The sequence below is a fragment of the Petrotoga sp. SL27 genome (assembly GCF_002924605.1).
In the GTDB taxonomy this organism is placed as follows: Bacteria; Thermotogota; Thermotogae; order Petrotogales; family Petrotogaceae; genus Petrotoga; species Petrotoga sibirica.
On the sequence record NZ_JAIP01000003.1, the window covers coordinates 1 to 40631 of the forward strand.

38 protein-coding genes, 1 tRNA gene and 1 pseudogene are annotated in these 40631 nt (G+C 34.1%); 14 read left to right on the forward strand and 26 right to left on the reverse strand.

What is annotated here, in order from left to right; genetic code table 11:
• Positions 1 to 368, forward strand: a pseudogene (locus AD60_RS01205) (acetate kinase); the annotation flags it as partial.
• Positions 369 to 385: 17 nt separating this feature from the next.
• On the opposite strand, the gene AD60_RS01210 reads toward AD60_RS01205, so the two are convergent.
• Complete coding sequence (locus AD60_RS01210) at positions 386 to 895, reverse strand: gamma carbonic anhydrase family protein (protein WP_103876360.1); 510 nt, start codon at positions 893 to 895, stop codon at positions 386 to 388.
• A 253-nt stretch (positions 896 to 1148) separates the two neighbouring features.
• Between AD60_RS01210 and AD60_RS01215 the strand changes: the two genes are divergently transcribed.
• Together AD60_RS01215 and AD60_RS01220 are read left to right on the forward strand one after the other, a co-directional pair.
• A complete protein-coding gene (locus AD60_RS01215; RefSeq protein ID WP_103876361.1) occupies positions 1149 to 1802 on the forward strand; it encodes a histidinol phosphate phosphatase domain-containing protein in 654 nt (217 codons plus the stop codon).
• 256 nt (positions 1803 to 2058) lie between these two features.
• A complete protein-coding gene (locus AD60_RS01220) occupies positions 2059 to 3270 on the forward strand; it encodes a sigma-70 family RNA polymerase sigma factor (RefSeq protein WP_370445626.1) in 1212 nt (403 codons plus the stop codon).
• Between the two features lie 35 nt (positions 3271 to 3305).
• Here AD60_RS01220 and AD60_RS01225 read toward each other — a convergent pair whose 3' ends face one another.
• The 12 genes from AD60_RS01225 to AD60_RS01275 form a co-directional block, all read right to left on the reverse strand.
• Positions 3306 to 3725 (reverse strand): CoA-binding protein, encoded by a 420-nt coding sequence (locus AD60_RS01225; RefSeq protein WP_233186778.1) that lies wholly within the window; start codon positions 3723 to 3725, stop codon positions 3306 to 3308.
• Complete coding sequence (gene sufU, locus AD60_RS01230) at positions 3709 to 4167, reverse strand: Fe-S cluster assembly sulfur transfer protein SufU (protein WP_233186779.1); 459 nt, start codon at positions 4165 to 4167, stop codon at positions 3709 to 3711. The genes AD60_RS01225 and sufU overlap by 17 nt, the downstream gene beginning before the upstream one ends.
• Positions 4128 to 5354, reverse strand: coding sequence for a cysteine desulfurase (locus AD60_RS01235; RefSeq protein ID WP_103876363.1), 1227 nt, complete (start codon positions 5352 to 5354; stop codon positions 4128 to 4130). Before AD60_RS01235 ends, sufU begins: the two co-directional genes overlap by 40 nt.
• Positions 5332 to 6549, reverse strand: a complete 1218-nt coding sequence (locus AD60_RS01240; protein ID WP_103927201.1) for a SufD family Fe-S cluster assembly protein — start codon at positions 6547 to 6549, stop codon at positions 5332 to 5334. The genes AD60_RS01235 and AD60_RS01240 overlap by 23 nt, the downstream gene beginning before the upstream one ends.
• A 40-nt stretch (positions 6550 to 6589) precedes the next feature.
• Positions 6590 to 8005, reverse strand: a complete 1416-nt coding sequence (gene sufB / locus AD60_RS01245) for a Fe-S cluster assembly protein SufB (RefSeq protein ID WP_103876365.1) — start codon at positions 8003 to 8005, stop codon at positions 6590 to 6592.
• A gap of 4 nt (positions 8006 to 8009) precedes the next feature.
• Positions 8010 to 8783 (reverse strand): Fe-S cluster assembly ATPase SufC, encoded by a 774-nt coding sequence (gene sufC, locus AD60_RS01250; RefSeq protein WP_103876366.1) that lies wholly within the window; start codon positions 8781 to 8783, stop codon positions 8010 to 8012.
• Between the two features lie 174 nt (positions 8784 to 8957).
• Entirely contained in the window at positions 8958 to 9860 is a 903-nt protein-coding gene (locus AD60_RS01255; protein WP_103927202.1) for a dihydroorotate dehydrogenase, read from the reverse strand.
• Positions 9853 to 10593, reverse strand: coding sequence for a dihydroorotate dehydrogenase electron transfer subunit (locus AD60_RS01260; RefSeq protein ID WP_199177802.1), 741 nt, complete (start codon positions 10591 to 10593; stop codon positions 9853 to 9855). The genes AD60_RS01255 and AD60_RS01260 overlap by 8 nt, the downstream gene beginning before the upstream one ends.
• The gene (gene pyrF / locus AD60_RS01265) at positions 10577 to 11446 is read right to left on the reverse strand and encodes an orotidine-5'-phosphate decarboxylase (protein ID WP_103876369.1); all 870 of its coding nucleotides are present in this window, start codon (positions 11444 to 11446) and stop codon (positions 10577 to 10579) included. The genes AD60_RS01260 and pyrF overlap by 17 nt, the downstream gene beginning before the upstream one ends.
• On the reverse strand, positions 11433 to 12638 hold the full coding sequence (locus AD60_RS01270; RefSeq protein WP_103876380.1) for a dihydroorotase: 1206 nt from the start codon (positions 12636 to 12638) through the stop codon (positions 11433 to 11435). The genes pyrF and AD60_RS01270 overlap by 14 nt, the downstream gene beginning before the upstream one ends.
• A gap of 191 nt (positions 12639 to 12829) precedes the next feature.
• Positions 12830 to 12976, reverse strand: a complete 147-nt coding sequence (locus AD60_RS10130; RefSeq protein WP_158248346.1) for a hypothetical protein — start codon at positions 12974 to 12976, stop codon at positions 12830 to 12832.
• The gene (locus AD60_RS01275) at positions 12973 to 13164 is read right to left on the reverse strand and encodes an ATP-binding cassette domain-containing protein (protein ID WP_341805509.1); all 192 of its coding nucleotides are present in this window, start codon (positions 13162 to 13164) and stop codon (positions 12973 to 12975) included. The genes AD60_RS10130 and AD60_RS01275 overlap by 4 nt, the downstream gene beginning before the upstream one ends.
• Before the next feature lie 99 nt (positions 13165 to 13263).
• On the opposite strand from AD60_RS01275, the gene AD60_RS01280 reads away from it, so the two are divergent.
• On the forward strand, positions 13264 to 13467 hold the full coding sequence (locus tag AD60_RS01280; RefSeq protein WP_233186781.1) for a hypothetical protein: 204 nt from the start codon (positions 13264 to 13266) through the stop codon (positions 13465 to 13467).
• A gap of 3 nt (positions 13468 to 13470) precedes the next feature.
• Complete coding sequence (locus tag AD60_RS10135; protein ID WP_158248347.1) at positions 13471 to 13647, forward strand: hypothetical protein; 177 nt, start codon at positions 13471 to 13473, stop codon at positions 13645 to 13647.
• A gap of 117 nt (positions 13648 to 13764) precedes the next feature.
• On the opposite strand, the gene AD60_RS01285 is transcribed toward AD60_RS10135, so the two are convergent.
• A complete protein-coding gene (locus tag AD60_RS01285) occupies positions 13765 to 15264 on the reverse strand; it encodes a carboxypeptidase M32 (protein WP_103876370.1) in 1500 nt (499 codons plus the stop codon).
• 341 nt (positions 15265 to 15605) lie between these two features.
• Here AD60_RS01285 and lnt point away from each other — a divergent pair, with 341 nt between their 5' ends.
• Entirely contained in the window at positions 15606 to 17081 is a 1476-nt protein-coding gene (lnt, locus tag AD60_RS01290; RefSeq protein WP_103876371.1) for an apolipoprotein N-acyltransferase, read from the forward strand.
• Positions 17082 to 17083: 2 nt separating this feature from the next.
• Here lnt and AD60_RS01295 read toward each other — a convergent pair whose 3' ends face one another.
• From AD60_RS01295 to AD60_RS01315, 5 genes are all read right to left on the reverse strand, one after another.
• Entirely contained in the window at positions 17084 to 18070 is a 987-nt protein-coding gene (locus AD60_RS01295; RefSeq protein ID WP_103876372.1) for a 2-hydroxyacid dehydrogenase, read from the reverse strand.
• A gap of 161 nt (positions 18071 to 18231) precedes the next feature.
• Positions 18232 to 19704 (reverse strand): xylulokinase, encoded by a 1473-nt coding sequence (xylB, locus tag AD60_RS01300; protein ID WP_158248348.1) that lies wholly within the window; start codon positions 19702 to 19704, stop codon positions 18232 to 18234.
• 15 nt (positions 19705 to 19719) lie between these two features.
• Complete coding sequence (locus AD60_RS01305) at positions 19720 to 20916, reverse strand: ROK family protein (protein WP_103876374.1); 1197 nt, start codon at positions 20914 to 20916, stop codon at positions 19720 to 19722.
• Positions 20917 to 20939: 23 nt separating this feature from the next.
• Positions 20940 to 22256 (reverse strand): xylose isomerase, encoded by a 1317-nt coding sequence (gene xylA / locus AD60_RS01310; protein ID WP_103876375.1) that lies wholly within the window; start codon positions 22254 to 22256, stop codon positions 20940 to 20942.
• Between the two features lie 1417 nt (positions 22257 to 23673).
• The gene (locus AD60_RS01315) at positions 23674 to 24198 is read right to left on the reverse strand and encodes a D-lyxose/D-mannose family sugar isomerase (RefSeq protein WP_134080076.1); all 525 of its coding nucleotides are present in this window, start codon (positions 24196 to 24198) and stop codon (positions 23674 to 23676) included.
• A gap of 382 nt (positions 24199 to 24580) precedes the next feature.
• On the opposite strand from AD60_RS01315, the gene AD60_RS01320 reads away from it, so the two are divergent.
• Entirely contained in the window at positions 24581 to 24898 is a 318-nt protein-coding gene (locus AD60_RS01320) for a hypothetical protein (protein WP_103876376.1), read from the forward strand.
• Between the two features lie 4 nt (positions 24899 to 24902).
• On the opposite strand, the gene AD60_RS01325 is transcribed toward AD60_RS01320, so the two are convergent.
• A complete protein-coding gene (locus AD60_RS01325; protein WP_158248349.1) occupies positions 24903 to 26228 on the reverse strand; it encodes an ADP-dependent glucokinase/phosphofructokinase in 1326 nt (441 codons plus the stop codon).
• A gap of 380 nt (positions 26229 to 26608) precedes the next feature.
• On the opposite strand from AD60_RS01325, the gene AD60_RS01330 reads away from it, so the two are divergent.
• The gene (locus tag AD60_RS01330; protein ID WP_103927204.1) at positions 26609 to 27106 is read left to right on the forward strand and encodes a hypothetical protein; all 498 of its coding nucleotides are present in this window, start codon (positions 26609 to 26611) and stop codon (positions 27104 to 27106) included.
• 295 nt (positions 27107 to 27401) lie between these two features.
• On the opposite strand, the gene AD60_RS01335 is transcribed toward AD60_RS01330, so the two are convergent.
• The 4 genes from AD60_RS01335 to AD60_RS01350 all read right to left on the reverse strand — a co-directional run bounded on the left by AD60_RS01335 (position 27402) and on the right by AD60_RS01350 (position 31396).
• A complete protein-coding gene (locus tag AD60_RS01335; RefSeq protein ID WP_103876126.1) occupies positions 27402 to 28262 on the reverse strand; it encodes a ketose-bisphosphate aldolase in 861 nt (286 codons plus the stop codon).
• A gap of 49 nt (positions 28263 to 28311) precedes the next feature.
• Positions 28312 to 29151 (reverse strand): carbohydrate ABC transporter permease, encoded by an 840-nt coding sequence (locus AD60_RS01340; protein ID WP_103876127.1) that lies wholly within the window; start codon positions 29149 to 29151, stop codon positions 28312 to 28314.
• Complete coding sequence (locus AD60_RS01345) at positions 29148 to 29942, reverse strand: carbohydrate ABC transporter permease (RefSeq protein WP_199177804.1); 795 nt, start codon at positions 29940 to 29942, stop codon at positions 29148 to 29150. The genes AD60_RS01340 and AD60_RS01345 overlap by 4 nt, the downstream gene beginning before the upstream one ends.
• A gap of 200 nt (positions 29943 to 30142) precedes the next feature.
• On the reverse strand, positions 30143 to 31396 hold the full coding sequence (locus AD60_RS01350; RefSeq protein WP_103876129.1) for a sugar ABC transporter substrate-binding protein: 1254 nt from the start codon (positions 31394 to 31396) through the stop codon (positions 30143 to 30145).
• A gap of 716 nt (positions 31397 to 32112) precedes the next feature.
• Here AD60_RS01350 and hutH point away from each other — a divergent pair.
• The 6 genes from hutH (at position 32113) to AD60_RS01380 (ending at position 39427) form a co-directional block, all read left to right on the forward strand.
• A complete protein-coding gene (gene hutH / locus AD60_RS01355; protein WP_103876130.1) occupies positions 32113 to 33639 on the forward strand; it encodes a histidine ammonia-lyase in 1527 nt (508 codons plus the stop codon).
• 17 nt (positions 33640 to 33656) lie between these two features.
• Positions 33657 to 35684 carry a urocanate hydratase gene (locus AD60_RS01360; RefSeq protein ID WP_103927205.1) on the forward strand — a complete coding sequence of 676 codons (2028 nt, stop codon included), beginning with the start codon at positions 33657 to 33659 and terminating at the stop codon, positions 35682 to 35684.
• A 12-nt stretch (positions 35685 to 35696) separates the two neighbouring features.
• The gene (gene ftcD, locus AD60_RS01365; protein ID WP_103876132.1) at positions 35697 to 36596 is read left to right on the forward strand and encodes a glutamate formimidoyltransferase; all 900 of its coding nucleotides are present in this window, start codon (positions 35697 to 35699) and stop codon (positions 36594 to 36596) included.
• Positions 36586 to 37872, forward strand: a complete 1287-nt coding sequence (gene hutI, locus AD60_RS01370; RefSeq protein WP_103876133.1) for an imidazolonepropionase — start codon at positions 36586 to 36588, stop codon at positions 37870 to 37872. The genes ftcD and hutI overlap by 11 nt, the downstream gene beginning before the upstream one ends.
• A gap of 58 nt (positions 37873 to 37930) precedes the next feature.
• Positions 37931 to 38019 (forward strand) — tRNA-Leu (locus AD60_RS01375).
• 220 nt (positions 38020 to 38239) lie between these two features.
• Positions 38240 to 39427, forward strand: a complete 1188-nt coding sequence (locus tag AD60_RS01380) for a ComEC/Rec2 family competence protein (protein WP_103876134.1) — start codon at positions 38240 to 38242, stop codon at positions 39425 to 39427.
• A 17-nt stretch (positions 39428 to 39444) separates the two neighbouring features.
• On the opposite strand, the gene gcvH is transcribed toward AD60_RS01380, so the two are convergent.
• Positions 39445 to 39795 carry a glycine cleavage system protein GcvH gene (gene gcvH / locus AD60_RS01385; protein ID WP_103876135.1) on the reverse strand — a complete coding sequence of 117 codons (351 nt, stop codon included), beginning with the start codon at positions 39793 to 39795 and terminating at the stop codon, positions 39445 to 39447.
• Between the two features lie 104 nt (positions 39796 to 39899).
• Positions 39900 to 40496 carry an ECF transporter S component gene (locus tag AD60_RS01390; protein WP_103876136.1) on the reverse strand — a complete coding sequence of 199 codons (597 nt, stop codon included), beginning with the start codon at positions 40494 to 40496 and terminating at the stop codon, positions 39900 to 39902.
• Between the last annotated feature and the right edge of the window lie 135 nt (positions 40497 to 40631).

Sequence of the window (40631 nt, forward strand, 5' to 3'; positions counted from 1 at the left end):
ACATGAGAGACATCAGAAAAGGAATAGAAAATGGGGATAAAAAGGCAAAGTTGGCATACGATGTGTATGTATATCGTTTAGCAAAATACATAGGAAGTTATATAACCATACTAAAAGGATTAGATGTATTGGTATTCACAGCGGGTGTGGGAGAAAATGACGAACATGTAAGAATGGATGTCTGTGATTATTTAGACTTCTTTGGAGTTAAAATTGATAAAGAAAAAAATACTTTGTTGAATAGAAAAGAAGGGATTATCTCAACTTCAGACTCCGATGTGGATGTACTGATAGTAAAAACTAATGAAGAATTAATGATAGCTCAGGATACAAAAAGAGTAGTGGAAGAATTAAGCAGTAAACAGTAATGCACTTTAGCTAGGCATTACCGTTTGTCTCTATAACTTTTTGCCAAATTATAGTATTCTTTAGCATGTTCCCTAATTTGCTCAAATTCTTCGTCAGTTAGGTTTCTTATGACCTTTCCTGGAACTCCTAAAACTAAACTTTTAGGAGGAATTATTTTGTTTTCTGTTACCAAAGCTCCAGCTCCTATAAGACATCCTTCACCTATCTTTGCACCATTTAATATAGTTGCTCCCATCCCTATGAGACAGTTATTAGAGATTTCACATCCATGTATAATAGCGTTGTGTCCAATGGTAACGTAACTTCCGATTATAGTTGGGTATTCGGTATCAATATGAACTACTGAGTTATCTTGTACGTTGGTGAATTCCCCAATGGTTATAGAACAAATATCCCCTCTCAATGTGACATTGTACCAAATACTCGATCCTTTAGCGATCTTTACATCACCAATAATCTGGCTACCAGGCGCTAGAAAAACATCTTCTTCAACAACAGGATATTTGCCTTTATACTCATAAAGCATAATTTCACCTCTTTTATTTAGCTAAAGTTTTTGTGATATAATTATACATAAAAAAGTAGAGGATAAAAAAAACCAGATCCATGATGGATCCGGCAAGAATGTCTGGGTTTATCTCAGGGGGATAGGGGGATCTTTCTTTTCCAATTACATTATACTACAGAGTTTGTTAAACTTCAAGATGAATGAGTTACTATTAGATTTAAAACAATTAAAGATTTGTATACTATTATTAAGATAAAAAGGGGGGCTCTTTTTGAATAAACTTTATGATTTTCACACACACACAATTTTGAGTGACGGAGAATTAATATGTAGCGAACAGATAAGGCATGCACAAATTCATGGTTATACGGCTATTGCAATATCTGATCATGTGGATGAATCCAACATCGATTTTGTTTTAAACAGTTTGAACAAATTCGTTGATAATGAAAGTAGCTACTTTGAAGGGATCAAGATTTTAAAAGGAGTTGAAATCACTCACGTTCCTCCTTTACTGATAGATAATCTTGCAAAACATGCAAAAGAAAACGGAGCTGATATTGTATTGGTTCACGGAGAAACTATAGTCGAACCAGTATTTAAAAAAACTAATTATTACGCCGTAACGTCAAAGTATGTGGATATCTTAGCTCACCCCGGCTTAATTAGTGAGGAAGAAGTAGCCCTTGCTGCAAAAAACGGAGTCTTTTTGGAATTAAGTGCCAGAAAAGGCCATAGCTTATCCAATGGGCATGTGAGAAAATTGGCTCAAAAATATGAAGCAAAATTACTAGTAAATAGTGACGCTCATGGGCCCGATGATTTCTTGGACTATGATTTTAGTTTAAAAGTTGCTTTATCGGCTGGTTTAAGTATAGAAGAGGCAAAAAAGATTGTCGAAAAAAATCCCTTGGAATTATTGTAGATTATATTTTTAATGTAAGATTTACCAAAACTTTTTATTTATATGTGTATTTTTAGAACCAAATCATATCATTGGTGTCTAAACAAATGGTTTCATTGGAGGACTTTAAAACATGAAAGGCGTTGTTCCGGGTGTAACAAGGTATAAAAAGACACTATATATAGTGTTTTAGAGTTTATGAAGACAGTATTTTCTTATGAAAGGAGGGAATTATGTGAACAACAAAAGAATAAGCGAGAAAGAAGAGAAAAAAATTATGAGAAGAATAGAAAATATCGATTTTGAAGGCACTGAAAAAGACGGGGAAACAATCAAAGTAAAAGTAAAAAAGCCCGAGAAAAAAGTAAAATCAGTCGATACTTTCATTTCATTATTAATAAGTAAAGCAAAAAAGAAAGGAAATAAGTTATCTTATTCCGATATCGATAATGCTATTCCTGCAAATATAGCGGATGAAATTGATAGTGATTATATAGAAAAGATATATGAGGCTTTGGAAGCAGAAGGAATAGAAATAATAGAAGGGGACGTTGAAGAAGAGAAAGATTCCTTAAATGAATCGGAATATGAAAATGACGAGGTTGAAGAACTATTTTCAGATACAGGGCTTCAAATGTATGACAACATCTCCTTAGGTGATCCTATAAAAATATATCTTAAAGAAATAAGCAAAGTTGACCTTTTAAGCCCTTCCAGAGAAAGGCAATTAGCTAGAAGAGCACAAAAAGGTGATCAAAAAGCCAGAGACGAATTGATAAAGGCAAATTTAAGGTTAGTTATCAGTATAGCGAAAAGATACATAGGTAGAGGTTTGACTTTTTTGGATCTGATCCAAGAGGGAAATATCGGATTGATAAAGGCTGTTGACAAATTTGACTGGAGAAAAGGCTTTAAGTTCTCAACTTATGCTACATGGTGGATTAGACAGGCAATCACTAGATCCATAGCTGATCAAGCAAGAACGATTAGAATTCCAGTTCATTTAGTAGAAACTATAAATAGAATGAACAAAGTCATTAGAGATTATTTGCAAGAAAACGGAGATTATCCTTCAGCAAAAGAACTTGCAGAAATTTTAGATAAGCCAGAAGATAAAATTAATGAAATCCTAATAAGTGCAAAAGATGTACTTTCTTTAAATTCACCTATATCCAGTGGTAATGGTGACGATGAAGAATCTGAAACAGGAGATTTCATCAGTACCGATGAAACAACTCCCGAAGAAGAAGCTCAAAAAATGATTATGAAAGAAAGGCTGGAGGAAGTACTTGACACCTTAAATTCTAAAGAAGCTTTGGTTTTGAAAATGAGGTATGGATTCTTAGATGGTAAACAAAAGACGTTAGAAGAAGTTGGACAATTCTTCAACGTTACAAGGGAAAGAATAAGGCAGATAGAAACTAAGGCGTTGAGAAAATTGAGACATCCTAACAGAGTGGCACAACTAAAAGATATTGTAGAAATTTAATGAAAAAGGCCGCCTCGTTAGGCGGTTTTTTAAATTTAATTCGTTTCTACCATTATACATTTGATAAAAGAAAACTCTACACCAGGTAATTTTTCTAAATATTTTTCAATTTCATCTGATTCTGCACCTGGTTGGAACCAAAATTTTCTGAATCCTTCTTCATATGCCTCTTTAACAGCTGTTATTCCAATTTGTGGGGGAACGACAAAAACAATCAAATCTATTTCATCTTTAGGTAGATCTTTTACAGAAGCGTATGTTTTTATTCCTTCGATTTCCTCATACTTTGGGTTAATTGGATAAATTGTAAAACCTTTATCTTTTAAATTTTCCAAAATTTTATACCCATATTTTTCTTTATTGCGGGTTGCTCCAATTATAGCAATATTTTTTATGTTTTTTAGATCTATCAAAACAATACCTCCTTGTTGTTTTAGTTCACATATTTTTTCCATTAAGTGCGTCATCCAACGTATGCCAAGCAAGAGTGAAACATTTAGTTCTCATTGGGAACTTGGAGATATCAGAAAAAATTTCTATCCCATCTACTAATTCTTTATCGAATTCTTTGCCTTGTGACATATTTATAATTTCTTGTAATATTTTATTCGCCTCGTCTACGGTTTTTCCTTCAAGGTATTCACACATCATTGAAGCACTTGCCTGGCTTATAATACAGCCATGTCCTGTGAAAGTGACTTCTTTTATTATGTTATCTTTTACTTTTAAATAAAGGGTAATCTCATCTCCACAAGACAAATTTTTCCCTTCCGCTTTTTTAGCGTCTTGTATCTCTTTTTTGTATCTCTCATTTTTTGCATAATCTAAAATTATATCAGAGTAAAGTTCTTCTAGTCCTATTTCAACCACTCCCAAACTTTTTTTAATCCATCGCATAATTTATCAACATCTTCTTCTTCATTATACACATAAAAGCTTATCCTACATGTGGCGGATGTACCAAACTCTTTCATCAAGGGCTGTGCACAATGATGACCACTTCTAATGGCTATTCCCGTTAAATCGTTCAACAAATGAGCTACATCGTGAGGGTGTACACCTTTTATATTGAATGATATTATTGACTGTTGCGTTTCGTCTTGAGGACCGAATATTTCTAAAAAATCCAACTCTTTTAATTTTTTCAAGGCATATGAGGTAAGTTGTTTTTCATGTTCTTGAATATTATCCATGCCGATCCTCTCAAGTATTTCTATGGCTTTAGCTAATCCTACCGCTCCGTCAACGTTTGGAGTTCCCGCCTCAAATTTGTAAGGTAAAACGTTGAAAGTAGTCCCATCCGTAGATACTTTGTCGATCATCTCTCCCCCAAACAAAAAAGGGGTCATCTCGTTTAAATACTTTCTTTTGCCATACAACACACCTATTCCCGTTGGTCCAAGCATTTTATGACCGGAAAAGGCTATAAAATCACAATCCATCTTTTTTACATCGATAGGAAGGTGAGGTACAGCTTGAGCCCCATCCACAACAATAATTACATCTTGTCTGATATTTCTAATTTGTTTTATTAAAGTATTAACTGGGATAAGTTGACCGGTAACGTTTGACAAAGCGGTAATACTTACTAACCTCGTTTTATTTGTAATATGCTTGAGAAAATCAGATAAATCAAAAATCCCACTTTTAGCGGGATAGTATTTTATCTTTAAATTAAAAATTTTGGCTATTTGCTGCCAGGGAACAAAATTTGCATGATGTTCTATTGTAGATATTAGAATTTCATCATCAGATCGTAATATATTTGAATCTGCAATTGAATATGCTATAAGATTGAGAGATTCAGTTGCACCTTTTGTAAAAATAACTTCCTCAGTTTCGGAGTTTATGAAATTTGCAACTTTACTCCTTGCATCTTCATAATACTTAGTAGCTTCAGCTGCTAAGGTGTGTGTTGATCTGTGGACGTTGGCATGATGGTTGAGGCTGTATTCATTTACAGCATCCATAACTTCCTTGGGCCTTAACGTGGTGGCAGCATTGTCAAGATAGATCAATTTATGCCCATTTATTTTTCTTTTTAAAGCTGGAAATATCTCCTCATATTCTTTGGAAGATAACATCTTTTACCTCCCGACTCATCCCTTCATCAAAAACTTTAATTCTATCTATTGCAGATTCAAACAAACCTGAAGAAATTAATTTTTTTGCTTCTTCCAATGAGAATCCACGAGTCATTAGATAATATAATTTTTCTTTTTCAATAGTACCCACCGTAGCAGCATGTGAAGCATTTACCTCATTTTCATCTACCAACAAACTAGGTAACGCTTCTGCTTTAGCTTTTTCAGAAAGAGTTAAAGTATACTCCGATTCGGAGGCATTAGCTTCTTTTGCTCCTTTTTTCAAATCAAGAAAACCCCTGAATGCAGCCTTTGATTCGTCTTTAATAACACCTTTGGCATCGATCGCCCCGGTTGTTTCAGGTGAATAGAACCTCATTAAATAAAGCATATCAATAACGTTATCTTTATTTCCCAAAAAATAAGGAAATAACTGAGCCTGCGCACCTTCGCCAGCAAGTCTGAACACAATATGTGGCGAGGTAATTCTCCCTCCTATATTTATATCTGTGACTTGAACCTTCCCGTTTTTTTGTACTTCAACAAAAGTGTTATCAATGTTTAAACTGTCGTTGTTACATAAATTTATATTTATCAATTCTAAAGAAGCATTTTCTCTTACTATTATTCTATTTGAAGTCGTTCTAAATAAATTTTCATTTTTGTTGGACTTTATATATCTAATTACAGTAGCTTTAGAGAATGGACTTATGTTGTAAACAGAGGTTTCATATATAGGGGACTTCCAATCATACGTTAAAATAATCGGTTCTCTTTCTTCTCCTTCGTTGGTTTTTAGATAAAAACCCGTATTAGAGAACGCTTCAGCCATCAAAAGGAATTTCCTATGAGCACCTTCAAAATCGTATTTTGCCAAGATTTCTATCCCTTCTTGGTCGATTCCATTCAAAGCTAGTATCTTTCCACTTGTACTAACAGGGACAAAGGAAACATATTTATCTGGCTCATAACCATTTAATTTTGCCCTTTTCCATTTAGGGAAGCCCCAATTTTTGTAAGCTTCGTATCTATAACTTTTGAATGTCTTTAACATTTCATTAGAGATGTGTTCCAAAGATGCTTGAAATTCGTAATCCCCGTAATCTCTTTTTGGTGTAATTTGGGGAATTTGCCATTCAACCGCTTTTAGATCTTTATGCCTCATATCTATAGGTTTCTCAAAAATTGTCTCCATTGTTGTTCACCCCTTGTTATAACTATTTCAATCAAAATGGTTATCCTATGCTTGATTCTACTTCTAAATTAATTAATCTGTTCAACTCAATAGCATACTCCAATGGAAGCTCCTTGGCAAAAGGTTCTACAAAACCTCTAACCACCATGGCTTTAGCCTCAGCTTCACTTAACCCTCTACTCATCAAATAGTAAATCTGCTCTTCTTTGATTCTACCTATACGCGCTTCATGTCCAACATCTGCCTCATCAGTGTAAACCTCGATAAGAGGCACGGTATCACTTTTAGATTCGTTATCAAGCATCAAGGCTTGACAAGATACCGAAGCTTTTGCACCTTTGGCGTTCTCTCCTAACTTCAACCATCCTCTGTAAAAGGCCCAACCACCGCCGATACTTATACTTCGTGCATCGACATTTGCGCTGGTATATGGTGCAAACATGAAAACTTTGGATCCTGAATCCATATGTTGATTTGGCCCAGCATAAGTGATCGCCTTAGTTTCGGTTTTCGCTCCTTTGCCTCTCAGTATTGAAGATGGATATATCATTGTTTTATGACTCCCCAAAGAGCCTGATACCCACTCCATTATACCGTCTTCATCCACTATTGCCCTTTTTGTATTCAAATTGTATGTGTTTTTGCTCCAGTTCTGAATCGTTGCATATTTTACCCTTGCACCTTTCTTTACGTATATTTCTACCATCCCAGCATGGAGGTTTGTTACTTCATAATAAGGAGCAGAACATCCTTCTATGAAAGCCAGTTCACTTCCTTCATCAGCAACTATTATCGTATGCTCCATCTGCCCCATTCCAGGATTATTCATTCTAAAATAAGCTTGAAGCGGCAATGGAACTTTTACACCTTTTGGGACGTATAAAAATGTACCTCCGCTCCACACAGCACCATGTAAAGCGGCATACTTATGGTTCGTAGGAGCCACTGCTTTCATGAAATATTCTTTAACTAAATCAGGATACTTTTTAACCGCACTTTCCATATTTAAAAATATAACTCCCAAATTTTCAAGCTCTTTTTTTATATTTTGATAAACGATTTCCGAATCGTATTGTGCACCAACACCAGCCAATGCCTTTTTCTCTGCCTCTGGAATTCCTAGTTTATCGAAAGTATCCTTTATTTCCGCAGGGACGTCATCCCACGATCCAGATGTTTTTCCCCTTGGCCTAATGTATGCAACAATTTTACTTACATCTAAGTCAGAAACATCAACCCCGAATCGAGGATCCCTCCACGTGTTAAATATATGTAAAGATTTTAATCGTAAATCTCTCATCCAGGTAGGTTCTTCTTTTTGTTCGGATATTTCTTGAACTACCTTTTCGTTTAAACCCGGAATAGTTTTGTAAACATACGTCTCGGGATTTTTAAAATCGAATTTGCTCTGGTCTACCAATAAATCTTCTATATTAACATTTTCATTTTTTGCCATGATTTCACTCCTCAGAAATAGTTATTCCCATTTCTTGCTCCAACGTTGAGTAACCGTTTTCCTCTATCTCTTTAGCTAATTCTTCTGATCCTGTTTTTACTATTTTCCCGTCTATGTAGATATGTACGTAATCAGGAACAACAAAGTTCAAGATTCTTTGATAGTGTGTAATGAGTAATACTCCCATATTACCAGTTTTTACTCTGTTGATGTTTTCTGCAACTATCCTCAGTGCATCAATATCTAAACCGGAATCTATCTCATCCAATATACTCAATTTTGGTTTTAGAAAACCCATTTGTAGTATTTCACTTTTTTTCTTTTCACCACCGGAAAACCCGGTATTGATATATCTTTCCAGAAATTCTCCGTTGAGATCTAAATTTCGGGATAACTGGGATATTACTTTATTCAATTCTAATAGTGTAATTTTATCCTCTTTATGGATGTTTCTGAAGGAATTAATCAAGAATTGTCTCATCTTTATTCCTTCAACCTCTTCAGGAGTTTGAAAAGACATAAACAAACCTAATTTAGCCCTTTCATCTGTAGAAAGATCTAAAATGGATTGCCCTTCGAATAAGATATCTCCTGAAGTAATTTGATATTTTGGATTTCCCATGATAACATGGGCTAATGTAGATTTTCCGGACCCATTTGGCCCCATTAATGCATGTATCTCACCCTTATTTATAATTAAGTTAACGCCTTTTAATATTTCAACATCTTCATCTCTAACTTTTACCCTTAAATCCTGTATTTCTAAAAGAGCTGACATCCCTTTTCCTCCTTCTAATTAGCAATGTTATTTTGTGCATGCTTTACTTTAAATTCTACCATATTAGTCAACTTTAAGTCAAGAAAAATTGTACAAAAAACAGTACCTTAAACAACACTTAAAGTTTAAACCAGAATCTCCATAATTAGTTAAGTTTCAACATATTTTAAAATACTAAATGATCCCTCTTATTTCCTCTAAAGTTGAAATCCCTTCTTTTTGTAAATATTCTTCTATACCTTCAATTATTTCAGCACAAGCATTGGGATTTATAAAATTAGCAGTGCCTACTTGCACAGCCCACGCACCTGCCATTATATACTCAATCACATCTCTATAATCCATAATTCCCCCAATACCTATAATAGGAACATCAACAGCTTTTGAAACTTCATACACCATTCTTAAAGCAATGGGTTTTATACAAGGCCCTGATAGACCCGCAGTTATATTATCAAAAATGGCTTTTTTCTTGCTTATATCTATCGCTAAGGCAGGAAAAGTGTTTACAAGTGATAGTGCGTCTGCTCCTGCTTCAACGCAACTTTCAGCCATTTCAACCATATTTTCAGCACTTGGAGATAATTTTACTATTAGGGGCTTTTGGCAAACTTTTCTAACTTGTGTTACAACGTTGCTAGCTATTTCTGCCTTTGTACCGAAAGAAATGCCTCCTTCTTTAACGTTGGGGCAGGAAATGTTTAGCTCTATCATATCTATTTCGGTTTGATTCAGCTTTTCAACAGAAATAACGTATTCTTCGATCGTATTTCCACTAACATTGGCAATTATCACCGTATCTTGGCTGTTTAGGAAAGGGAGCTCTTCTTCAATAAATGCATCTATGCCGGGATTTTGTAAGCCAATACTGTTCATTATTCCGCCTGTGGTTTCGTGAATCCGTACACCTTTATTTCCTTCTCTTTGCCTTAAAGTTAGCCCTTTGGTGGATAATCCACCCAATTTAGAGATGGGAAAGTATTCTGAAAACTCTCTACCAAAACCAAAAGTCCCAGAAGCAGCTATTACTGGGTTTTTAAACTCTACCCCAGCGATGTTTACTTTGGTATCAATCATCAAAAAATACCTCCTCTCCCTTGAAAACAGGCCCTTCTTTACATACCCTTTTCATCCCAGATTTTGTCTTTATACTGCATCCCAAGCATGCCCCCATACCACAAGCCATGACACTTTCCATAGAAACAAAAACAGAAGACTTATTCTCACAATTTTCAACTACTTTTTTCATCATGGGGGAAGGGCCACAAGTGAAAACAACGTCATATTTTTCTGGTCTGAATATATCCGTTATGAAACCTTTTTGACCTGTAGAACCATCTTCGGTCGTTATATAGATCTTAGCCACATACTTTCGTACGTAGTCCATATAATAAACTTCATTTGTGAATCCAGCATAAAAATCTATCCCTGTATTCAACTTTTTTGCCAAATAAATCATTGGAGCTATGCCGATACCACCTGAAATTAAGGCGACCTTTCCACTCACATTCAAATTAAAACCGTTTCCCAAGGGACCTAAAACCTTTAACTTATCTTTTGGTTTCAGTTTGGATAGGTAATTTGTTCCTCGACCAACAACTTTGTACAAGAAAGTCAAAACGCTTTCTTCCACATTGCATATACTAAAAGGTCTAGACAAAAGAGGATCCAGATCCCAACTACGCAGCATATAAAACTGTCCAGGATCACCCATACTGTCGTTGGATTCGATCTGAACTTTTAACTCGAATATATCTTTTGCGATTTCAGTATTAGAGAAAATATCAACTTCCCTATACCCCACTTTCACTTTGTATATCCTCCCTCATTTCAAGTACGGCTTTTCTGGCATAATCTGCAAATCTTTGGTTCCCATCTTCGTAGTTTTTATAAGCGGTAATTATTCCCCTTGAAGAGTTAATAACACCGCCATTACCGTTGTTTAAATAAAGGGAAACGTCTTTCCCAGTAGCACCTTGATGACCGTATCCAGGGATTAAAAAGAACATATTTTTGTATCTATTTCTAATTTCTTTGGCTTCATCAACATGTGTCCCACCTACAACCGCACCTATTGAACTGTAGCCACAACTTCCTCGGTACTTGGTCCCTATTTCATTGAGTTTGTCTCCGACAATGTAATAAAGATATTCATCTTTTGGAGATACTTTCAAATACTGGATGTCTTTGGCTCCTGGATTCGATGTTCTTAGAAGCACGAAGACTCCTTTTTCTCCACTTTCAATGTATTTAAGGAAAGGTGTTAAGGTATCAAAACCAAGATATGGATTCAACGTTATAAAATCAACCTCAAACTCCCCTTCAAAATGAGCTTTAGCGTACATCTCAGCCGTGGATGAAATATCTCCTCTTTTTATATCCCCGATTGTTATCTTTTTTATACTTCTCAAATATTCTATCGTTTTTTTATACCCTAAAAGGCCTTTTATGCCGTATGCTTCATAATATGCTATTTGTAATTTATAGACAGGTACTAAATCACATGTTTTGTCTATTATCTCTTTGTTGTATTTGAACAAAACTTCATCAATATCTTGATACTTTTCTTTCAAGTTAACTGGTATATAATCCAAATGTGAATCCAATCCGACACAAACATTCCCATTTTTTTCAACCTCGTTGAATAATCTATCTATTATCAAATTTGACACTCCCCTTTTTGTATTTAATCTCTCCCTTTCTAATTGTTGCTATAACTTCTCCATAAAATTCCATCCCATCAAAAGGAGTATTCTTGCCTTTGGATAAAAATTCGTCTTTGTTGATTTTAACCTTCTTTTCTAGATCTACAATAACTACATCTCCATCGTATCCTACTTGTATTTTTCCTTTTTTAACCCCTAGCATTTGTGCTGGTTTTGAAGACATAAGTTGAGATAAGCGATTAAGTGAAATTTCTTCACTTTTTACCAACTTCGTATAACAAACGGGGAAAGCAGTTTCTAACCCTGAGATACCTGGTGCTCCTTTTTCTTTGTCCTGCATAGAATGAGGGGCGTGATCAGTTGCTATAATATCTACGGTCCCATCCTTTATTCCATCGATTATTTCCAAAACATCTTCTTTTTCTCTTATTGGAGGATTAACTTTGTAATCGTAACTGTATAAGGCTAAGTGATGGGGGGTAACTTCGCAGGTAAGATTTTGTATTTTTCTTTTCGCCTTTCTTATACCTTCTATTGCCTCTTTCGTACTTACGTGGGCTAAATGAAGAGAGGCTCCTGTCAATTTCGCAAGGTATATATCTCTAAAAGTCATCAAATTTTCGGAAAGTCTCGTGTTTATCGTTACTATTCCATTGTCTTCTTCATGTGCTATGATAGTTAACCCTTTCTCCTTTGCCTTCACCATCGCTAAATACATAGTTAAATTTGACTGAACACCTTTTCCATCATCAGATATGAATTTCACATTGTCATCTACATAATCCAAATGTTCTAAAGATTTTCCATCAAAGCTCTTTGTAATAGAAACCGTTTGGTGAATATCGATCAAATTTAATTCTTTAGCTTTGTTCAACACATAATTAACAACGTTCATTCCACTGCATATAGGATTGGTATTCCCCATCAGATTCACACATGTGTATCCGCCTTTCAACGCAGCTAAACTTCCAGAATGTAAATCTTCTTTATAAGTATAACCTGGATCTCTGAAGTGCGCATGCATATCTACAAATGCTGGCATAACAACCAAACCCTTAGCATCTATAGTATATGCATCGTAATTCAAATCTCTCCCATAATTATCTATCTTTTCATCTTTAATGTACAAATCCCCAAATAAATCTTTTTCTTCATCCACAATTCGACAATTTTTAATCAGAACACTTATTTTAATTCCCCCCCAAAATAGATTCTTTTTTGTTCTCTCAATTTTACTATTAATATAAATAAATAGAAAAAAAGCAGTGTTAACTTTGTTTGACTTCAAGTTTAACACTACCTTTGGCTTTTATGAAAATAAACCAATTGAAAATCATTTTTTCTCCAAACTGTCTATATAAACTTTATTCTTAACTCCTTTCAATCTGGAATCGTTAATTTTACAGTTTCTTTTGTTATCTTTTTTCCCGCTACTACTGTGAAGAAAAATAAAAATACCCCAGTTCCTAACAATATCCATAACAGTATGTCATTTAACTCTTCTGTCACGGGAAAAGATGAAGTCAAATAACTGCTGGTCTCCTTATCAATGCTCTTGCTATCGCTATTCTCTGCCTTTGCCCATCTGATGGCTTACTTCTCATTTCTCCCACTACAGTATCGTATCCTTCATCTAAAAGCCCTACGAATTTATCTACCTTAGCTTTCTTTACCGCCTTCATGAATTCTTCTTCAGTGAATCCATCATCCAGCATTATGTTTTCTTTGAGTATTCCATCCTTCTTAATCTCATTATATACTTTCCCATATGATTTTCAAGTGTTTTTTTAAAAGGACAGTTCATAAGACCGATTTTGAATTATGTTATTCATTACTTAGAAAGTGATAGACCAGATAAAAATAAAAACATCATCAATTACATAAACGTTTTAAAATTAAAATGGGATGTTAAATACGATGAAGCCCTTGAGATAATAGATGAAGAGATAAAAGGGCTGAAAAAAGGTGGTTTGTATTATCTTTTAACGAAGAAAGATACGAAAAAGCAGCTCGCTTAAACATTGAAGCATTTAAGGTACTATGATTTAAAGGATATACCAAAAGAATTCACACCGAAAGAGATTGATCCATTCGTGAAAAAATACACGTTGAAAAGAAAGCCTTCTGCTGTTTCTTTTTATGTTTTTGAAGGGGAAGAAAGAGAAGAGTTCATCAAAATTAGCACTAATTTATCCTGACTTTGACAGTTGAGAGATGATTTTTTAGTAAACTAAACGGAAAGAAGCAGGTTCGAGAAAACAAATAGCTGTGATCAATTTTAAAACCCCCATCGTATATAGATGGGGGTTTTTTAATTACAAACCATAAATTGTAGAAAACTTCTCTTTTATATAGTCTACAAAATATTTGGGATTAAGAGTTTCACCTGTAACCTTTTTCAAAAGTTCTTCTGGTTCGTACATTTTACCGTACTTATGAACATTCTCAACCATCCAATTCAAAACTTCTGCTGAATCTCCTCTTTCTATTTGAGATGGATAATCTTTTAAATCCTTCTTCAACTTTGAGAACAATTGAGCACTGTATAGATTGCCCAACATGTATGAAGGAAAATAACCAAATTGTCCATTTGACCAATGTACATCTTGCAACACACCTACTGCGTCGTTTGGTGGCACGATACCTAAATATTCTTTCATTTTATCCCTCCATACCGTAGGAAGTTCATTTACTTTTATTCTATCGTTGATCAGTGCTTCTTCAATTTCAAATCTCAACATAATATGAAAGTTGTAAGTTACTTCATCTGCCTCAGTCCTGATGAAGTCTTTTTTAACTATATTTACACCCTTATACAGTTCATCACTACTTATTCCTTCAAAAGATGGAAAAATATCTTTTAACTTTTTAGAAAAGAAAACCCAAAAACGAGGCCCTCTTCCTATAATATTTTCCCAAAATCTTGATTGAGATTCATGCACAGCCATCGAAGCACCTTCATCCAAAGAAGTTTCAAAAAATTCCTCAGGAATATGAAGTTCGTATAAAGCATGTCCACCTTCGTGCATAGTTGAAAATAAAGAATATCTCAGATCTTTGTTGTTGTACCTTGTGGTAATTCTTACGTCTTTTGGACCAATTTTTGTAGTGAAAGGATGAGCAGACATGTCCATACGTCCAGAATCGAAATCGAAATTCATAAATTTTAACGCTTCCAGAGATAACTCTTTCTGCTTATTTACGTCGAAATCACCTTCAAAGAAATCGTATCTTGGTTCTTTCCCATTTTCAAAAAGCTCTTGCATAAAAGGTAGTAAATGCTCTTTTAAGTAATTTGTTGTGCCTCTCAACGTATCTGTTTTCATCCCTGGCTCGAATAAGTCTAAAAGAGCATCATATCTATTTTTTTCGTATCCCAAAGCTTCCGCTTGTTCTTTTTCTAAAGAAACTACTTCTTTTAAATAAGGTTCGAACATAGAAAAGTTGTCTTCTTCTCTGGCTTTTTTCCAAAAATGACCTGCTTTTGAAGTTGTTTCGGCTAATTTTCGGACAAGTTGTGGAGGTAACTTTTTAAACTTATCGAAATCTTTCTTGGCTACCCTTACCATCGCTTGATCAAATTCACCCAATTCACCATAATTTTCCTTCTTTGAAAAATAATCCAAAAATTCACCCATTTGATCGGAAACAGACATTTTAAACAGTGCCTCCGTAAGTTCTCCTAAAGCTTTAGAACGATACTCAATAGCATTGTTTGGAGCATTAGTTTCTAGATCCCAATGCATAAGTGCAATAGCCTGACCGTATCTTGAAATCTTGGCTTGAAACTCTTTAAATTCTTCAAATTTAGGCATCTTTTTACCCCCTCTTATATAGATTTTTTCAATCTTTAGAATTTCTAAAACTTTATATATAGCGCCCCTTCACCCATACGTTAAGGGGTAAACCCCTTAAGATCCCCATACGTTAAGGGGAACCCCCCTTAAAAACCCCAAATCAAGGTCAAAATCACTAAAAAAACATCGTTTGCACACTGCAGCAAACAAAAAAAGTTCTTTTGCACAGAACAGCAAACAGATTTTGTTAGTTATCCTAATTATATCAGATTTCTTGAACTATCCAAAAGTTTGCTGTATAATATTGTATCAGCAACATATTTATACACGATTTTCAAAATATAATTCAGGGGGTAATCATGAATTATCTACTTACTTTAATTTCAGGTATTTTAACCGGATTGGCTATGCCAGGTAATTTATTTTCTTTTCTCATCTGGTTTTCACTGGTTTTTTTTCTGAGGAATATTGCCGGATCAAAAACTCATTATGAAAGATTGTTACATACGATAATATACTCTTCTTCCATGCTGGTAACTACTCTTTGGTGGTTGCTTCCCACTTTGTCCAAAAATATACCCCGAATTCTAAAAAATTATTCTCCAATCGTCGGTTTTTTTGGATACGTTGGAATGATAGTACTTTTAATGATACCTTATCTCATCATCTGGCTTTTATCAGAACTTTATCATAGAAAAGATAGACAATATAATTATCTTTCACTGCTTTTTTTCTATTCTTTTGCATACACCATCGCTGAAGTCTTAAGGGGTTTTGGAGATTTGGCTTTTATGGGAGGGAATTTATCATATGCACTTTATGATCACACTGGAATAATACAAATCGTCTCTATTATAGGCTCTTTTGGTCTGACTTTTATCATAGTTTTTGTCAATTCTCTGATAGCCTTCGATAATTCACGTGATAAGGCATTAAAAATTCTTGTTATATTTACTACTATATACATTTCTAACTTCGCTATTGTTAGGTATCTACCTCCTATTAATAGCACAAATGATTCCATAAAAGTTGGAGTCGTTCAAACGAATGTACCTCAAGAGATCAAGTACTCCTCAAATCCAATACAAGATTATTCAACCTTTTCTAAGAATATCCAAGAATTTAAAAATAGGGATGTGGATGTAGTGGTTTTTCCAGAATCAACTTTTCTTGAAGACGTCTCAAAGTCAGAAATAGAAGGCCAAATAGTAAGAGACATTCAAAACTTATACAAACCTGTAATTTTAGGACATCCAAGGATAGAAAGCAATAACCATTTTAACTCTGCCTGGGTATATAACCAACATGGGAGTATTCAGGGGATCTACGATAAAGTTAAATTAACCCCATTTGCTGAATTTTTGCCATATGAAACTATATTTGGAAACTTTGATGTTTTTAGATTATTAAACTTTTATACATCCGGGGAGGAATACTCAACCTTTTCATTAAATGAAACTGATTTTGGCGTTCAAATATGTTTTGAAACTTATTTCCCGGAGGTTTCAATAAATCAAGCTAAGAATGGAGCAAATTTATTGATTGCAATCTCTAACGACGGTTGGTTTTATTCTAAAACAGGTCTCTTTCAACACTTCAGCCAGGGTGTTTTTAGAGCCGTAGAAACAAGAAGAGATTTTATCCAAGTATCAAATACAGGCTTAACTGGCTCAATTGACAAATATGGAAGGATCACCAACATATTCGACTCCCAAGAAGAAAAAACGGGAATCCTTTTTGTCAATCCAAACGATAAGATCTCTTTTTACTCTAAGGCTTCAGACATTTTAAAAATATTATTTTTTATCGGAGCACTTTTGCTTGCAATTCTTTAAACTCAATATCCAAATTCTAAATCAATTAAGTCTTTTACCATACCGTCTTTTAAAAAGCTTTTTATATTTTCTATAGTTTCATCGATACTGTACTTTGTAGCTTCAGTGTTATACCCTCCAACATGTGGAGATAAAACAACGTTATCAAAGGTATGAATCGGGTAATTAGCTGGCAAAATTGATGGTTTTTCTGTGGTAGGATAATTGTACCAAACATCTATAGCGGCTCCCGCTAATTTTTTGGACTTCAAAGCTTCATATAGTGCACTTTGATCTATAACATCACCTCTTCCAACGTTTATTATGTATTTGCCATCCATTTTATTAAACACCTTTTCATCGATAAGCCCTTTTGTATATTTCGTCAAAGGTAGCGTTACGAATACAATTTCACTTTTTTCTATTACATAATCTAAATCGGAACTGATCTCATCCACATTTTCAATTTCTATATTCGCGTTTCTTTTATAACCAACAATTTTACAATCAAAGGTTTTAAGCATTTGTGCAAGATTTTTCCCTATATTGCCTAATCCCAATATTGCACAACTTTTGTTCTGAATAGATACCCACGAATCTTTAACACTTTCTCCAGCACTAAATCCATGCCAAATTCCTTCTTTTAAATCGTTATGATAAGACACAATTTTTCCGAGAAGAGCTAAAGCAAGCGTAAAAGCCCTTTCTGCTACTATTCTGGCGTTACCATGACTATTTGCAACGCTAATGCCTTTTTCTTTAAGTACTTCTAAGGGTAATTGGTTCACCCCAGCATAGGGAACAAAGATTATTTTCAAATTCTTTGATTTTCCCAAGATATTCTCATCCAAATCTCCACCAAACACTATTGCATCTGCAACTTCCATAGCATTTTCAATATTGCTGATTTCTTCACTATCTAGAAATTCATCGTTGGGAAATAATTTCTTCAACTCACTAATTTTTTCTTTCCAATACGAGTTTAACTTGTTCATAAACAATACTTTCAATTTTTTCAATGCCCCCTCAAAGTGATTATTTTTGCTGTCTTTAGCGCCCCTTCGCCCCGCACCCACAAGGAAACCGTTTAATGGTCAATAATAATTATATCACAAAAAAAGTCGGAATTAAACTTACAAATTTCAAAGCGGCTTTAGCCGCTTTTTATATATCATCTTTGAATTCTTGCCAAATCTTCAAAATTTCCTTTCAATGATTTATACAAGTTCCTATAAGCCTCATAATAATCATCGTAAATCTTTGTATCTTGATAATTAGGTTCAATAATTTCTTTGAATTTTACCCATTTTAAAACATCTTCGAGCTTTTGTCCATCTCCTACTGCAGCCAACATAGCTGCTCCATACGCACCGCCTTCATCAATTTTAGGCATTTTAACAGGCATTTTGAAGTTTGTTGCAACTATCTTTGCCCATGTTTTATTTTTGGCCCCACCCCCAACTATTCTAATATCTTTTATCTCTGTTTTTTCTTTTATAAGTTCAAAGGAATCCCTAAGGCCAAAGGTTATACCTTCCATTGTTGCTCTTAGTATGTCATTTTCAGTATTCAAGGAAGAAATCCCAAAAAAAACACCTCTTGCGTTAGGGTCTCTATGTGGGGTTCTTTCTCCGTTTAAATAAGGAAGAAAAATAATACCATTTGAACCCGGTACTGAAAGGTTTGTTCTTTCTTCTATTTCCGTCCAATCCAAACTGGGGAAAAATCTATATTTTACCCAATTTAGGGAATGAGCGGCTGAAAGCATTACTCCCATGTAGTAATATTTATCTTGTATTACATAGTTAAAGTAATGTATTTTGCCCGATAAATCAGGAACTTTTTTTTCAGTGAGGGTTAAAACAGTGCCTGAAGTTCCGATACTAACCATCGACTCTCCCACTTTTGATATACCTATTCCAAATGCAGCTGATGCATTATCTGCTCCTCCTGAAACGACTTTTGTGTTCCTCCATCCCAATTCATTTTGCAAGCTTTCTTTTAATTCACCTCGAATCCCATAAGAAGGATACAATTCAGGCATTATGTCCATATTAATGCCAAAAGTTTCAAATATATCTTCATCCCAATAATTTGTTTTTACATTAAAACATGCCGTTCCAGAAGCATCCGAATAGTCCATACCAATACTACCCGTTAACTTAAAAACAATATAATCCTTAGGTAGAAGAATCTTCTTTATTTTTTTAAAATTCTCTATTTCATTTTCTTTTAACCACAGTATTTTTGGGAAAGTGAAACCTTCCAAAAAGGGATTCCCTATTTTGGAGATAACCTTTTCTTCACCACCAAAAACTTCTGTGGCTTTTTTACACTGGGGAGTGGTCCTTTGATCCCACCAAAGGATTGCGGGCCTAATAGGTTTATTATTTTCATCCAAAACCACCAAGCTATGCATTTGTCCGGAAAAACCTATTACATCTATTCGATGCGTTCTGGACACTTTTTTTAATATTTCGTATACACCATTCCACCAATCTTCAGGGTCTTGTTCAGCCCATGCCGGTTTGGGAACTTTCATTTCTAATGGATAAGAATAACTATCCAAAAGTTCTCCTTCTTCAGATATAACTAAACCTTTCAATCCAGTTGTTCCAACATCTATACCTAGATATTTTCGCAAAATGATCACCTCATTTTAAACCACAGCTTTTTCTGCAAAATCATCCATCACTCTTAAATTTGCCCCCCTCAAACATGCTGTTTCTATATCAAAAACAGGTCTCAAGGGCTTTTTTAAAGATTTTAAGGTTGGTTTCAGAGCTCGTGTCTTTATAATATTTTCAATCTCTGTGAAATACTCATCCGGGAAAAGATACCCATACCCCCCAAAAATTACAAACTCAGGATTTAAGATATTTATTAAATTAACCGTCCCTACTCCCAAATAATATAACATCTGTTTAATTATTTCATCGGCGTTTCCTTCCTTCTTCTGGGCTTTTATAAGAAGATTTCTAAATTTTTCTTCGTAATTGTTGCCTTCCAATCGCCCATTGCTGTATTCATATATCTTAGAAACTGTATCAATTGAGGCAAACGTTTCCCAACATCCTCGATTATTGCAAAAACATTTTTCTCCATCTTCATCGATGCTCATGTGACCAAATTCACCTGCTGTGAAATTAGGTCCCAAATGAATTTGACCGTCTATAAGCAAAGCTCCCCCTATTCCCTGGGATATGAAAACATAGACTCCATTGTTTAAGTTTGCAATATTCTTGTTAAAATACATCTCTGCTTGTAGAGCTAACTTTGCCTCGTTTGCAGCAAAAATTGGTTTGTCACAATGAGGAATTTCCTTTAAAATAGCTCCCTTAAGATCAATCTCACTCCAATTAAAATGAGGAACGTATTCGATGATCAAGTTTTCTCTATCAATCATTCCTGGAAAAGAAAAAGAAAGGCCTACAATATTATTTCCATTAGCATTTTCATATATTCTTTTTATCTCAACAGCTAATTTACTAATAAAAACATTAAAATTTTTGGGGGTTTCAAATTCTCCTATCTTATTGATTGAATTGTTTATGTATCCAAGACCTACAACTGTTTTTTCTACTCCCACTTTAACAACAATGGAAGCAGCAACGCCTTTTGCTGCTTCCAACCTTATAGGTTTTCTTCCAACACCTTTAGAAGACTTTCTATCTCCTTCTACTATTAAGTTTTTAGAAATCAAATCATACGTAATCTTTGTCACAGTACTTTTATCTAAACCAGTAAGCTTAGAAATCTCATTTCTGGAGATTCCAGAATAATATCTGATCAAATTGAAGACCATTAATTTGTTTGAGTATCCCATTCTTTCTGCATTGATTTTCTTTATCTTCAAAATAAAGCCTCCCGATTCATCAGTTATTCGTAGATGTACAAATTTATTAAATTTTCCAAATATTCTTGTCTTGCCGATTTCGGAATTCCCACTTTTTTATCTATTACATACTCTTCGAGTTCTTTGAAATTAGTTCGTCCATCCACTATCTTTTTACCCATAGCTTCATTAAAACTATTATACCTTTTTTCTACAAAGTCTTCCAAAACTTTTTCTTCTAAAATTTTGCTTGCTAAGATCAGTCCTAAAGCAAATGCATCCATTCCTGCAATATGTGCGTAGAACAAATCGATATTTTCGTAAGAAGGCCTTCTAACATGTGAGTCAAAGTTTAAACCACCTGGCGCTATTCCTCCATTTTTAAGTATTTCATACATTGCCAAAACGTTTTCAAATACGTTTGTTGGGAATTGATCTGTATCCCATCCTAACAAAAGATCCCCCATGTTAGCATCAACGCTACCCAAGATATTATTTATTCTTGCATACCTTAATTCATGCTGAAAAGTATGGCCGGCAAGAGTTGCGTGATTTGCTTCTATATTGAACTTGAAATACTTATCAAGATCGTACTTTTGTAAAAATGCATAAGAGTTCGCAACATCAAAATCATATTGATGTTTTGTGGGTTCTTTTGGCTTAGGTTCTATCAAAAATTGACCATCAAAACCAATTTCTTTGGCGTAATCTACAGCCATATGTAAAAAATTAGCCAAATTGTTCAATTCCAACTCCATATTAGTGTTTAAAAGGGTTTCATATCCTTCTCTTCCACCCCAAAAAACATAATTTTCACCATTTAATTCCTTAGTTATTTCAAGTGCTTTTTTTACCTGTGCAGCGGCATATGCATATACATCTGCATCACAAGAGGTAGCTGCACCCTGCATAAACCTTGGATGAGTGAAAAGATTCGCTGTTCCCCAAAGAAGCTTTATACCCGTTTCTTTCATTCTTTCTTTTATTCTTTCAACTACTTTATCTAATAACTTATTTGTTTCTCTCAACGTTTCTTGTTCATCAACTAAATCTCTGTCATGGGTACAAAAATATTTAACCCCTAATTTGCTCATGAACTCGAATGCTGCATCACATCTTGCGTAAGCTTTATCTAAAGGATCCGAAAATTTGTTCCATTCTCTGTTGGCACTTTCGACCCCGAACATGTCCCTTCCTTCTGCAGTGAAAGTGTGCCAATATGCCACAGAAAATCTCAAGTGTTCTTCCATAGTTTTATTACCAATTTTTCTCTTGGGATCATAATAGTGAAAAGATAACGGATCCTTCGATTCCTTACCTACATACTCAACCTTTTTAATATCTTTGAAATATTCTGTCACTTTAAGACCTCCTATGAAAGATTTATAGAGCCTTTAAAATTCTAAAACTTTCATTATATTTAAATTTTAGAAATTGATTTTTTAAAAATACCTCACATCTTTTAATTCATATTTAATCAGTATTTGAATTTATTTTTATCTAATTTTCTAACAATTGGCAATTATATTACCTTTCATAATTCTCTTAAAATCTCCATTCTATTTTTCAAAATTGTAATTTCTAAAGTGTCTAGATATTTTATTTAATCTTTAGAAATTTTAAAATATACTTCAAATCAAAGCTCTATATTCCAAAAATTTTAAAATAATATCAATCATTCTAAGCTATTTCTAATCAGATTTAGCCCTCTTTGCGGAGAAGCCTACCCACCACAAAGAAAAAGGCCCAACCTTTTAGCCTTACCTTATTTTTAAAAAATATTTATTTCTGAAGTTTCTATTTTCTCTTTTTCTAATTTTTTCTAATCTATTGAACCACTGAATTTTAACTTGAAACTTCTTTGTAGTCTTCAAAGTATTCAATTTCTTGTTTTTTAAGAGCATTATAAGTAGGCAATTTTTTTACTTCTCTTAATTCATTTTCTAACTTTTTCTTAGTTATATTTTCAATAATGCTTTTTTGGCCTTCTAAATTGCAATCTACTCCTATGTGATAATACCCAATTTAGCAAAGAAATATACATAGTCCCTTTAAAATGAAATATGCTTTGATAGAAAATTTTGAATATAAACACAAATCGAGTTTGAAAATCAAATAGTAAGATTAGTAACGAAATTCATTTACTATATAGTTCAAATGATGAACATGAACTTTACGTTGCCTATCTAGCCTCTGGAACCTCAGACTAAGATGTTTTAAATCTTAATCTGATTTGACCCTGTAGAATAGTATCAGTTCCATGGTTTACTAATACTGATGCCTATTATTTACGTCCTAATTTTCTAAAAAAGTCTAAATATGATGCTCCTGAAATTTAGAGAATCAATTATCTACTATAGTAAAGGAAATAATTAAATAAAATTGAGTTTCTACATCGGGAACAACAACTTTACACAGCAGTATACGTCGAATAAATTCCTATAAGTATTGAAGCTTATAATGGCACTAGAGCAATTGAAATGAATCCATTTTATAAAGCATATTTGAAATATTCATGAATGTTGAATCCTCGATAGTTTCACCTATCTACAACAAGATATATTACGTAATTTACACCGTCATCCTTGAAGTACCGATGCAACATGCCGAATTTTAAGAAGTAGTAGACAATTTAGAGGATAATTTGAAAAAATCATCAGAGTGAACTTTATTTGGAACCTAGACTTTTTATAATTTTTGATAATTGAACTTTTTTTATTAATTCAATGTTAATATCTAACAAGAGCATCGTTTGAATCTTAGAAAACATTAACATTCTTACTTTCTTAGTCTTTTAAAGTTTGGATCTGTAAATATATCAGTTGCATCGTCACTGTGAGAAGAAAATTCAGAAATAACTGCACCTTCTTCTCCGGCCTTGAACCAATGTAGTGTATTTGGAGGTATGGTGTATTGTTCTGCTGGGTTTAAAATTATTTCATGTGATGCTGTGAAATATTCATTTGGTGGTTGTACATGCCAAGTGTTCTTTTCTCCTTCAATGAAAAGAAATACTTTACCATATCTGCACCTGAAGGTTTCTTCTTTTCCAATATCTCCATCATGAGGCGGGTGCTTATGTTCAGGACATGTTTGATTAGGCAAAAGAACCATTTCTTTAGCACAGTATCTATCGGTATTTACATAGGTAACAATCTCAAGACCTAGTTCTTCGATATTTCCTAATCCTCCATCAACGATTTCTATATTTTCTTTTTCATCTTCTCTTAGAGCGATACCCGCTTTTTCAAAAAGTTCTAAACTTTTCATTTTCACTTTTTCATATGTCTCATTGTTCAACATAAATTGAAGCCCCCCTCGTATAATATGTATGGATATGAAACTTAAAAAATGGTACTAAAAATTTGTTTTTTGCTCTTTTTCATTATTTCTTTTGTAAAGAAATGCCCTAATGCTAAAATAGTATCAGGATGATTAGCGAGGGAAGATTCCCTCCCCCCTTGCAAGACCTTTTGGTCGTTGCTTAAAAAGCTTGTTTCCTGACTTAGCAGTCAACTTGCTAACCGATTACTGCATCACCTTTGATTAGGCCATCAGCAAGGCTATTTTTCATTGGTGGATGCTCATAGAGCGCGAGGCTGCCTTTGACTGCTAAGATTAGGACATCTCTTTGCTTTCATCCTTTATCTTCATTCGAAAGGTGGTGAAATGTGGTTCTCAGTTTTTGGCTTTACTAAGACTTACACGCCATAGGTTCCATTTAGTTCAAACACTCGTCTCTGAAAAGAATTGGATGCTTTCCAACATTTATCTGAAATTCAGTGAATTGGCTGTGAAAAATAGGGATAAGCCCTTTTCCAATATATACGGTGCTACGTCTTGTGCTGCTTTGACTGAGTTCTACTCTTTGGATGAGATAGTTTACAAACCCATTGAAGATTTATCTCAGTTCGTTGTTGTTGTTTTATTCGGAATTGTTGAATTTTTGTTTATATTTCCTCATTCTCGCTTATTACTTTTGCCGAAAAGAGCTACAAACTAAAAAGCTACATTAAAAAAGTTATTTGAAAACCAGCAATAAAAGAATCTCCTAACCCAATTGTATATTTTGGCATTTCAATATATTTTGTTGGAACTATAACCACTTCCTTACAATAATTGCTTTTAGAAACTTTGCTTTCTGCAATGGTTCCTTTGTTGCTAGTCGGCAATTTTAAAACTTCGAGAATTTTTTCTTTATTTCCATATTCGCCAAACATTGCTTTTGAAGTAGCTAATAAATTGCCATAAATAAGCCCTCTTTCAATATTAATATCGAATAAATCACCAATGTACATAGAATAATCTTTGGAATGAACAATAATCCCTTTTTGAATGTTAAATCTGTCTTTAATAAATTTAGCTCCTTGAATTATATAAATAATATCTTGTGTATCACTAAAAAATCTAAAACTTTCAAGAATATATTTTATTTCTTCATCATTTAAACTAAAAATATCAATATTTGGCAGAATCGTTTCTAAACACATTTTTTTAATTTGAAAATTATGGTAATGAGCATCTTCAAAAATAACTATTCCTGAAGGGTTTCTAATTTTATATTTTTTTATATGTTTTACAACAAAATCTAAACGATCTATTAATAACTTCTCATCAACAATTGTATTAAAACCAGATATTAAATTACTCCCTATTTTATTAGCATTTTGTTCGATATATTCAAAGAAAGGTTTATTAAACGGGAGAAAGTTATTAATAGTTGTTCTCGTAAGAATTAACCTATTCGAATTAGGTATTAGGATTTTCTCACTTCCTATTTTAATAGTTTCTCCTTTTTTAAATTGAAAAATATAATGTATTTCAGGGTTTCCATATGAGTCTAACTCATTTGTATGTACTAATCTCCCTTTTTCATTAACCACATATATATATGGAGAAAACAGCAGATCACAAACTTCTTTTGAATTATCCGTTAAATGAACAATTGAAGAAAAATTCACAGCGGCCAAAGCTTTTGCAGCTTGTGCAGCTGTACCTCCTATTCCGTATTTCCAATGAAAAAGACCCCTCAAAATTTCTAAATCTATATTTCCAATATCTACTTCGCCACCTATTCCATTTATGCAAAAAAAAGCTAGAGTTTTTAATAAATCATCCAAAGTATCGATTCTATCAGCTCTTACAATATCTACATAACTTAACCTAGGCAAAAATTTACTTAGAAGTTTATTAAGAACGTCAGAATGAAAATCACAAAGTAGATCTAAATTGCTTGAATAACTCAAAGCAGAAATTTTTTTTTGAACCGAGCTTGTTGTGTCAGTTGAACAAAAGCTTTTATAGGCTAACAGGTATTTATCGTTTAACTCCACACTTTTTGCCCCCTCGTATAATATGTATGGATATGAAACTCAAAAAATGGTACTAAAAATTTGTTTTTTGCTCTTTTTCATTATTTCTTTTGTAAAGAGATGCCCTAATGCTAAAATAGTATCAGGATGATTAGCGAGGGAAGATTCCCTTCCTCCCTGCAAGACCTTTTGGCCGTTGCTTAAAAAGCTTGTTTCCTGACTTAGCAGTCAATTTGCTAACCGATTACTGCATCACCTTTGATTAGGCCATCAGCAAGGCTATTTTTCATTGGTGGATGCTCATAGAGCGCGAGGTTGCCTTTGGCTGCTAAGATTAGGGCATCTCTTTGCTTTCATCCTTTATCTTCATTCGAAAGGTGGTGAAAGGTAGTTCTCAGTTTTTGGCTTTACAAAGACTTACACGCCATAGGTTCCATTTAGTTCATACACTCGCTTCTGAAAAGAATTGGATGCTTTCCAACATTTATCTGAAATTCAGTGAATTGGCTGTGAAAAATAGGGATAAGCCCTTTTCCAATATATACGGTGCTACGTCTTGTGCTGCTTTGACTGAGTTCTACTCTTTGGATGAGATAGTTTACAAACCCATTGGTGATTTAACTAAGTTCGTTATTGAAAAAAGTAAAAACAGGTTCAAAGATCCCGTGAAGGTTGCAACTCTTCTTAAACAAGCAGCCAATAATTCGTACAGATTAGACAAAATGGCTTATGAACCTTTGAATATCGCTATCTCTTCCTCCTTAAACGTAATAAAAGCCTTGGAAAAAGAAATAGAAACCGTTGATAAGGCTATTGAAAAAACGGTAAAAGGGCTTAATCCCATAGAATATAAATCACTCATCTCTGTCATTAAAGTTTCAGCCAGTAAGGGGAGATAATAAATTATTAACAAAAATTAACTCTGAAATAATTCCCAAGAGTGCTTATACCTAGAAATTTCTTCTACAAATCAGGCGAACTTTCTTTTCTTGCATCCTTAAAATTTATATTTTCTCTGTATCCCCATTCGTCAACCGTTATGATTATGTAAAAAACTTCTTCTCTATATCTACGTTTATGATGTTGCGCGTGTTTCCTAGATTATTTGCTCTTATCCATATAGCAAATCCTTCACAAATAGGTTATTCCATACTATTTTAGACCTTTTGTTTACGCAATTCCGAATAATAATCTTTAATAAAATTTTGCTTTACCTGCAGCTTGGAAAAGTTCAATTTTTTGAATTGCGACTTTTTTCATGTAATCAATACAAGGAGGTTGAATAACGTTTGGCTCTCTAAGATTTTGATCTTTAAGGATTTCACGCATTTTTTCAAAATAAGCTTTTTTAATATCGCTAGAAATGTTGATTTTATTGATTCCTAGCCTTACGGCTTCACTAATTTCACTATCTGGATTATTAGAACCTCCGTGAAGAACAAGAGGAATAGGTAAATTTTCCTTAATTTTTTTTAGTATTTCTAATTTTAGTTTAGGTTTCACGCCTTTAGGATAAAGACCATGAGAAGTTCCAATTGCAATTGCTAAGGCATCGATACCAGTTTTTTTTACAAAATAAACTGCATCATCTGGATTAGTATAAATTATTTCATTAATTTTTGTTTCTGATTCTGTATCAGTAGAGCCAATTGTACCTAGTTCTCCTTCTACAGAAATATTTACATAGTGTGCAATTTCAACCACTTTTTTGGTAAGATCAATATTCTCCTCAATTGGCAAATTAGATCCATCAATCATAACAGAAGTAAAACCACTTTGAATGGCAGTTACAATTTCTTTTAAAGAGGAACCATGGTCTAAATGAATACTAGCTGGTATTCTACTTTTATTAATCTTTTGAATTATTGATGTGATCATTTCTACACGTATATGAGCCAATTCATTGGGATGAATTGCTATAATAACCGGCGATTGTTTTTCTTCTACTGCTTCAAATATCCCATTAAACATTGAATAATCACTAATATTAAAAGCTGGAACTGCAAAATACTTCTTATTTGCAACCTCTAACAATTCTTTTAAATTCATTAACAAATAATAACACTCCTTCCTTTATTTTGGATTTTAATTTTTATTTAAATTATTAGCTCTTTACGGCTCCTGCAGTCATTCCACTGATAAAATATTTTTGAAAAATAAGAAATAAGATAACAACGGGTAAGGATCCAAGAACACTCATAGTCAACATTTCACTCCAGTTATAAGCATGCTGTCCCATTAATAAACTAATTCCAACTGGAACAGTTCGCATCTCTCTAGTTTTCGTTAATGTTAAGGCAAATAGATATTCGTTCCATGCACGTAAAAAAGTATACATTCCAACTGATATCAATCCTGGAACTGCTGAAGGGATTAGCACCTTCCACAAAGCATTAAGTCGAGTCCCTCCATCTATTCTTACTGCCTCGTCTAGTTCTTTGGGTAAAGTATTCATATATCCAGTCATTATTAGTATTGCATAGGGTAGTGTGAATAGTAAATAGGTTAAAATTAAAGCACCATAAGTGTTGTATAGTCTTAATGTAACTATTAAACTAAGATAGGGAATCAGCAAAGTAATAGGCGGAATTGCCTGCATACTAATAATCATAACATTAATAATTTTTTTTCCGGGGAAGTCAAATCTGCTAAAAGCATATGAAGCTAAGATACTGATAAATAAGGTTAAAAGTACCACAACACCGCAAATAAAATAACTGTTTAAAAAATAGCGTAATTTTTCAGGGCTTGTAAAAATTGAAAAATAGCTTTCCAAAGAAAAGTTCTCTGAAATCCAAATAGGAGGCCAAGCAAAAATCTCATTATTAGGTTTAAATGAATTTAGCACCATCCAAAAAACTGGAAAAGCTGGCCATAAACTTCCTACAGCAAGTAAAATAATGGTCAGGATTTTAATTCGTTGAGTTTTTTTCTTCTTATTCATTTTAAGCCTTCCCCTTTCTGCTGTTTGGCATAAAATATTGCTAAAACAATGCAAATCAATAAAACAATCACAGAAGTAGTTGCCGCTTTCGAATACTGAAAGCTACTAAAAGCTTGCTTATAAATATAAGTACTTAATGTTTCGCTTGCGTGAAGAGGTCCCCCACCAGTTGTCATCCAAATTAACGTGAATTGTTGTATAGTCCAAACCAAATCTAATGTTATTAAACTTAGCAAAATTGGTTTTAATTGAGGAATTGTAATATAAAAGAATTGGTTCATTGCATTTGCTCCGTCTATAGAGGAAGCCTCATATAACTCTTGTGGAATTCCTTGGAGCCCTGCTAGGAGACTAATCATATAAAAAGGATAACCAGACCAAATATTAATAATGGTAACTGAAACTAAGGCTAAATCTATTGAGCCTAACCAGTTAATGGATGTGTCAATAAAATTAAAAGTTTGTAATAAATAATTAACTATACCATTAGGATTTAGCAATAATCTCCATAGAATTGCAATAATCGCTTCAGTAAAAAGCCATGGTAAGATGAAAATAACTCTAAAAAGAGCTTTCGTTTTTTTTCCTATATATTTACTATTTAAAAGTAAAGCAAACATGATTCCCAGAATTAGATGAGCCAATACACTAATTCCAACAAAAAAAGTAGTATTTTTTAGAGCTGTGAAAAAGATTGGATCAGTCAAAACATCATAATAATTAGCTATGCCTACAAAAGTTGGATTTTTATTAATTATTACATTGTCAAAAAACGAAAAGAGTATCACCATAGTAATTGGAACTGCTATTAATACAATCATAACAATTAATGCAGGTGATAAATAAAAATAGGGGACCATTTTTTTTTTTTAGATTTGGAGGTAATTTCATTAAATCAGCATCCCTTCTTTCTTATTTTTTTAGGAAAGAGAGTGCACCAGATTCTCGTGGACACTCTCTTAATTTACACTGGGTATTAAAAAATTTAATCTTAGAAAATTTTCAGCCATTCTTTTTGAATCGTCTCCAGCATAGTTTCGGCTGAATCAATTTCTTCTTCCAAATACAATACGAAATTCTCCAAAAAGCTCCTCATTAAGTCTTCGGATCTGGGGAGGCCTGTAAATTCATTAATGGCATAACTTTCTTGATAAATTTCATATGCATCTAAAAATAGCTTATCTTGGTCAGAATAGTCTGGCTCCGAAGCAGTATTCCCAGGGAAAGCATTTGCATAAACTGCCAGTTTGGCATTTACTTCTGGGCTCATTAAATATTCAATAAAACGCCAGGCTTCTTCTTTGTGCTTTGAATTAGAGGCAATACCAATTCCCCAATTTGCTACACATATTCCACTCTTTCCAGTATATCCGTCCATCTTGGGTATACTAGTTATTGCAACATCCATATTGGGGGCACCTTCTTTTATCAGCGTAAGATGAGCTAAAGAGGAAATCATAAATGCTAATCTGCCATTTACAAACTCTTCTACCATATCTGGTTCCCTCATTATATAAGCCCCAGGTGTAACTAGTCTCTCATCAAACAGCCATTTTATAAGTTCAGTAGTTTGTATTAACTTTTCATTACCAATTAGTTGAGGTTTTCCATTTTCCAACATATTTCCACCCGAAGCCCACAACCAACTCATAAATTGATTCTGAATCCCATTTGGTAAAGCGCTGGACAAAGGAAGTGCGTAAGCATAAATATTACTTGTAGGATCTGTAACTTTTTGAGCTAAACTTTTAAACTCGCTCCAGGTAGTAGGAAATTCTACGATACCCGCATTTTTTAATATATCTTTGTTAACATACATGGGATAGGCAAAATTTACAACCGCAATCATGTAGGTATTCCCTTCTACTTGGACTTGTAAAGACAACTGACTATCATCATAACCCGAAGAGACCATCAATTCACTCAGATTTGCAATTGCTCCCTGTTTAGCAAAATCATATACCCAAGAGCCGTCAAGACCTACAACATCTGGCATCATACCAGTAGCAGCCCCCGCAGCTATCTGTACTTTAGTGTCTGCATATGGGTTACTCAGCAATTCAATATTGATGCCTGTTTTTGCGGTAAACTCATCACAAATTTCACGCAATACTCCTTCAGGAAGTTCTGGTTCCCACCACTGTTGAAATTCCAAAGTTATTTCCTCACTTAAACTAATTACTGAAATCCCAAAAATTACAATGGACATCAACAATAATACTAGAAACCTTCTTTTACCCAACATAAATTTCACTCCTCTTTTTTTTAAAATTTGGTAATGATTTTAACCCTAACCTCGTTACTTAATTGTCACCTCCTTGTACTTATTTCATGCATATTTTTCCCTCACTCTTTGGAAGAGAAACTCTTTTTATATCTAAAGCTTCTATTTACTTTATTCCTGTCAATTGTAAAATACACATCTACCTAAATTTAGTCTAAAATATTCTATTTTGGATTAACAATAGTAAGTTTATTCAAGCATCCAATATTAGAAAAAAGTAAGCTATTTTTATTCTTTGTAAATTAGTTTTTAAAAACAAAATATACTTTGTCTATTAATTAAAAAGTTTTTTAATCTTATCAACATTTTTTCTAGTGTTGCTAAAATTAGATTTTTGAAATTTCTAAAGAAAATAATTGTGGGAATAAGTTCAAATTCTGTTCAGAATAATTATATGGGAGTTAACTTTTTTTGTCAACCATTAATTTATTCAATCAACTAATATTAGGAGCAATTACGAGCAATTATTTGCGATTAGGAAGCTTTTTCTTAGTTTTTCTTGAATTTTGTTAAAAATTGTTTTGTAAGATTTCATTAGATTTTCTTGTTTAATCGACTTAGATTGTTTTTAATCGACATTAATCAGCTCTATTTAAAAGTGAGAAATTTTTTTCACGGTGTTATAATTTTGTTAGCAGATATGAAGTTTTTGCTTAATAGAAAGCGAGGTCTTATATTTGAAAAAGGTCTATATAGATGGAGAACATCTGAGTTTGGAAGATGTGATTAATGTCGCTAGACATTATTATGAGGTGACTATCGAAAACTCCGTTCTTGACAATATTGAGAACTCCAGAAAAGTTGTAGAAAAGTTTGCAGAAAAGGAAAAAGTCGTGTATGGTGTGACCACTGGATTTGGAGAACTCTGTAATGTTTTCATTTCTAACGATAAAACGGAAAAATTACAAAGGAATCTGATTAGGAGTCATGCATGCGGAATTGGGGATCCTTTAGATATCGAAACTGTTAGGGCAATTATGTTGCTCCGTGCGAACTCTTTAGTCAAAGGTTTTTCTGGAATAAGGTTATCCACCATACAAACTTTGATCGATATGATCAACAAGAAGGTTCACCCGATAATACCAGAAAAAGGATCTTTAGGAGCAAGTGGTGATCTAGCTCCATTAGCTCATATGGTGTTACCGATGATAGGAGAAGGAGAAGCTTATTACGACAACAAGATGTTAAGTGGAAAAGAAGCAATGAAGATGGCAGGAATAGATCCGATAAATCTTGTTGCAAAAGAAGGTCTCGCTTTGATAAATGGAACACAAGTTATGACAGCCATAGGTGCATTATCAATATACGATAGCATAGAACTTTTAAAGACAGCAGATATCATTTCATCATTGACTTTTGAGGCGTTGAACGGTGTTATCGAGGCTTTTGATGAGAGGGTACACAATTTAAGACCTCATAAGGGGCAGATTGGTTGCGCTAATAATTTGAGGAGAATACTTGAAGGTAGTAAAATGGTGTCTCATCAAGGGGTATTGCGTGTTCAAGATTCTTATTCATTGAGATGTATCCCTCAGGTTCATGGTGCCTCACGTGATGCAATAAATTATGTACAAGATGTCATTGAAAAAGAGATGAATGCTGTAACTGATAATCCTTTGATATTTTCAAAAGAAGAAGAAGCAATTTCTGCGGGGAATTTTCACGGCCAACCAATCGCCTTGAGTATGGACTTTTTGGCAATTGCCTTATCTGAAATTGCAAATATTTCAGAAAGACGAATAGAAAGGCTTGTTAACCCTAAATTGAGTGGGTTAGCTCCTTTTTTGATAGAAGAAAGTGGCTTGAATTCTGGTTTTATGCTGGTTCAATATTCAGCCGCCTCGTTGGTTTCAGAAAATAAAGTCTTAGCTCATCCTGCAAGTGTTGACTCAATTCCTTCTTCTGCAAACCAAGAAGATCACGTTTCTATGGGTACAATCTCAGCGAGAAAGACGAAAAATATTCTAAACAACGTCCAAAAAGTATTAGCTATGGAAATGCTTTGCGCTTGCCAAGCCATAGACCTACGAGGAAATAAAGGTTTAGGAAAAGGTTCAAAGATAGTTTATGATATAGTTAGAGATAAAGTACCGAAGATTAACGAAGACAGAGCGATGTATAAAATGATAGATAAATGTGAAGACATATTAAAATCTGGCATAATCGTTAAAGAAGTGGAAAAAGTAATTGGTAAATTATTTTAAAGAAAGGAGAAATTATCATGGTAAACAATATCGATATTTCTAACGCAATGACCATTAAGTTGGATGATGACCTTCCGAGTATGCCCAAATTCGTAGAAGGCATAAGAAGGGCACCTAAAAGACCTTTGAACTTATCAAAAAGAGAAGTAGAACTAGCCCTTGCAAACGCCTTAAGATATGTACCGGAAAATTTACATGAAAAATTGGCTCCAGAATTTTTACAAGAGTTGCTTACTCGAGGTAGAATTTATGGATACAGGTATAGACCTGAGGGAAACATTAAGGCAAAACCTATAGATATGTACAAGGGTAAGTGTATTGAAGGAAAGGCATTTCAAGTTATGATCGACAACAATTTGGATTTTGATGTCGCTTTGTATCCTTATGAACTGGTAACCTATGGTGAAACCGGTCAAGTTTGTCAAAATTGGATGCAGTACAGGCTGATTAAAAAATACTTAGAAGAATTAACAAGAGAACAAACCTTAGTTGTGGCTTCAGGACATCCCCTTGACTTGTTCAGATCAACCCCAAATAGTCCACGGGTGATAATAACAAACGCGTTGATGGTTGGGATGTTTGATGATCAAGAACATTGGATCAAGGCACAAGCCATGGGTGTTGCCAACTACGGACAAATGACTGCAGGAGGTTGGATGTACATAGGACCTCAGGGTATCGTTCATGGTACTTACAATACCTTGTTGAACGCTGGAAGGTTGAAATTAGGAATACCACAAGATAGTGATCTAAGAGGACGCTTGTTTGTTAGTTCAGGTTTAGGCGGAATGAGTGGTGCTCAAGCTAAAGCGATAGAAATCGCAAGAGGCGTTGGAATAATTGCAGAAGTGGATTATTCGAGAATTCAAACAAGGCTCAACCAAGGTTGGTTAAAAACCTGCAGTAAAGATTTGGACAAAGTTTTTGAAATGGCCTTCGATCATCTAAATAGAAAAGAACCCATTTCTATCGGTTATTATGGTAATATTGTAGATCTGTTGGAATACATTGTAAAGAAAGGTATAAAGGTAGATTTGCTATCAGATCAGACATCTTGTCACGCTGCTTACGAGGGAGGTTACTGCCCTCAAGGCTTGACTAATGAAGAGAAGAATCAGCTCTTAGAAACAAATAAAGATAAATTTATTGAATTAGTCAACAATTCATTAAGAAGACATTTCGAACTTATAAAAACAATGGTTGAAAGGGGGACCTACTTTTTTGACTATGGGAATAGTTTCATGAAGGCGGTTTTTGATGCAGGCGTGAAAGAAATAGCAAAAAATGGGTTGGATGAAAGCGAAGGATTCATATTTCCATCGTATGTGGAAGACATAATGGGACCATTAATATTTGACTATGGTTATGGACCTTTCAGGTGGGTATGTTTAAGTGGAAAAAGGGAAGATCTATTGAAAACGGACAAAGCAGCGATGGAATGCATAGATCCCAATAGGAGGGGCCAGGATAGAGACAACTACATATGGATTAGGGATGCAGACAAAAACAATCTTGTGGTAGGTACTCAAGCAAGAATCCTTTATCAGGATGCTATGGGCAGAATGAAGATAGCGCTTAAATTCAATGAAATGGTTAGAAAAGGAGAAGTAGGTCCTATTATGCTTGGAAGGGATCATCACGATGCAGGCGGAGCTGACTCTCCTTTTAGAGAAACGGCGAATATAAAAGATGGAAGTAATATAATGGCAGATATGGCAACCCATGATTTCGCAGGAAATGTAGCAAGGGGAATGAGTTTGGTGACACTCCACAACGGAGGTGGAGTTGGAATCGGTAAGGCAATTAACGGTGGTTTTGGCTTGGTTCTAGATGGAAGTGTAAGAGTGGATGAAATAATAAAGAATGCAATTCCATGGGATGTTATGGTTGGGGTTGCCAGACGATCTTGGGCTAGGAATGAAGCTTCTATAAAAACATCAATAGAATACAACAAAGAAAACAAAAATACAGATCATATAACTTTGCCCTACATTGCTGACAAAGATATGATAAAAGATTTGGTTGATAAATACTATGAGGGTTAGGAGGTAGATACTTTGAATAAAATTCTAGAGTGTGTTCCCAATTTTAGTGAAGGAAGAGATAAAGAAAAGTTAGAACGTATTGTAGATGAAGTAAGAAAACAAGAAGGAATAAAATTGCTGGATTACTCTATGGATAAAGACCACAACAGAAGCGTAGTTACTTTTGTAGGAGAACCCGATCAGGTAATAGAAACAGCTTTTAACGCATGCAAAAAAGCAGCCGAGTTGATAGATTTAAGAACTCATAAAGGCGAACATCCTAGAATGGGCGCTACAGACGTTATCCCGCTCATTCCAATTAAAAACATATCAATGCAAGAGTGTGTAGAGTACTCTAAAAAATTGGCAAAAAGAATAGGAGAAGAGTTGAATATCCCCGTGATATTGTATGAAAAATCAGCCAGCCGACCCGAAAGAGAAGATTTAGCCGTTATAAGAAAAGGTGAGTTTGAAGGAATGTTTGAAAAATTAAAACAAGAAGAGTTCAAACCAGATTTTGGCCCAGATAAACCACATGAAAGTGCAGGAGTTACCGCTGTGGGAGCCAGAATGCCTTTGATAGCTTTCAACGTAAACCTAAATACAAACAACTTAGACATTGCAAAAAAGATAGCCAAAGCTGTGAGAGGTAAAAGTGGCGGATTTAAATACTGTAAAGCACTAGGTTTTGAATTAAAAGAAAGGAATATCGTCCAAGTTTCGATGAATATGGTTGATTACACAAAAACACCTTTGTACAGAGTATTTCAATTGATAGAAAACGAAGCGAACAGGTATGGAGTGAACGTCATTGGAAGTGAAATAGTTGGGTTGGTGCCAATGAATGCCCTTGTTGATACAGCTGATTATTTTCTGAAATTAGAAGATTTCAGTTATGACCGTGTTTTGGAGAATAGGATTTATGGAGACTAATATGAGCGAAAAAGCTACTTTGGTGATAAAAAACATTTCAAATTTAATAACCATGAAAGGTCCTAATAGACCAAGAAAGAAAGAAGAAATGTCAGAAATTGGCTTGATTAAAAATGGCATCATTGCTGCTTCAAAAGATAAGATTATCTATGTTGGAAGTGGTGACTTGCCAAAAGACATAGAAATATCTCAAGATGCAAAAATTATAAACGCCCAAGGAAAGACTGTAACGCCTGGTTTGATAGATCCTCACACTCATTTGGTTCATGGAGGCTCAAGGGAATACGAATTATTTAAGAAATTAAAAGGTGAAAGTTATTTAGATATTTTAAGTTCTGGAGGAGGAATATACGACACCGTAGAATCAACAAAAAAAACGTCTTTTGAAGAATTACTTAAAAAGGCAGAAAAAAGTTTAAATAGAATGTTGTCTTATGGAGTAACAACCGTTGAAGCAAAAAGCGGATACGGACTCGATGACTTTGACACTGAGTTGAAACAGCTTGAAGTCATAAGAGAACTCAATAGAATCCATCCGGTAGATTTGGTCCCAACCTTTTTGGGAGCCCATGCCGTACCTAAAAAGTACGAAGGCAACGTCGATAAATTCGTAGATATACTTATAAGAGAAATGATCCCGTATGTGGCAGAAAAAGATTTAGCTAAATTTTGTGATATATTCTGTGAAAAAGGAGTTTTCTTAGTTGATCAATCCAGGAAAATACTCTCTGCTGCAAAAGAACACGGCCTATTTCTCAAAATTCATGCAGATGAAATAGAACCTTTAGGAGGTGCCGAATTAGCTGCTGAGTTAGGTTGTATTTCAGCTGATCATTTGGTTGGTGCAAGTGATGAAGGTTTGAAAAAAATGGCCAAGAGCAATGTTATAGCCACGCTACTTCCTACGACAACCTTCTTTTTGCAAAGTGAGAAGTATGCAAACGCTAGAAAGATGATTGATCTTGGTATACCAATCGCATTATCGACAGATTATAACCCAGGAAGTTCGCCTACAGAAAATTTACAATTGGTTATGACGTTTGGGGCACTAAAATTACATATGAATCCAAAGGAAATAATTACATCGGTCACTATTAATGCCGCTTGCGCGTTGAAATTAGAGGATAAAATCGGAAGTTTAGAAGTAGGTAAAAAAGCTGATATAACAATTTTCGATGTCCCAAATATAGAATACCTAATATATCACTTCGGAGTAAACCACACTCAAACTGTTATAAAAAATGGAGAAGTGTATGATATAGCCGCGGTCTCTTGACAAAGCCTATAACGTAGTGTATAATAATTTTGATATCTTGACATAAGTAACTTTTTCCGCCGGGGTGGTGGAATTGGTAGACACGTATGGTTGAGGGCCATATGAGTATTTACACTCGTGCGGGTTCAAGTCCCGCCCCCGGCACCAAGATAAAGGATCGTGCTTTACGATCCTTTTGTTTTTTAAATTTATTTTATTATATTTTCTGATTGATACTCTTACTTTCGATCTGCTTCTCCTGGGGGGTAAAAGTATAGAAAAGAAACCTGAAGTTAACTTTCCCTTTTTTATTGAATTATTCATTGCCTTTTCTTTGTTATTAGTACTTTCCTACTTGAATAAAGCCGCTGTGTTAATAGGCTATTTTTTGTTTCTTTTTCTTTTAAAACTCTTTGAAAAAGATAAATTAAAAGTCTTTTTAATCGGTGTTTTGTTGTTTCCTGCCTTGTTATACATTCCCATCAATCTCAATTCAGAAGTGGGTATTTTGGGAAAAATTATAGACAAAAGAGGAAATTATTATACGGTATTTTCAAAAAAAATCTATTATGAAAATCAATGGCAGAATTATAGGAATTATTATAAATTTTACTACCGTGAATTCAGCACGGTTCCCATCACCACGGGCAAAAACGTTTACATATATGGAACAATTGAAAACGATTTTCTTAGAGCTGAATATATGGCTCCTGCTAACAACAACTCGATTATGAAGGTAAAAGATCTTGCAACCAATAGATTGTCTGAAAACATAGAAAATAATGAGGCACTTGATATATTGACGAGCTCTTTTATGGGTAATATACGGGATAAAGAGGTATTTCAAAAAACAGGGACTTTGCATCTATTTGCCGTTTCAGGTATGCACGTTTACATAATTTACTCAATGATCAGCTTCTTTCTAAACTTTTTTATCTTGAAAAGAAACCTAAGACTCATTTTATACTCTACTATCATCACTTTTTATTTGATTTTTACCGGATTCACCCCAAGTTCTGTACGGGCTGTATTGCTTTTAATCACCTTGAACTTATTCAGACTTTTCGATGTCCCTGTTAGCTCCTTCAACATTTTAGGATTAATAGGATATCTCAACCTTTTGTTCATTCCTAATAATCTTATGAACGTTAGTTTTCAAATGAGTTATGCAGCGACTTTTATGATTTTATTTACAATGAACTATGTAGAAAATCAATATTTTAGATCTTTATCTGTCCCCATAGCGGCATATGTTGGTATATTTCCTATAGCTCTGATACACTTTGGAGAAATTTCTTTGACTGGACTTTTCATAACGCCTATTCTAACACCTGCTATTTCATTATTAATCTTATGTAGTATTTTATCAATATTGTTGCCTTTCAATTTTGTTCATTTTTTTTCAACTTTTTTTGCTTTGTCACTAAAAAATTTCGTAAATCTTTTTACCTTTTGGGAACCAATTGAATTTAGTTCTTTATTTATTCCCTTATTTTTATGGAGCTTGATCTTTTTGCTATATGTATGGCTTCTTCAAAGTAAACAAAAAAGGCCCCAATTTAATAGAGGCCCTTAATTTTGAATTATACTTGTTTACATTGGAGGGTCTTCATCTAAAAGATCTTCGATCTCTGATTGATCAGAAAATTCAATTTTTACAATCCATCCTTTATTTTCGGCGTCTTCGTTTATTATTTCTGGCTTGTCTTCAAGATCTTTGTTAACTTCAACGATTTTCCCACTTAAAGGTACATATATATCTTCTGCTGACTTTACAGATTCTATGGTGCACAGGACTTCACCTTTTTTTACTTCTTTTCCAACTTCTGGTAATTCAACGTAGGTAACATCACCCAATTCTTCAGCAGCCTTTGAAGAAATTCCGACAGTTGCTATGTTCCCTTCTATTGTTACACATTCATGGGTAAGTGCGTATTTCTTCATAATACTTGACTCCTCCTTTTAATTTGTAATTTTTTGTTGTCTTTAGAAATTAAAAAAGTTGCTATAGCGCCTTTCCCCCGCATCCCACCCAGGTTATTAGTTAACTAATAACCTGCTTTTTTTACAGCTCTGATTACTCCAACGGTTATTAATACCGCTATAATAATCTCTGGGATACCGTTTGTTAGGCCTATACCTAACATTACCCCACCTACCGCTTCCCTTGCTACTCCCATAGCGGTAGCTATCCTGTCAGCAAATAAGAGATACATCATACTTAAAACACCTACGGTGTTAGTCAAAGTTCCTAAAGCAGCACCTACACCAACAGATACGCTATTTCTCCACTTTGAAACTTTTTCTTTATTACTCGAGAAAAGTTCAAATACTAACCTGTATGAATAATATGAAACTAAACCAATCAGTATTCTTGGTAATACAGAAACTAACGGATTAATAAAAGCAAAAGACAGTATGTTTGGTCTTAAAAGTGCTTGAATTATGCTAGACACCCCAAATATCAATCCTATGATCATTCCTGCCACAGGTCCCTCCAATATTGCCCCAATTATAACTGGAATATGCATAGTTGTGGCATTTGCTGGGGGAATGGGAATAAACCCCAATGGAGTAAATCCTAGAACAAAAGAAATACCAGATAACAACGATATAGTCACCAAGCGCTTGGTTCTTACTTTCATGTTTTTCCTCCTCGTATAATATGTATGGATATGAAACTCAAAAAATGGTACTAAAAATTTGTTTTTTGCTCTTTTTTATTATTTCTTTTGTAAAGAGATGCCCTAATGCTAAAATAGTATCAGGATGATTAGCGA

Bases quoted from the DNA above. Each gene is read 5' to 3' on its own strand.
- hutI (WP_103876133.1), top strand. From the start codon at position 36,586: ATGGAGACTAATATGAGCGAAAAAGCTACTTTGGTGATAAAAAACATT.
- lnt (WP_103876371.1), top strand. From the start codon at position 15,606: ATGAATTATCTACTTACTTTAATTTCAGGTATTTTAACCGGATTGGCT.
- sufB (WP_103876365.1), bottom strand. From the start codon at position 8,005: ATGGCAAAAAATGAAAATGTTAATATAGAAGATTTATTGGTAGACCAG.
- AD60_RS01255 (WP_103927202.1), bottom strand. From the start codon at position 9,860: ATGATTGATACCAAAGTAAACATCGCTGGGGTAGAGTTTAAAAACCCA.
- AD60_RS01220 (WP_370445626.1), top strand. From the start codon at position 2,059: ATGAGAAGAATAGAAAATATCGATTTTGAAGGCACTGAAAAAGACGGG.
- AD60_RS01275 (WP_341805509.1), bottom strand. From the start codon at position 13,164: ATGCTGGATGATGGATTCACTGAAGAAGAATTCATGAAGGCGGTAAAG.
- sufC (WP_103876366.1), bottom strand. From the start codon at position 8,783: ATGTCAGCTCTTTTAGAAATACAGGATTTAAGGGTAAAAGTTAGAGAT.
- AD60_RS01340 (WP_103876127.1), bottom strand. From the start codon at position 29,151: ATGAATAAGAAGAAAAAAACTCAACGAATTAAAATCCTGACCATTATT.
- AD60_RS01225 (WP_233186778.1), bottom strand. From the start codon at position 3,725: ATGGAAAAAATATGTGAACTAAAACAACAAGGAGGTATTGTTTTGATA.
- sufU (WP_233186779.1), bottom strand. From the start codon at position 4,167: ATGCGATGGATTAAAAAAAGTTTGGGAGTGGTTGAAATAGGACTAGAA.
- AD60_RS01315 (WP_134080076.1), bottom strand. From the start codon at position 24,198: ATGTTGAACAATGAGACATATGAAAAAGTGAAAATGAAAAGTTTAGAA.
- gcvH (WP_103876135.1), bottom strand. From the start codon at position 39,795: ATGAAGAAATACGCACTTACCCATGAATGTGTAACAATAGAAGGGAAC.
- AD60_RS01235 (WP_103876363.1), bottom strand. From the start codon at position 5,354: ATGTTATCTTCCAAAGAATATGAGGAGATATTTCCAGCTTTAAAAAGA.
- AD60_RS01345 (WP_199177804.1), bottom strand. From the start codon at position 29,942: ATGGTGATACTCTTTTCGTTTTTTGACAATGTAATAATTAATAAAAAT.
- AD60_RS01210 (WP_103876360.1), bottom strand. From the start codon at position 895: ATGCTTTATGAGTATAAAGGCAAATATCCTGTTGTTGAAGAAGATGTT.
- AD60_RS01240 (WP_103927201.1), bottom strand. From the start codon at position 6,549: ATGGAGACAATTTTTGAGAAACCTATAGATATGAGGCATAAAGATCTA.
- AD60_RS01350 (WP_103876129.1), bottom strand. From the start codon at position 31,396: ATGTTGGGTAAAAGAAGGTTTCTAGTATTATTGTTGATGTCCATTGTA.
- AD60_RS01360 (WP_103927205.1), top strand. From the start codon at position 33,657: ATGGTAAACAATATCGATATTTCTAACGCAATGACCATTAAGTTGGAT.
- AD60_RS01390 (WP_103876136.1), bottom strand. From the start codon at position 40,496: ATGAAAGTAAGAACCAAGCGCTTGGTGACTATATCGTTGTTATCTGGT.
- AD60_RS01285 (WP_103876370.1), bottom strand. From the start codon at position 15,264: ATGCCTAAATTTGAAGAATTTAAAGAGTTTCAAGCCAAGATTTCAAGA.